43 protein-coding genes and 2 pseudogenes (1 of these 45 only partly in view) are annotated in these 57,671 nt (G+C 42.5%); 43 read left to right on the top strand and 2 right to left on the bottom strand.

Annotated elements, in window-relative coordinates:
• The 25 genes and pseudogenes from ACESLK_RS01795 to ACESLK_RS01675 all read left to right on the top strand — a co-directional run.
• A protein-coding gene (locus tag ACESLK_RS01795; protein WP_372661282.1) for a class I SAM-dependent DNA methyltransferase crosses the window boundary here: on the top strand, positions 1 to 764 show its 3' portion. The gene continues 736 nt to the left of window position 1, outside the view; the window shows 764 of its 1,500 coding nt (coding positions 737-1,500); its start codon lies beyond the left edge, outside the window; its stop codon occupies positions 762 to 764.
• Complete coding sequence (locus ACESLK_RS01790) at positions 761 to 2,251, top strand: restriction endonuclease subunit S (protein WP_372661279.1); 1,491 nt, start codon at positions 761 to 763, stop codon at positions 2,249 to 2,251. The genes ACESLK_RS01795 and ACESLK_RS01790 overlap by 4 nt, the downstream gene beginning before the upstream one ends.
• Positions 2,252 to 2,423: 172 nt before the next feature.
• Positions 2,424 to 3,620 carry an exonuclease SbcCD subunit D gene (locus tag ACESLK_RS01785; protein ID WP_372661397.1) on the top strand — a complete coding sequence of 399 codons (1,197 nt, stop codon included), beginning with the start codon at positions 2,424 to 2,426 and terminating at the stop codon, positions 3,618 to 3,620.
• A complete protein-coding gene (locus ACESLK_RS01780; protein ID WP_372661276.1) occupies positions 3,577 to 6,669 on the top strand; it encodes an AAA family ATPase in 3,093 nt (1,030 codons plus the stop codon). Before ACESLK_RS01785 ends, ACESLK_RS01780 begins: the two co-directional genes overlap by 44 nt.
• Before the next feature lie 67 nt (positions 6,670 to 6,736).
• Positions 6,737 to 7,084: a hypothetical protein gene (locus ACESLK_RS01775; protein WP_372661273.1), complete on the top strand. Its 348-nt coding sequence runs from the start codon at positions 6,737 to 6,739 to the stop codon at positions 7,082 to 7,084.
• A 300-nt stretch (positions 7,085 to 7,384) separates the two neighbouring features.
• On the top strand, positions 7,385 to 8,443 hold the full coding sequence (locus ACESLK_RS01770; RefSeq protein WP_372661270.1) for a Wadjet anti-phage system protein JetD domain-containing protein: 1,059 nt from the start codon (positions 7,385 to 7,387) through the stop codon (positions 8,441 to 8,443).
• 1 nt (position 8,444) lies between these two features.
• A complete protein-coding gene (locus tag ACESLK_RS01765) occupies positions 8,445 to 10,013 on the top strand; it encodes a hypothetical protein (protein ID WP_372661267.1) in 1,569 nt (522 codons plus the stop codon).
• A gap of 8 nt (positions 10,014 to 10,021) precedes the next feature.
• Positions 10,022 to 10,711, top strand: a complete 690-nt coding sequence (locus ACESLK_RS01760; RefSeq protein WP_372661264.1) for a DUF6063 family protein — start codon at positions 10,022 to 10,024, stop codon at positions 10,709 to 10,711.
• 1 nt (position 10,712) lies between these two features.
• On the top strand, positions 10,713 to 15,092 hold the full coding sequence (locus tag ACESLK_RS01755) for a hypothetical protein (protein ID WP_372661260.1): 4,380 nt from the start codon (positions 10,713 to 10,715) through the stop codon (positions 15,090 to 15,092).
• Between the two features lie 372 nt (positions 15,093 to 15,464).
• Entirely contained in the window at positions 15,465 to 19,550 is a 4,086-nt protein-coding gene (locus ACESLK_RS01750) for a hypothetical protein (protein ID WP_372661257.1), read from the top strand.
• Between the two features lie 378 nt (positions 19,551 to 19,928).
• The gene (locus ACESLK_RS01745) at positions 19,929 to 20,021 is read left to right on the top strand and encodes a PCRF domain-containing protein (protein ID WP_372661255.1); all 93 of its coding nucleotides are present in this window, start codon (positions 19,929 to 19,931) and stop codon (positions 20,019 to 20,021) included.
• 499 nt (positions 20,022 to 20,520) lie between these two features.
• Entirely contained in the window at positions 20,521 to 22,170 is a 1,650-nt protein-coding gene (locus tag ACESLK_RS01740; protein ID WP_372661252.1) for a hypothetical protein, read from the top strand.
• A gap of 2 nt (positions 22,171 to 22,172) precedes the next feature.
• Positions 22,173 to 23,234: a hypothetical protein gene (locus ACESLK_RS01735; RefSeq protein WP_372661249.1), complete on the top strand. Its 1,062-nt coding sequence runs from the start codon at positions 22,173 to 22,175 to the stop codon at positions 23,232 to 23,234.
• A gap of 351 nt (positions 23,235 to 23,585) precedes the next feature.
• Positions 23,586 to 24,110, top strand: a complete 525-nt coding sequence (locus ACESLK_RS01730) for an exodeoxyribonuclease X C-terminal domain-containing protein (RefSeq protein WP_372661246.1) — start codon at positions 23,586 to 23,588, stop codon at positions 24,108 to 24,110.
• A 106-nt stretch (positions 24,111 to 24,216) separates the two neighbouring features.
• Complete coding sequence (locus ACESLK_RS01725; protein WP_372661243.1) at positions 24,217 to 26,202, top strand: ATP-dependent nuclease; 1,986 nt, start codon at positions 24,217 to 24,219, stop codon at positions 26,200 to 26,202.
• Positions 26,195 to 28,024, top strand: coding sequence for an ATP-dependent helicase (locus ACESLK_RS01720; protein WP_372661240.1), 1,830 nt, complete (start codon positions 26,195 to 26,197; stop codon positions 28,022 to 28,024). Before ACESLK_RS01725 ends, ACESLK_RS01720 begins: the two co-directional genes overlap by 8 nt.
• A gap of 331 nt (positions 28,025 to 28,355) precedes the next feature.
• Positions 28,356 to 28,709 (top strand): helix-turn-helix domain-containing protein, encoded by a 354-nt coding sequence (locus tag ACESLK_RS01715; RefSeq protein WP_372661395.1) that lies wholly within the window; start codon positions 28,356 to 28,358, stop codon positions 28,707 to 28,709.
• Between the two features lie 124 nt (positions 28,710 to 28,833).
• On the top strand, positions 28,834 to 29,568 hold the full coding sequence (locus ACESLK_RS01710; RefSeq protein ID WP_372661237.1) for a serine hydrolase domain-containing protein: 735 nt from the start codon (positions 28,834 to 28,836) through the stop codon (positions 29,566 to 29,568).
• Between the two features lie 32 nt (positions 29,569 to 29,600).
• On the top strand, positions 29,601 to 29,831 hold the full coding sequence (locus ACESLK_RS01705; RefSeq protein WP_372661234.1) for a hypothetical protein: 231 nt from the start codon (positions 29,601 to 29,603) through the stop codon (positions 29,829 to 29,831).
• Between the two features lie 202 nt (positions 29,832 to 30,033).
• Positions 30,034 to 30,780 (top strand): DNA alkylation repair protein, encoded by a 747-nt coding sequence (locus ACESLK_RS01700; protein ID WP_372661231.1) that lies wholly within the window; start codon positions 30,034 to 30,036, stop codon positions 30,778 to 30,780.
• A 504-nt stretch (positions 30,781 to 31,284) separates the two neighbouring features.
• Complete coding sequence (locus ACESLK_RS01695; protein ID WP_372661227.1) at positions 31,285 to 31,860, top strand: dihydrofolate reductase family protein; 576 nt, start codon at positions 31,285 to 31,287, stop codon at positions 31,858 to 31,860.
• A 201-nt stretch (positions 31,861 to 32,061) separates the two neighbouring features.
• Positions 32,062 to 32,367, top strand: a complete 306-nt coding sequence (locus ACESLK_RS01690; RefSeq protein ID WP_372661224.1) for a DUF1835 domain-containing protein — start codon at positions 32,062 to 32,064, stop codon at positions 32,365 to 32,367.
• On the top strand, positions 32,309 to 32,689 hold the full coding sequence (locus ACESLK_RS01685; protein ID WP_372661221.1) for a DUF3658 domain-containing protein: 381 nt from the start codon (positions 32,309 to 32,311) through the stop codon (positions 32,687 to 32,689). The genes ACESLK_RS01690 and ACESLK_RS01685 overlap by 59 nt, the downstream gene beginning before the upstream one ends.
• Before the next feature lie 160 nt (positions 32,690 to 32,849).
• A pseudogene (locus tag ACESLK_RS01680) lies at positions 32,850 to 33,561 on the top strand (ABC-2 transporter permease); the annotation flags it as partial.
• A gap of 159 nt (positions 33,562 to 33,720) precedes the next feature.
• Positions 33,721 to 34,122, top strand: a complete 402-nt coding sequence (locus tag ACESLK_RS01675) for a helix-turn-helix domain-containing protein (protein WP_372661218.1) — start codon at positions 33,721 to 33,723, stop codon at positions 34,120 to 34,122.
• A 31-nt stretch (positions 34,123 to 34,153) separates the two neighbouring features.
• On the opposite strand, the gene ACESLK_RS01670 is transcribed toward ACESLK_RS01675, so the two are convergent.
• Positions 34,154 to 35,146: a LacI family DNA-binding transcriptional regulator gene (locus tag ACESLK_RS01670; RefSeq protein ID WP_372661215.1), complete on the bottom strand. Its 993-nt coding sequence runs from the start codon at positions 35,144 to 35,146 to the stop codon at positions 34,154 to 34,156.
• A gap of 503 nt (positions 35,147 to 35,649) precedes the next feature.
• Here ACESLK_RS01670 and ACESLK_RS01665 point away from each other — a divergent pair.
• The 4 genes from ACESLK_RS01665 to ACESLK_RS01650 all read left to right on the top strand — a co-directional run bounded on the left by ACESLK_RS01665 (position 35,650) and on the right by ACESLK_RS01650 (position 43,835).
• Complete coding sequence (locus ACESLK_RS01665; RefSeq protein ID WP_372661212.1) at positions 35,650 to 36,984, top strand: ABC transporter substrate-binding protein; 1,335 nt, start codon at positions 35,650 to 35,652, stop codon at positions 36,982 to 36,984.
• A gap of 78 nt (positions 36,985 to 37,062) precedes the next feature.
• Entirely contained in the window at positions 37,063 to 37,944 is an 882-nt protein-coding gene (locus tag ACESLK_RS01660) for a carbohydrate ABC transporter permease (RefSeq protein ID WP_372661209.1), read from the top strand.
• 2 nt (positions 37,945 to 37,946) lie between these two features.
• Positions 37,947 to 38,792: a carbohydrate ABC transporter permease gene (locus tag ACESLK_RS01655; protein WP_372661206.1), complete on the top strand. Its 846-nt coding sequence runs from the start codon at positions 37,947 to 37,949 to the stop codon at positions 38,790 to 38,792.
• A 438-nt stretch (positions 38,793 to 39,230) separates the two neighbouring features.
• A complete protein-coding gene (locus ACESLK_RS01650) occupies positions 39,231 to 43,835 on the top strand; it encodes a LamG-like jellyroll fold domain-containing protein (RefSeq protein ID WP_372661203.1) in 4,605 nt (1,534 codons plus the stop codon).
• Between the two features lie 561 nt (positions 43,836 to 44,396).
• Here the strand turns inward: ACESLK_RS01650 and ACESLK_RS01645 are convergent.
• Entirely contained in the window at positions 44,397 to 45,314 is a 918-nt protein-coding gene (locus ACESLK_RS01645) for an SDR family oxidoreductase (protein ID WP_372661200.1), read from the bottom strand.
• 136 nt (positions 45,315 to 45,450) lie between these two features.
• Between ACESLK_RS01645 and ACESLK_RS01640 the strand changes: the two genes are divergently transcribed.
• The 14 genes and pseudogenes from ACESLK_RS01640 to ACESLK_RS01575 all read left to right on the top strand — a co-directional run bounded on the left by ACESLK_RS01640 (position 45,451) and on the right by ACESLK_RS01575 (position 57,466).
• Positions 45,451 to 45,786 (top strand): winged helix-turn-helix transcriptional regulator, encoded by a 336-nt coding sequence (locus ACESLK_RS01640; protein WP_372661197.1) that lies wholly within the window; start codon positions 45,451 to 45,453, stop codon positions 45,784 to 45,786.
• Between the two features lie 261 nt (positions 45,787 to 46,047).
• Positions 46,048 to 46,461, top strand: coding sequence for an Lrp/AsnC family transcriptional regulator (locus tag ACESLK_RS01635; RefSeq protein ID WP_372661194.1), 414 nt, complete (start codon positions 46,048 to 46,050; stop codon positions 46,459 to 46,461).
• A gap of 76 nt (positions 46,462 to 46,537) precedes the next feature.
• The gene (locus ACESLK_RS01630; RefSeq protein WP_372661191.1) at positions 46,538 to 47,113 is read left to right on the top strand and encodes a CGNR zinc finger domain-containing protein; all 576 of its coding nucleotides are present in this window, start codon (positions 46,538 to 46,540) and stop codon (positions 47,111 to 47,113) included.
• Positions 47,114 to 47,402: 289 nt separating this feature from the next.
• Complete coding sequence (locus ACESLK_RS01625) at positions 47,403 to 48,491, top strand: acyl-CoA dehydrogenase family protein (protein ID WP_372661188.1); 1,089 nt, start codon at positions 47,403 to 47,405, stop codon at positions 48,489 to 48,491.
• A gap of 95 nt (positions 48,492 to 48,586) precedes the next feature.
• Entirely contained in the window at positions 48,587 to 49,930 is a 1,344-nt protein-coding gene (locus ACESLK_RS01620) for an ABC transporter substrate-binding protein (RefSeq protein ID WP_372661185.1), read from the top strand.
• Between the two features lie 18 nt (positions 49,931 to 49,948).
• Positions 49,949 to 50,800, top strand: a complete 852-nt coding sequence (gene ntrB, locus ACESLK_RS01615) for a nitrate ABC transporter permease (RefSeq protein WP_372661182.1) — start codon at positions 49,949 to 49,951, stop codon at positions 50,798 to 50,800.
• Positions 50,790 to 51,575, top strand: a complete 786-nt coding sequence (locus ACESLK_RS01610) for an ABC transporter ATP-binding protein (RefSeq protein ID WP_372661179.1) — start codon at positions 50,790 to 50,792, stop codon at positions 51,573 to 51,575. The genes ntrB and ACESLK_RS01610 overlap by 11 nt, the downstream gene beginning before the upstream one ends.
• Before the next feature lie 41 nt (positions 51,576 to 51,616).
• The gene (locus ACESLK_RS01605; protein ID WP_372661176.1) at positions 51,617 to 51,979 is read left to right on the top strand and encodes a cupin domain-containing protein; all 363 of its coding nucleotides are present in this window, start codon (positions 51,617 to 51,619) and stop codon (positions 51,977 to 51,979) included.
• Between the two features lie 222 nt (positions 51,980 to 52,201).
• Positions 52,202 to 52,627 (top strand): DUF302 domain-containing protein, encoded by a 426-nt coding sequence (locus ACESLK_RS01600; protein WP_372661174.1) that lies wholly within the window; start codon positions 52,202 to 52,204, stop codon positions 52,625 to 52,627.
• On the top strand, positions 52,624 to 53,067 hold the full coding sequence (cynS, locus tag ACESLK_RS01595; protein WP_372661171.1) for a cyanase: 444 nt from the start codon (positions 52,624 to 52,626) through the stop codon (positions 53,065 to 53,067). The genes ACESLK_RS01600 and cynS overlap by 4 nt, the downstream gene beginning before the upstream one ends.
• 57 nt (positions 53,068 to 53,124) lie before the next feature.
• Complete coding sequence (locus ACESLK_RS01590) at positions 53,125 to 54,258, top strand: MBL fold metallo-hydrolase (protein WP_372661168.1); 1,134 nt, start codon at positions 53,125 to 53,127, stop codon at positions 54,256 to 54,258.
• A 94-nt stretch (positions 54,259 to 54,352) separates the two neighbouring features.
• The gene (locus ACESLK_RS01585) at positions 54,353 to 54,889 is read left to right on the top strand and encodes an OsmC family protein (RefSeq protein ID WP_372661165.1); all 537 of its coding nucleotides are present in this window, start codon (positions 54,353 to 54,355) and stop codon (positions 54,887 to 54,889) included.
• A gap of 112 nt (positions 54,890 to 55,001) precedes the next feature.
• Positions 55,002 to 55,764: pseudogene (locus tag ACESLK_RS01580) on the top strand (sulfite exporter TauE/SafE family protein).
• A gap of 214 nt (positions 55,765 to 55,978) precedes the next feature.
• Positions 55,979 to 57,466, top strand: coding sequence for an alpha-L-arabinofuranosidase C-terminal domain-containing protein (locus ACESLK_RS01575; protein ID WP_372661162.1), 1,488 nt, complete (start codon positions 55,979 to 55,981; stop codon positions 57,464 to 57,466).
• Positions 57,467 to 57,671: the final 205 nt, after the last annotated feature.

Here is a 57,671-nt window from a genome sequence, read left to right as displayed (position 1 = left end):
AAAATTACGATGTTATTCTGACGAATCCGCCTTTTGGTACGAAGAAAGGTGGAGAACGTGTTACGCGAACCGACTTTACGTTTTCGACGTCTAATAAACAGTTGAACTTCCTTCAGCACATCTATCGTGCATTGAAGAGTAACAATAAAGCCCGCGCCGCAGTCGTGCTACCGGATAATGTTCTATTCGAAGGCGGTGTAGGTACGCAAATTCGTCGCGATTTAATGGATAAATGTAATCTACACACTATATTGCGTTTGCCTACGGGTATTTTTTACGCTCAGGGTGTCAAAACAAATGTCATGTTCTTTACGCGCGGAAAGAGCGATGCTGGTAATACAAAGGAAGTTTGGGTCTACGATATGCGTACAAACATGCCTTCTCTTGGAAAACGTACACCATTGACTGAAGCCCATTTTGACGATTTTGTTTCCGCTTATACGGCAGATGATCGTAATACGATAAAAGATGAGCGTTGGAACGCTTTTACCCGTGAAGATATTGCTAAGAGGGATGATAGTCTTGACATTGGACTGATTGCGGATGAGTCATTGTCCATTTATGATAATCTTCCTGATCCGATTGAGTCTGCCGAGGAAGCGATGGGGAAGTTGGAACAGGCAATTTCGTTGTTAAATGAAGTTATTGCTGAACTGAAGGCAGCTAAACTGCCAGTTCTTACAGAACAAGAGAAAGTATATACGTTGAAAAACATGCAACAACTGCAGAAAGTGGCTGAGGCACAAGAGGTGTACAAGGGATGAGCAACCCGAAAGAGAAAAGTATAGATGAATTGTTGCAAAATGCTCTGATCCCAAAAGAAGAACAGCCTTATAAAGTGCCTGAAAATTGGGTTTGGGTTAAATTGGGTTTTGTCAATAATAACATTGCTAGATCAATTGAACCGTCAAAATTTGTGGATGAAATATTTGAGCTGTACAGTGTCCCAAATTATGTTCTAAATGAACCCGAATATTTGTCAGGGAAAGAAATTGGTTCAAACAAACAATTAGTTTTACCTAATGAAGTGCTTTTGTGTAAAATTAATCCTCGTATAAATAGAGTATGGGTTGTCACAGCTAATAATTTTAAGTATAGACAAATTGCTTCAACTGAATGGATCGTTTTTTCTGAGAATATAGGAGTATACCCAATATATCTGATGTATTATTTAAGAACCTCGTATTTTAGGCAATTGTTAGCATCCAATGTCTCTGGAGTAGGTGGTTCTCTAACTCGAGCAAGGCCAAAGGATGTTGAGAGCTATCCTCTAGCAATGCCACCTTTTCAAGAACAAATAAGAATCGTGAATAGAATTAGTTCACTTTTTTTGAAAACTGACGAAGCTAGCCGTTTTATCGAGGAAGCAAAGGAAACATTTGAACTTCGACGTGCTGCTATTTTAGATAAGGCTTTTCATGGAGAGTTAACGAGGGCGTGGCGAGAAAATCAAAAATCATACTATACAGTAGAAGAGTTTCTAGAGAAAATCAATAAATTTTCTACAAAGAACGAAAAACGAAACAAAAAATTTATCGATCAATTAGATTCTTCGTACAAAAGTAAGTTGTATAAGATACCAGATAATTGGAAATGGGTTAAATTAGACGATCTTATTGAATCTTCAGTATATGGAACGTCCCAAAAAGCAAATGATGATATAACGGGAATTCCTGTCCTTAGAATGGGGAATATAACATCTGATGGAGGTATTGTTTTAGAAAGCCTTAAATATATTTCAAATGAATGTGCGGAGATTGATAAGCTCGATCTGCAGACTAATGATATTTTATTTAATAGAACAAACAGTTACGAACTTGTTGGTAAATCTGCTTTAATTACTGAAGATATAGCGGGTAAAGCAATTTTTGCATCCTATCTGATAAGAATTCGACTGCATGAAAAAAATAAATTAGCTACCTATGTCTGTGCCTTTATAAATAGCTATTTCGGAAGGCAGATGCTGTTGTCGATGGCAACACAACAAGTTGGACAAGCAAATATAAACTCGCAAAAATTGGCATCTATTTTTATTCCTTTGCCTTCAGAAAAAGAACTTTCTATAATAACTAATTATCTTAAGAGCTTTAAAGAAAGGAACGATTATATAGATAGCTCAGTTACTGTTGAAAACAACGTAAACGAATTGAAAGAGGCCATTCTCCAAAAAGCATTCAGGGGCGAACTCGGAACAAACAATCCAACGGAGGAAAGTGCCGTAGAATTATTAAAAGCAACGATTCAATCTTAAAGATATAAGCTCCCCTATTGTAACCTGAAGTTGAAATTCATTATACGAACAAAAGTTCTCTGACAACAAGTTGTCAGAGAACTTTTGTTATAATAGAGTTACATTATAACAAGCGACACCTATGGCAGGGTGAGATACGGTGATAAATTATAAGGAAGGACGGACTGGTAAAATGAAAATATTCCACACGGCAGACTGGCATTTAGGAAAATTGGTACAGGGCGTTTATATGACGGAGGATCAGCAATATGTCCTTGAACAATTTATTAAGGATATAGATGCTGAAAGGCCAGATGTCATTGTTATTGCAGGCGATTTATATGATCGTGCAGTTCCGCCAACTGAAGCAGTGCAATTACTTGATAGTGCATTAGAAACGATTATTCTTCAATTGAAAATCCCCGTATTAGCAGTCGCGGGCAATCACGATAGCCCAAGCCGTCTTGATTTTGGCAGTAGCATAATGAAAGCTTCAGGTTTACATATCGCAGGTGAACTTACATATCCATTTGAACCTGTAGTGCTGCGTGACGAGGAGGGAGAAGTTCATTTTCATCTTATTCCGTATGCCGAGCCTGGTAAAGTTCGCTATTTACTAGGCGATGATAATATCAAAACGCATGATGATGCCATGAGCAAGATCGCCCAAACCATCAAAGCAACCATGGATCCGAGCGCCCGTCATGTGTTCGTCGGACATGCATTTGTTACACCTGGTGGTGAAGCTCAGAATAATACAAGTGATTCAGAACGACCACTATCCATAGGTGGGGCTGAGCACGTAAGCGCCAAACATTTTGCTGGCTTCAACTATATAGCACTAGGCCACCTGCATCAGGCACATCATGTTGGCAACGAAATGGTTCGATATGCCGGATCGCCTCTGAAGTATTCCATTTCAGAAGAACACCACAACAAGGGTTATCTCGTTGTCGAACTGGATCAACATGGAAACGCAACAATTGAGAAAAGATATCTTGCTCCACGACATGACATGCGAACTGTAGAAGGCCTTATTACAGATATCGAGCGGCATCCGACTAGTGAAGATTATGTATTTGTTCGCTTACTTGACGATGCACTAGTGTTGTCGCCTATGGAACGGGTTCGTTCCGTTTATCCAAATGCTATGCATGTAGAACGGAAGTTGGCCATCGCCGAGCTTAATGGGGAATCTTTAGCGGTTGATGGACGAGCTAAGATGGACGATCTTTCGCTGTTTAAAGCATTTTATAAAGAAGTACGAGGAACGGAACTTTCGCCGGAAACAGAGAGACTGTTTATCGAAACACTGCAGGAGATTCACATGAAAGAGGGTGAGCGTTATGAGACCGTTGAAGCTTACGATGACGGCGTTCGGGCCATATAAGGATCAAGAGGTTATTGATTTCTCAGAGCTTAAGGAACATCGGTTGTTTGTCGTATCGGGAAATACGGGCGCTGGGAAAACATCCATTTTTGATGCAATCTGTTTTGCTTTATATGGAGATGCGAGCGGGGAGGATAGGAGCGACAGTAAAATGCTTCGCAGTCATTTTGCTGATGACCAAATGTATACTTCCGTTAATTTCATATTTGAGCTTAAAGGTAGGACATTTCGTATTTTTAGGCAGTTGGCTCATGTGAAAACAGGTAATAAAGGCGCGACGGGAGATAGATATGAGCTGTATGGAGTCGTTCTTGGAGAAGAAGTTCCGCTTACGGACCGCTTTATCGTGTCACAGGTGGATGAGAAGATTCGCGAAATCATTGGACTCACGAAGGAACAGTTCAGCCAAATCGTCATGCTACCGCAAGGCGAATTCCGCAAGCTGTTGACATCAGAGACTGAAAACAAAGAAGAGATCTTGCGTCGTATCTTTAAGACCGGGTTATACAAATATGTCGCAGATATTCTAAATGAGAAGCGAAAGCAAATGCAGCAGATTTGCACGGAGCTGGCAAATATTCGGGAGTATCATATTAGCAATGTGAAGGGCTCTCTGTCCGGACGTGAAGGCTCAGATCTAAATAACGTATTTCAACAGCAACACTTCAATACGTATCAGGTACTTGAAGCAATAGATATGGAGATAGAGTTTTATGCTGAAGAAATGAAGGAAAGGAAGCAGTTACTGATATCTGAAACTACCAAATATCAAGAAAATACGACGGTATATCATCAAGCCCAAAATATGAACGAGCAATTTGGTCTCTTGGATCAGAAGGTGGCGGCAAGACAACAACTGGTAGAACGAGAGAACGATATTCAGCAAAAAACGGTACAGCTTACACTTGCTGAGCAGGCCGTTCACCTCCATGTCTATGAGCGGCATAACGCGGAGATGACGGATGAACTGACACGCAAAAGTAAGCTCCTCGAAGATGCTCAGTCTGAATGCGTACAAGCAGAGGCAACACTCCAAATGGCTGCTGTGCATCATAAGCAGGAAGAGGACAAAGAAGAGCTAAGAGTACAAGCCTTGCGCGATCTGGATCGACTCAGGGGATATCTGCCAACAGTAAAAGAAATAGATCAGAAACAACAACTGGTAGGACAGCTTGCATCAGAATCTGAAACGTTGTCAAAACAATACAAGAATGCGCTGGAAGAAGTTGAAACCAAACAAACCGAACGATTGATGAAAGCAACTCAAGTAAAGGAATTGGAAGAAAAAGTAGTTCATTTGCCGGTAAAGACAGAGAAGCTTACCATTCTAAGGCAGCAAGCTTCAATCATACAGGAGTACCTTAACCTAGTACAAAAGTCTACTAAAGAACAAATAGAGGAAAGAGAGCATAGGGAAGCATATATACAAGCAGAACGGGCTTATTCTGTTGTAGAGAACCGCTTCATTGAAGGTCAAGCAGCATTACTTGCAAGTCATCTTCATGACGGTGATCTTTGCCCGGTTTGCGGAAGCGTCGACCATCCAAGGAAAGCTACTTCAATGGGGGATATCCCTACAAAAGAAGAGCTTGAGCGGCTGCGTAAGGAGAAATCCATTGTAGAGAAGAAACATCTTGAAGCGAGAGCAACACTCGCAGCTACCGGGCAGCAGTGCAAGGAGAAGCAGCAGCAAGTGCTTGAGCAGGGTTTTAGATTGGATGGAATTGAGGGTGTTTTCACTTCGTTGGTGAAAGAAGGAAAATCGCTAGCTGAAGAAGAGAGGCAGTTAAAGGAAGATAACGCCATGCTTGCTCCGCTTAAGCAAGTGCTGGATACGCTGGATAATAAGTTAGATGAGATGCATAAGTATAAGGAAGATGTACTGAATTTGTTCAATGACAAGAAGACAGCGCATGCCATGGAGAAGGCACTTTACGATCAATCGTTAGGTACCGTCTCTGAAGATGTGCGAAGTCTTGAGAAGCTTGAACATAGGATCCGGGCGGCAGAAGACACTAAGAAGCAGTTGGAGGTTGAATGGAAGAAAGCTCAACTGCAATACCAAGAGGCGAATGAGCGGAACATTAGGGCAGTTGCAAGTCACAACAATGCAGAGAGTTTGAAGAACGAGGCGACTACCAACAAGGAAAAAGCTCGCCTGAGCTACATAGAGGCGTTAGAGCTAGCCGGATTTGAGACGGAAGTAGCCTATAAAGCGGCGAAAATGAGCGATACAGCCCGAGCGGAGCTGAAGCAACAGATTGAAGTGTATAAGACAGCAGTGGCATCGGTCACTAAGCAAATCGAGGAATTATCCGCGGCGCTTGCTGGCAAAGAGCGCCAAGATCTTGCCGCGCTATATCAGCGCTTGCAGGAGCTGGAACAATATATTGATACCGTTCGCAGTGTATTTATGCAAGCAGAGAACAACTATGATAAGGGAAGAGAATTTAGGGCAAATATCCATGTCGCAGAGAGCAATTGGCAGAATGCCGAACAAGAGTATCAACTCGTAAAAGATTTGTTTGATGTTGTTCGAGGTGAAAACGGTAAAAAAATCTCATTTGAACGCTATCTGCAAATCGAGTTTCTGGAAAAGATTATTTTTAACGCAAACCATCGATTACAAAGGATGTCAGGAGGACAATTCTACCTGGTTCGTAGCGAACGTATGGAGAAAGGTAAAAAGCAAAGTGGTCTTGGATTAGATGTGTACGACAATTATACGGGGCAGCTCAGGGACGTGAAGACATTATCCGGTGGAGAAAAATTCAATGCCTCACTTTGTTTGGCGCTTGGAATGGCGGATGTCATTCAATCCTATGAAGGTGGCATATCGCTGGAGACCATGTTTATCGATGAAGGTTTCGGCTCCCTTGACGAAGAGTCGTTGAACAAGGCGATTGATACCCTGATCGATTTACAACAATCCGGACGTATGATCGGCGTTATCTCACATGTACAGGAACTGAAACAAGCCATACCAGCCATCCTTGAAGTGAAGAAAACAAGAGAGGGTTATAGTTACACCAACTTTTACGTTAGTTAGTTCTTGCTATCTTGTCCTAAATTCACTACCTCAGCATAAATATGTTGTATAGAGGAGCGTGAATAATGTGGACAAGAAAGTGAAGCGATACTATCAACTGAAGCAAAAACAGAAAGAGATAGATCAGGAATTGTCGGAACTGCGCAGCGAGATTATGAACCATTGTGCAGAGCAGGGCGCTTCCGATCTAGTGGTTGGAAGTTATAAGGTGAAGATTGTACTCCAAGAGCGGAAGGAATACGACGATAACAAGCTTTACGAAGCACTGCCTGACCCCGGAGTATGGCGCATGCTCTCAAAGTCGGATTCCTCCAAGATTACAAGTCTTATCAAACTGAACGTCATTACGGAAGAAAAGATTAAAGATACTTTCTCGGTTAAGAACATAACACTGCTTCAAGTGGATAAAAAGTAAATGAATGTTGCTCTTACCTCGCCTTTACGGTGGGGTTTTTTTTCTGTTTTAAATAAGCTGTCACTCCATCGGAAGCAAGGACTTGTAGTATGATTTGTCGAAATATTACAGGAAATGTATTATGGGAACAAATGTTCAGTGACAGAGTATTGACGTGTAGGTGTGGTTTAATTAAGCATAAAGCAAATTATAGGTCTTATGAAGCGATCCACTTGTTATCGAGCGGATAAACTCTTCGTTGACTTTCCGTTTGATCATTAAGCTCTTAAACACAAATGCAACTAAAAAGGGTGATGGTTTTTGAAAGACTTGATAGCATCATTTATTAAAAAGCATAAAACTAAAACTATCCGGACAGATGATCTTGAAGTCTTTCTGGTACGTCATCATAAATTACGTTATGAAAGAGAAGGCGGATTTCCGGCTTTTGTTAAAACGATTGAAGGTATCTGTAGTGACGGAGTAATATCCCCTGTTATCTCTAGAGGAAAGACAGGCACGAAACTATATAATGTTTACCGAAAAATTGAACAAGCAACTGAGCCATTGGAAGAAGCATATGTTCGAATGCTGCTCAATGAATATCATCCTAAGATGGCGTTATCGTCCTACGCAAAAGATTATGAATTCTTCATCATAGATAAACCGTATCTGGATGAAATTAGTAAGTTCCTAAGGACTGGGGATACGGAAGTTATTTCAATTAACGAACGATCTTTCGAACTCTTTTACGATGAAAAGTGGATAGACCAAAACAGGGGAATCCTCCAACGAATCAGCATAACTTTAGATGATTTATGCTGTTACCCTACTTATGAGCCTTTTTTTGAATACCGTCGTACCTGTCATAGTAAATCATCGTACCACATTCTGATTGTAGAAAATAAAGATACATATTACACACTCAAACGTCTCTTTATCGAAGGGATCTACACATTTGGAGAGATTCCCATCTCTATGCTGATTTATGGGGAGGGGGATAAGATCCTAAGGAGCTTCTCTTATATTAACGAGATCGAAGAGCTGAGAGATGTTAATTATCAGGTTCACTACTTCGGGGATATTGACCCTAAGGGGATGAGTATTTTTTCTTCTCTACAGAGAACCGTAGACGTTCAACCTTTTTTCTTATTCTATTTTGCATTGTTAAGCAAATATGAGCATAGGGTGCCACCTCGACGTAAAAAGGAACAGGCAAAAACTAAACCAATATCCTATGCGACCTTCCTTGAATGTTTCAGCGAATCCATAAGGAAAAGTCTTATCTCGATTGTGGAACAATGCAATGGATATCTTCCTCAAGAAGGATTGAATCGTAAAGATTTTATAAAGCTAAGCCACCCCGAAGGAGGCTTTTAGAATGGATAGTTACGACAATATTTTCGTTGGTTTCCGGGAACGTATGAAGAACTTAGGGGTGTTTTCGCCAATTCTTTATATGAAAGATAAGATTCGTTTTCGTGAACTGCCTCTTGTATCGCTGGCGATTGCTGTCATGCTCTACACTTTGGAAAATATGCTGATGAACCGGCCTACCACTACTGATGGTATTCACAGATTCCTTAAAACTACTTTATGGGAACGGTGTGACATTCAATTGAATAACGAGGAAATCGATGAGTTACGGGAAGTCCTTGTCGATGATTTCCTCCGAAACTTTGGTCGCAATCATGAATTTGAGTATTTCGATTTGGAACAGAAGAGTAAGGAAATAATATCATTCCGATTGTTTGAGTACGATGAGGACATGAACCTAGACATGCTTAAAGAGCGGAAAATCAGTCTCCGTTTATCAACCGAGGGTATTGAAATGCTATTTAAAACGAAAGAAATGTATGGTGAGCTCCAAATCTCTATTGCTCAATTATATTTCAAACAGCAAATGCAAAAGGGACTTTTTCATGAAGCCCTAAATGCAATTAACGATATTACAATAGCAATTAAGAAAGAGCGCTTTGCTCTTCGTGACTTACAGGGTGAAATTGTTAAAGATGCCATTTCGGTTTCAAAAAAAGAATTACTAAAAAAACAACTTGAGAGTGTTCACGATAAATTAACTAGAGAACGAGAAGTTTTCAATAGTTTAAAAAATTTAGTGGATGAAAAAATTCATAGTTACCATATGGGTGAACTTACGGCGAAGGAAATTAAGGGTATTGAGCTTGTAATGCAAATTCAGCGAAAACTGGCGAGTGTAATCGCAGTGCATGAATCATTGTTTACTGATAAACAAAAGCTGCAGATGGTCATGACCCACTCCATGGAATCGCTAATTCTCAATGCCTTTTCTGTAAAATTAAATTTCGAGCGCGAAATATTGGGTGAAATCTCCACAAGGCCCATAGATCTAGAAACATTAAAAACCATTTTAAATCCCTTATTACCTTTCCGGAGAAAGCCTATTTTCAATCCCCTTGAAGTATTTCAACCGCAGCGGCGCATTACTCGCAAGCAAGAGCAAGATGTAGAAGTGCATGAAGTCAGTGAAGAGGAAATGTTAATTATTGAAAAAGCTGAAGAAATGCAACGAGTACAAAAGGAAGTCAAAGTGGTAGAATACCTTCGTATTTTAGGTGAGCCGATACTTACCAACACTAGTGTTACAATTTCCGATATCCTTTCAAATATAAAAAATGAGAATTTAGGCTTGTACCAGGAACTCACAAACACAATGAATTTTTATTCCTTCCTTGTTGATCTGCATCAAAGCGACTATACGTCATTCCAACGGATAGAACATGAGGTTATTCCTCATTTACCAGTGATTCCTAGATGCTTAGCCCGTGCTGTAGAGGCATATCCGGAGCTTGAAGCCATAGGATACTTTTCTTTCGAGCCAAATGGGAGTGTCATTACTCTTCCGAACGGCTTTGTTCTTTCAGATTTTGCAATACGAAAGGGGAATTTATATGGGAACACTCAAGGATGAATTTGGGGATGCATTCTCCGTCTTTATTGCACTGCAAAAAGAAGGGTGTATTACTAAAGATAATGAGGAGATATACGGTACTTTTAAGCGCTGTTATTGAACCGAATGCACAAGTAAAAATATTTGAGTATGAAGACAGCGGTATTATATATATGGTTCCTACTTTGGAAAACCGAGTGCTTTCTTACACGAACGAAGAGCTTCGTAAGGAAATGGGACTGAAGAATAATGAGCATCTCTATTTGGCGTATTTCTGTATGCTGGTTTTGTTGTCAAAATTCTTTAATAGTATGGACCAGACAGTATCTACACGACAATACGTGCGAATTGAGGAAATACTAGAGACAGTGGGCAAGAGTATGGATTATTTTAAGTCACTGGATGAAGATGACTTAATCTCCATTGCAGAGGATCTTGAACTAGACCTAAAAGGAATTATCAATTCATGGAATTCTGTGCCTGAGTTTAATGAAACGGTAAAAAATCTAAAAAAATCAAAGTATGATAAGCACCATTTTGGATTTTTAAATAAAGTCCTGGTGTTTTTAGAAAAGGAAGAACTTGCAGTTATCATGGAAGGTAAAGAGGTAAGAATTACAGAAAAACTGAATCATATTGTTATCAAATATTATTTTAATACAGGACGAAAAGAACGAATTATGCGCTTTATTACAAATGCTCAAAAGGGGAGAGGTTAAAATGCCTGTCATAACTCGAATCCGTACGGTCGGCCTGAAGTTTGATGAAGGTAAGAAGATTATTCCAGATAATATTTGGGAGCCGCAAGGTAAGAATACAATTTTTTTGCTTGAGAATGGTGGGGGTAAGACAAGCATTATCCAGACCTTAATGCAAACAGTGTTACCCAATTCGAGTCTCGCTGGGCGAAATATTAAGGATACCTATGCCAAAAAGTCATATGGTCATATTGCGGTAGAATGGTTACTAGACGGGGAGAATGAAAAGTATTTATTGACTGGTTTTTGTTTTAAGAATGCAGAGACGGATAAAGATAAGCTGGATTATTTTAATTATCTTTTTACTTATGAAAAAGACTCTGAAGTAAATATTGCTACATTGCCATTTACTACGGATAAGATGGTGACAAGATATACTGAGTTCAGAAAATACTTACACAGCTTAGAGTATCCCTATGTAGAAATTCCAGATTCAAACAAAAAGTATAAGGAAAACTTAATGTTATACGGTATACTCCCGGAAGAATGGGAAAGCATTCGAAAGATTAACGGTGATGAGGGTGGGGTAGAAGGCTTTTTCCAAAAAGCGAAGACGACGGAAACGTTGATCACGAAGTTGCTGGTACCTACCATGGAAAATACTATCTTTCAAACTGAGGAGGATAAAAAGGAAATAATTGAGGCTTTCAAGGGATATAAAGAGAACCTTCTAATCATTCCAGAATATCAAAAAGATATTGAAGACTTTAAAATGATCAAATCTTTGGCTGAAATGGTCGTCTCAAGCGTTCAGGAACTAGAGAATAAGAGAAATATACATAATTCAGAGCTGGTGAAAATTGAGCGTCTTCGCTCTACATTACAGATGCATCAGGTACAATCTTTAGAAACTTTGCATGGACTGGGAGATGAGAGAGAGAGACTTTATCAAGAGCTTCAGGACTGGAACTGGAAAAAAGATAGTATTAACATTCAAGCAATGCGACGTCAGATACAGCAGCTTCAGCAAGATGCAGAACGGTATGATGATGAAATTAAATTCCACCGTCAACAGTTGATTTTTCTTGAGCAAAAAGAAAAAGAACTTCAATCGTTTATTCATTATGCATTGTATGACAAGGAGAACCAAGCTGTCATCTCCTACACTCAAGAGCTTGAAATGATGAAAAAAACTCAGCCAGAGTTAGAGGAGACCGTTCGAAATAAGACTGAAGAACTGCAGGACGCCTGGTCAGCACTCCTTCATCTGAAGACAAAGGCTAGAGATGAAGTCTCTGAAAAAATTGGAGATATTAAAATTAAAAATAATAAGACAATTGCTGAGCTTAATAGATGTCAGGATGACAAGGGTAAGCTTCAAAATGAAATAGGTTCTCTCAATGAGTACGTGCGAAACTATGAGAGTGAGCTGGAACGGACGAAAAATATTTGCGATTCGAGCGCTCTTGATAGCCCTCCAATTTTGTTAGAAAACTTTGTTCAGAGATTAAGGGAAATCCAGGCTCAAATTAAAGAATGTTCAGATCATCTTCAAACATATGAGGAAAAACTCTCCATGTGTCATTCTAAGGAAAAGGAACTTAGCATAGAGGAGTCAATAATTCACACTGAGCGCAATGATAACCAAACTGCAACACAGGAATATGAGACCAAGCATGCCATACTTACAGATACCCTAACCAAGCAGGGGAAAATAGTTTTTGATTTGTTTGCCGAAAAAGATGAAAATCTTGCTTGGCTCGATAAAGAGATTAGTACAAGGGGTTACCAACGGGATGAGCTTAAAGTTGGGATAGAGGAGCTTCGTAGAAAGATTAGACATCTCACTGAGAATGAATATTTTGTTCCTCATCATACTCTTCTTGAGATTAAGAACCGACTATATCGAGGAGGTACTCTTGTTACACTCGGAAGCGAGTGGTTAGCTGACCAAAATGTTGATGAGGAAACTAAGGAACTATATTTGCAAAATCATCCGCTGCTCCCTTATTCATTTTTAATTGAGGAGGCTCAGACAGCAACGATTGTTCGTGAAATGCAAAGAATTAAGAACAACCGCGAAATGTTTGAAATTCCAGTAATATTTCAACTTAAAAATAAACTGTCTGTGAATACATCTGATGAAGATGTTATCCTAGCATCTTTCCAAGACGGCCTTATGGCCTTTCAGGCATTGGATGGAAAGCTGTTTACTTCCCGAGAGAAAATCGAATCTATGATTAAGGAGTTAAAACAGGAGCTTAACCGTAAAGAAGAAAGACTTAAACAAGATCAACACGAATTATATTTCTTTGAGGATACGTTTCGAACTGCAAAAGATTTTCATGAAACCTATGACGCTTATTCTGCAATGAGGTTTGCTCAACGTGAATCTGAGCTAACAGACAGACTGGGTTCCATCGCTAACGAGCTTTCAGTTAATACAGAGAGTATAACTTCTCTACGGAAAGCACAGACTTCTGCACAAAATAAAAGAGAAGATTACAGGCAAGAACAACAAAAAGTACATTTTAAAACAGAACACCTAAAAAATTTCATTGATAAATACCCAGAACCGGATGTTAACTTTAAAATATCGACTCTTAAGGTAACGAAGGTTGCGCTTGAAGCCATCACTACAAAAATAAATGAAATTGAAGATGAGTTAGATGGACATCGTGAGGATAGAGAGAAACAATTGGTTTTATTGTTAGAGAAGGAACGAGCACTTGATGAGCATCTTAAAAACGGGAAGGAATACCAACTAGACAAAGATGGTGGTTTCGAGAGCGAATATTCAGAAGAAGAATTCCTGGAAATTCGAATCACATTAGATAAAGCACGAAAAGAACTGAACGAAAAGAATGCGGGGTATGAGACTAAGCAAGAGCTTCTATTGAAGTGTATTGAAAACAGGGATCAGGCCAAAAGTTCAATAGAAGATACAGGTCTTGAGTTTAATTGGGTACAATTAAATTACCGTGCAGTTTATCAGAGTGAAAGGGTAGAGCTCAAAAAGAAAACAGATGATAAAAGAGATGTCGTTAGCGCTCTTGAAAAATCTTTTAATGATAAAAAGATAGAGGTTGCTAAAGCAGAAGGAACCGTTAACAACATGATTTCCACACTCGGTAACGATTTTGGTAAGGCACCTTATGGTGATGGAGGAGGGGAATTTCCCTTGACTATCCATGAAATCCAAGAAGCAATAAAGAAAAACCGAGAAAAAAATAATTCGAACGAAGAATGCTTAGAAGCTGAAAACAATGTTATGAAGGATATTCATTCTGCACTTGAGCGCTACCAAGCACAACGAGAACTGCCAACGGGTAGTATTTCACGACCAATATTTAACGAACAAGAATGGAAGACATTTGGAGATACTCGTGTTGAGGCTATAACTGTTGTCTCTAGCGCATATTTGAATTCCAAGAATAGCTTGGGTTCACAGCGATACGCTGTAACAAAGTCGTGTGAATCCTACGTGAAAACACTACATGAGACTAATAACTCCAAAGTAAGCCGGTTTGCGACCGAGTTTAATTCTGTTGTCATATTGCAAGAGAAGTTATTTGATTATCACTACATTATCGAAGCATTTGTGAAAGTGTTTGATGCACTAGACGCGATGGAAAATGACTTACAGAGTAAGCTAACTGAGTTGAGAAAAGATAAAGATAATCTTGTGGATATTGCGCACCGTCGTGCCGTTATTATTCACGAAAATATATGTGAAGTTTCAAAGCACTCGAAAGTCGAACTATTCGGGAATACGATACAGATGGTGAAAATCAAGTGGGATCCGAATCCAAGGGAAGTATCTCTACATAATACTAATTTGTTTGTTGAGAAGATTATTTATGAACTAAAAAGACTGAAAGGAGAGGGGAAAACCGATGATGAAGTAAATTTATACCTTGAACAGCAAATGAATAGCATGAATCTTCTCAAAAACGTATCACCTTTGGAGAATTGTTACATTGAAATTTTCAAACCGAGAAAGAAAACACTTCTTGAATTAGGAGTTGAATATTTCTCGTGGGACGAAGCCGCCTCTTGGTCAGGCGGGGAACGATACACCTCCTACATGATCATGTTTATGATAATTGTGACTCACATACGTAAGAAACTACATGGCAAAGAAAGTGTCTGGAAAACAATTGTTGCTGACAATCCATTCGGAGCCGCATCATCCGAACACGTAGTCCGACCGATCATTGAGCTTGCACTGAAAAACAAGATTCAGTTATTCTGCCTTACTGCAATTCGTGAAGAAGAAATACGAAGTCACTTTGAGGCTGTTATTAGCAATCGGTATTATAACCGCGGAGGAGTAGAGATCTTGAAATCTGAATCGGAGTACATGGAGCTCAATAACATTTATGCACTTATGAGAAGTTGACCTAGTTAGTTTCTTTTATGGACCGTGGAGCGCGAGGGGTTGACATAAGCAATTTGCAATTTGAAAAAAGATTATTAGGTTGAAATATTGGATCCCGAACTGGTAATGAACACTCAATGGAATTGACTGAAAAGGAATTATTTTAATGACTCTAAGCAAACGTAAAAGAGGACTGGTTATACCTGCTCTCCTTTAGAGGATTAGACCGAAGTAAAGTTAATACTATACTATAAGTTGGGTAGCTTTCTTATGATTTTTGGTTCTCAGAAAAGAAAATTGTAGGAAATTGGAAGTCAATGTCGAAATAAGTATGATATATCTAACGACATAGAAAATCAGTTTACTATATATGTCCGGGGAGGGAAGATGGGAATGAAGTATAGCGAGCATCATTATATGGATAGCTTGAGGATCGTCAACGAGTATAATCTCAGCGTGACGGAGTACCAAGATTATTCCAAGCGAGTGGAAATCGACGATGGTGAGTCGGTAAAATCTATAATTAATAACGCAGGGACAAGATTGTACCGTGCGTATGAATGGTCATTAAAATACCACTTACATAAGATGTTCAAAAGCGAGCATAACAACGGCAGGTTGTCATGGAGAGACTTTACCGAAATGAAGAAATTTCTTAGCAGTCCGGGTACGAATGTCAAATTATTGGTAGATCAGATGCACACATGGGCCAGCCCAGCAATGGCGGTTACGAAAATCGATTTCGACATTATAAGAACTAATGTTTACAACGTGAACAACAGCTTTAAGCACAACGGTAAGGACGTCAGTGCTGGGAAGTTCGAGGAATCGCTTAGAGAAATCAGAAAAGTAATATTGACATATGTCGACGCACAAGCAAGTCTACAAGCTGTGAACAACAACGATTATGCTGCTTCGGGAAGTTTTTACGAGTTATTCAACAAATGTCGAGATTTTACCAGCGAGCGGTTCGGGTACGTCTTGTTAGTGGATCGATTACAAGGTCTCTCATACGAGCAGACGAAGGCTTTGCTATTCATAAATTGGTCCCTTGTAATCGATTTCGACGAATATTCGGACGGCGAAGGGTTATGTGCTTGCTATTCCGAGGAAAATTATATTCAACCTGAACGGTTCAATCTATCAAATCCGGAAAAAACGAAGATGGTTCCAACGATTCAAACCCCGTATTGGTTTTTCGCGAATGGTGTAGCAGACCGCCAGGAAACGATAGCAGATACCGAAAGAAAATGGCAACAAAAATACGCCTCGAAATTATTTGGAACATTGAAGAGCTATCATTCAACATTTACAAAGCCTATCAAGGTCATCGTTATCAGCGAACAAGTCGACAGAGTATTAGATATTCGAAAAAGCTTGGACGCTGTCTATGAAGACAAGATACAATGCTATATTTTATCGAAAAACGCCGCATACGAAGAATTCAAGGATTACGGAGACCTTACATTTTCGTTAACGTACGAAAGCTTCGCGAACGGCCTGCTCGGGTATTCGTCCCACTTCAATAAGAAAATTGCTGGAATGGATTATCAGATACCGGCCAGCGACGGGGGTTATATTCCCGTTAGACTAGGTGACTATTCTCATTTGGAGCTACTTTACAGAGGAATAGCGGAGAAGGAAAAAGAAAACGAGGAAAAGACGAATCCGGAGCTCTACTATCAAGGTCGAGTTCCTTTAAGCTGGTATGGCGCGCAGCATGGCTTTGCGGTCAGCAGAAAACTGTACGCCTCCATTAAGAAGGATTTGTCCAAGGAGTTGGAGTCCAAGGCAAAGGTGAAGATACAGCTGATTCACGAACCGGGAATCGGGGGCACGTCTTTCGCCAGGGAACTTGCTTATAACGTGAGCAAGGAGTATCCGACCGTCGTCGTGAAAGCCTTCAAAGAAGAAGAGACGGCATTGCAAATCAACAATTTATTCAATGTTTGCAAGATGCCAATCCTCATACTGATTGAAAGCAGAGTAATGTCGAACGATCAAGTCAACCTGCTTATCGACGATCTCAAGTCGCAAACGTTTAACTTTGTCATTCTGTACGTAAAAAGAAAGCCGGTTCATAAGAACGGGGATTCCGCGAACGGCAAATTAACGTATCCTCTCGAGACGTTGGACGACGATGCGTGTATCGACATGCATAATAAATTAACGGCGTATATTAACAGCGATGTAACCCATCAGATCTTGTCGGAAATATGCAATGGCTCCCTGCGCAAGGATCAGAAGACGCCCTTTTATATGTCGTTGCACACATTCGAGGAGAAGTTTGAAGGAGTTAAGCCTTATATTACCGGCTTCATCAACGGATTAACAGAGGAACAGAAAAACATTTTGGTTTATATCGCGATTGCCGATTATTATGCTGAGAGACCGCTGGACACGACGTATTTCACGACATCGCTAATCGTTGATGAAGATACGGACGGCAGCGAACCGTTCGACCGAGAGGGCGCGTTCGAAAATCTAGTGGTCGTGTTATCGGACCAATCCGCAAATTACTATAAAATTAGGCATCCGTTGTTCGCGAAGGAATTGATCGGTCAAATCGTCGGCCGCGAAGAAGACGGGTCGGAAACGTTTGTCACCAATCTGATAAAATACTTGGTCATGTTTATTCGATCCTCCAGGAGCAGCGGTGTGGTGGAATACGAAAGCTCGATTAACGTATTGAAGAATCTGTTCATACTGAAAAATTCGAACGAAATCGAAAAGGAGCGGTTCGCGCCGCTTATTACCAAAATTAAGGGGATGTTGCCGAAGGAAGACAACGGAAACGGCATCGGGCTGATCTTTAAGACTTTAGCGGAAGTTTATCCTGAAGAACCGCACTTCATTGCGCATCTGGCCCGGTTCTACTCTCACGTCGAGGGGAACTATAATAAAGGAATCGAATTAGCACAAGAAGCGATCGAGCTGAGCGAGGAAGCTCCTGACGCGATTCTATTCCACATTTGCGGAATTTGTTTGAGGAAAAAAATCAGGAGCCACTACAGAGGGAAGATGTACGAAGCGTACGAAACCGGCGATGCCGCCATTGTAGACCAGTTGGTTGAGGAAACGAAGAAGGTTGCGGTTCGCGCGTCGACGATGTTCGAGGCTTCCCGAACAATCAATAACAAGATAGCCGGGTATATATCGGATATCGAAATGTGTATCGACTTGGTGGATATAGGGAGAAAACTGTCCGGGCTCCACTCAATGGAGGAATTTATAAGGTTGTCTAACGATTCTTGGTACATGACCTATATCGATCGGGCTCTATCACTTATGCAAATTGCGAAGAATCTCGATGACGACGACTTCGAAACCAACAAGATTCAAGCGAAAGTAAACGGGATGGAGGACGCGACGTTAAAGACGATCGACATGTGGGAAGGGTACTTGGAGGACGCTGCAAAACACCAGAAACCTCAAATTCGCAGGTTTATCGCCAGAGCGAAGGAAAGCGAGCTTTACCGTAACGGGATCGAGAAGAACCTTCATCTAATAGATGAGATTATTCTTTTGATGGAGGAGAATATCCGAGAAGAGCCGAAAAACCCGGCGAATATCCGGATGTGGTTCAATACAATACGGCATTGCAAAACAAAGTCTCCTGAAATCTTGTTGGACGAAGCGATTCAGAATTTGGCTTTGTGGAAGATTAGTAACAGTAGTATTGAAGCTTACTATTATTATTTCATTTTGGTGTCGATCAAAGCAATCGAAGGCAGCTCCAAGGCTGAGGCGGAGCTTCAGAGCTTGCAGTTCGAGCTCAAACAGATGAGCGGGAAATTGCGAAATAATACGGTGATCTACGAATGGCTAGGAGAAGGGAAAGGGATCGAGCGATTGTTTAGCTCCATCTATTACGAGGATGGCAAACGCAAGAAGCGGGATGTCGAAACGATGACGCTGGCAAAGGTACTCGGGCGGATTAATTACAAAAACAACTTTCATGCGTATCTCCATTCGAATCAGCTTGATATTTTCTTCAACCCTTCCGTGCCAGTAACGAAAATCTTGGAAGGCGATGACGGGAAGATGGCCGAAATTTCCTTCGGATTTAGCTACGACGGTCCCAGAGCTTATAACCGAAGTGCGAAGGTCGTAGATAGAATCGAAACGCCGGAAAGAAAGGAAACAGTCTCGAAACAAAATATGGCTGGAAAGCTGGTAAAATGTCGAGTATTGCGGAACGCACAGTATTATACGAAGGTTCGGCTCGTTGATTACATGGGGCAATATGGAAGCATCCGCCACGATCTATTATCAGATGATTACGGCAAAGATAAGCTGCCAATACGGGACTCTTACTTGTTTGCAAGTATCCTATATCTAGGCACGGATTCATTCACCGGTAAAGAAATCTGGCAATTAACGATGAAGAGAGAGAACGACGGAATCATTGAAACAAAGTCGAAATGGCAGAAGGACCTGGAGACATTAAAGAACCGATTTGAAGATGGCATCAGTTAGGTGTAATTGGATTGCTGCTATCGGCGGTAGTTTTTTATTTCCGGGATTACATCGAGCAGTCCGGACACATTCTGAAGCCCATATTTGAAATCGCCAAAAAGAGCTCAAATTAATCTGTTTTACCACTCACAAAACAGACGAGATTCTGAGGAGTTTTCCAACCGGCTACAGCTTAAAGGGAATTAACGTATACGGGAAGATGTCATTTCCTCGAGGCGCTGCTCCAAGTGAAAGCCGGATGTGTAAAAAGTAAAACACACCAAGAAAAACCTAACGAAGGGGCGGTCTCAGAAGCCATGAAAAGGGCTCAGGGACACCCTTTTTTATTATTTAAACAAAGAGAACCGTTTATTGGTAAAATAGAGACAGGACGCGCGAGTGTTTTACGAGAGCGGTGTCCACCGCGTTCAACGCGTACCGGAGACTGAATCGGGAAAGTTTCGGTATACTAGTTCCATAGTTTTTTACTGATTCCACTCACATTACGATGTGATGGCTTCGGCTTTCTTCTGATCTTGCATCTGTTCTACACTTAGCTTGAATAGACATCGAGACCGCAGGACCCAGGTAGACAAGTCTTGCCACCCAAGTCTGGGGCATCCCCGACGTACTCTCTGATTCGTTAATAGTAGACCGAAGGAACGGAAGGTTTCTTCACAGGATCCTGATGAAAGCGAATGACAAGCAAGCGCTGTTCTCCGCCCTCGATTGTTAAAAGCAAACGTCTCCGACTAACAATGACTTTAAGCTCTTTTTCTCAGGCCCATTACATGGGCGGAATCCATTTCCTTTTCTGAAATATGATCATTATGTAAGAGGTTTTTATTTCAGAGAAGACAAATGAAAACGAAGCTGACATGTAGATCATGCGCCGCAGCAATAATAAGACAATTCTTTTGAGATGAATCCTTGGATTCAGGAGTTTTTTTGTATAAGGAATATCAAACTCAATTGAAAGTGAGGGAGCTATATGCTTACGGTTGAGCAATACATAACAAATATGAAGAAAAAAGATAAGCTGGATGAGTTCGATTTTAAAAATCATGCCGAAAATATGTCCACTGTCCTAAAGTATGTAATGAATTATTTTAGTGATTACCTTAATCCGGAAGAATATGATTATGAGAATATCAAAACGGAACAATCCGCATTAAGAGTTGCTCAAGAGGTGGAAGTTGCCTTCCCGAAAAGCAAGGACTTTATTATTGAATATTATAAAAGAACAAAGAGCCGTATAGATCGGATATTGAAATCCTGGATGTATGAGCGTAAATACGTGCATCTTTTATATAGTGCCGAGGATTATGAGGAAGAAATAAACAAATTCTGCAACAGTGCGAAGATGAAAGGAACAGGGATAGAGCAATTTCGGGATCAACTGATGATTCTAGCAGAAGAGGTAAAAGCAAAAGAAACGGAGAGGCCGTCCATTTCCGGATTTAAATATTTGGATAATACCCTTATCGGCTGGGTAAAAGAGACTTACCGTAGTTATGGAGTAAATTTATTTGAGTTTGCTCAAAACTATACGGCTGCTTTTTTTGAGGAGTACATTGAGCGAATTTATAACAGGCAGTCAGAGCATTTCTATTACATTAATCGCTATAACCATAGGTATAACGATAACCCGTTTAATATGGAAGTGCTGTATAAAGAAAACGAACATCGTCCGTTCATTACTGGGCGTAAAGGCGAACTGGAAATGCTGATTATGTACATATGGGTGTTTGAAGATGCAAATGATGAGGTTTACTGGCCTGAATATGTAAACCTCTGCATCTCTACTGGAAGAGTGAGTTTGGTTAAACGAATAAACGTGTTGGTGCCGGTAAAAACGAAAAGCATATTGTACCCTGTAGATGTTAAGAGCAACAGAATTTTTCTTGAAACAACAACGGGAGTTTTAAAGGATGCTCCAAGTGAAGAGTATGTTTTGCGTCTTGGCTATGAAAAGGACAACGACTTATTGTGGAAGAACTCTGAACGACTTAATTTAATCATAAAAAATCTAACTGATACGCTTTCAAGATATGGCGTGCCTGACACCTTGGAGTTGTTGTCCCCATTGCGATCCCAAACTTACGGTGAAGAGGAGTTCTTCGAGAAGTACTCGATTCTCGAAAAAAGTCTGAAAAAATATAAAGCAATGAAAATTGTTTTGATTAATGGCCCGCAGAAGCAAAATGGAAAGTCAAAGTATCTTATGCAAACTGCTGAGGATGTTGTGAACATCAACAATGTGGTCAAAGAAATGAAGTATAAATTAAAGTTCGCTATTGATATCTCAAGGCTGATTAAACGGAAGAATTTTACCAGCGATTTTGAGGAAGATTTCAATAGGCTTAGCGAGATGAGAGCAGCGATTGTCGGTATCCATCTATCCAAGATTCCCAGCAGAACAGGGTTTTCCCATAAACATTATAAAGACGGCAATACCTATCTATATAAATATGATTTTCCCCAAAACTCGGATTTCTTAGGCTCTCTTTCGGCCTTGCTAAATGACAACTTGCGTCGGTATTTTGTGCCTGAAGGAATAGCTACAAATGTAGAGCTTGAGGAATTAGTTGATGATCTGCTAAGAGGTGGTTTTTCTTTTTCTGGTCAGGAGGGAGAATAACATTGGGGGGATATAGTTTTATTGAAGTTAAGGATATGAGAAATTATTCTATCGATCAGTTAAAAGAGATTGATGGAATTGGATTACTGACGCCCCAATCAAAGGTGAAATTTCAGAAATGGTGCAGAGATCTACAAATTGTAAAGCAAAATAAGTATCTACATCCGCTTATCATAGAATATCAGAATGAGGTTGCTTACAGAAAAACTCGTGATGAAGAACATAAATTTCGAGATGCGCTCGAACCATATATGCTAAGAAACTCAAAGGTTGAGAACCGTAGGAATAAAGCTATACTGTCAATGTACATATCTGAGAAGCAAGCCAATCGGTCGTATCGAATAATAAACTGCCTGATTAATGCTGTGGGTGAGTTAGGTGGGACGATATATGTGAGTTCAGGAGAACAAGATAATACCCGCATGCGATTTCTAGATCATGAATTCTCAATTTCATTGACTGAAATCATGGTAAAGTTGCGTTCCTTATTATCAAATCAACAATCCGACAACATGAATATTAGCATAAGGCCCATGTATGAAAAAGTCCCCAGTGGATTACTGACAATTGAGTTTAAGGAAATTCTCGGCTATGCAGATAGAAATAAATCAGCCAAGTCACTATGCTTTGTAGAAACTCTTGATCGGCCGCTTGAAAAACAAATGGGTGAGATCATCAATGACCTTTTGAAAATAGCACTTGATATAGATGTAGCAAGTCATATCGCCGACCGTGAGTATGAAATTAAGCAAAAAGAACAGGAGCGTCTTTATGAAATTGAGGAAGCAAAGAAGCAAGCGATTAAGAAGCTCGAAGAGTACAATATTCGCAAACAGCATCTAACACAAAATATTGAGAATCAAATGGAAAACTGGTTTAAGGCACAAAAGCTTCGTGATTACGCTGAGGAGTTGGAGAGTTTCGTATCAACTGCCAGTGATGAAACGACAAAGAAGCTTCTAAATACCTATATCAATTTTGTGCGACAAAAAGCTAATAAGTGTGATCCTGTCAAAAATATACTAAATGACGTCAAGGATTTAGAAAGTGAATTTTCGGGGTAAAGTTCAATTTTTGGTGATGTACGTCTAAGGAAGTTCTTTTCATGCAAGCAAATCAGACAGGAATCCCCTTTTTGCATTCGATGGTTGATGTCCTTCTATTTAGTGTTTATATTCGGAATCCCGAAAATAAATATGCAGCCTCTTGAAATAAATTATGAGTACCAAACAACAATAAATTAAGTTATTTAATTGTAGTTCCATAGCTAAAAATGGGTATTTTGGCAGGAGGATCTGTTTTAACGTCGAATATGTCGAATATACTGATAGCGAAATCCCAATTGAGATGGTTGCTGGGTAATTGAACAATTGATTCTCCATAGCAAAAAAGCTTGGAAGTGTGAGGGTCTACTAATGGAAATGATAATGACATTTGGTAAATACAAAGGTGAGACGATTGAAGAAGTGTACCTAACTAACCCAAGTTATTTTTCTTGGATGAGAGAAAATGGAATGACGAATAAGCCTGAGTATCAGGAGTTTATAGAAATGATTCCCAATCAATATCCGGAGTGTTTTGAATGGGAGGTCGATATCCGTAGTGGGTATCAGTGCTGGAAATGTAAGAAAAGCATGCCAATTTTCTTGATGTTTAATCCAGAAGTCGAGAATGAGTTGAGAGATGGATACCCAATTATTAGCGATCTCGCTTACAGTAAACCAAGTTCATTAATCCCTTTTGCAAAAGAATATGGAGTTCTACTAGAAGAACGTTCCAGCAAGGTGACCGAGTCAAAATATGTCATGCATATTTGCCCCCATTGTAAAATGCATCAGGGGGATAATTATGTAGTTGAAGATAATGAGCAGGAAACTGTGCTTATAAAAAAGATTAAGATTGTTTGTTATCATGATATTTGGAAAGAAAAACATCAGTAGAACTTCTTTTCGAATTATTCCATTATCCATTAATTATTTTCGATATATCTTCATTAAATACTTATAAGAATAGGATTAAAAATCAGATCATGATAGGGAGAGAACTATGCAGACACCTTATATTTCTAAAGTTAAAATCAAAAACTTTCGAAACTTTCAAGAAATTGATGTTGAATTAGGTGAGAAGCAAGTTATTATAGGGGAAAACAATGTCGGCAAGAGTAATTTTCTTAGAGCTATACAATTGATCCTAGACCCTCAATTAAATGAAGAGGATAGGTATTTAGAAGAAACTGATTTTTTCAGTGGCTTAGAGGCTCCTATGGAAAGAGGAGAAATTATTGAAATTGTGTTAGAAATAAAACAGTTTAAACATAACAAAAACTTATTATGCCAATTCAATGGGGCAACTATACAAACTGATCCGGATACAATGAGATTAACGTATCGCTATTTTCCTATCCCAAAAGAAGAAGGAGGATTTCGATATGATTACATTATTTTTAAAGGAGATAATGAAGAAAATGAATTCCGTCATAGTGATCGGAAATACTTAAATATAAAGGTAATAAAGCCGATTAGAGATGTGGAAAGTGAAATCAAAAATTCTAAGAAATCCCCTCTAACTGCCTTATTAAAAGACTATAATATCGAGTTAAGTGATCTGGAATCAATCGCCGAAAAGATTAAAGAACAGAACGATGAAGTTCTCTCGTTAGGGGAACTGAAAAATCTTGAAAAGAGAATAAATAATAGATTTTCTAAGTTTGTTGAGATTCAACCCGATTCGAATGTTGAAATGAGTACTAATGAGTATAAAGCTAGTCGGATACTGCAAAGTTTAAAATTAATTTTAGGAAAGAGAAGTGTAACAGATACAAGCTTAGGTCTTACAAATATCTTGTACATGACATTAATTTTGTTAGCAGTTGAAGATAAAACAATAACATCTTTTTTTAAGAATGATAAATTTCTGGAACTTCAATCATTTGATTCGACAGGCATTTTAATAAACTGTTATGAACAAAATGCATCGGGATATTGGGAACTAAAAAATGATTTGGAACAATCAATGCTTATTTCACTATATGAATTTCTGGATACTAATCACCCAAGGGATCAAGGAATAACGCTGTTGGCTATAGAAGAACCTGAGGCACATTTACATCCTTCTATACAGAGAATTATCTACAAGGACCTATTTCACCGTAAAGATGCATCTGTTTTAATGACAACTCATTCAACACATATTACATCAGTTGCTCCGATTGAATCGATTGTTCATTTATTTCGAACTAAAGTGGAAGGAACAAAGGTAAACTCTTCAGCTAAATTAATTTTAGAGCCAGTAGAAATTGAAGACTTGTCTAGGTATATTGATGCGAAAAGAGGAGAAATTTATTTTGGGAAAGGGGTTATCTTGGTTGAAGGTATTGCAGAAGAATATTTAGTGCCCCAATTCGCTGAACTATTGGAACAGCCTTTGGATTACAAAGGAATCATTGTATGTAATATAAATTCAACTAATTTTGAACCATACATAAAGTTTTTAATGTCGCTTGGTATTCCTTATGTAGTAATTACAGATGGCGATTATTATTTAATTGAAGATGGTGAAAAAAAGTACCATCAAATATGGAATGATGAAGCAGAATCATACGGCTATTTAGGTCAGGAAATAATTAAAAAAATATTCGAAAACTTAAACTTTGTTGATCCTGTTGATTTGGATTCATTACCTACGGACTTTAATGAACTTGATGTGATTTTTACCAGTTATGGATTTTTTGATGGTGCATACACGTTAGAAATAGATATAATGGCTAAAGCTGCAGGTGATAAAATTGCTAAGAATATTTTGTGCAATGTATTTAACAATCTTACTTCTGGTGGGGAACGACAAAAACAAAATTTCAAAAGTTCGCTTGAGTCAGGTGATTATTGGGATTGTTTACGTAAAATTGAGGCTTCAGGAAATAATATTGGAAAAGGACGCTATGCACAGAGATTAGCAACCGAATGTACAATAAATCATATCCCAGATTATATTACTAGTGCGATTAATTACATCTATCAGAAAGTAGATGAATAAATTGATGTCTAAGTATGAAGCAAGGCTTCTTAGAATCAGAAAGGATCGAGAACAGTACGCTGCACTATTAAGCAAAGATAGCACTACAGTTCTTGCTGGTCCCGGTAGTGGTAAAACAACTGTATTAACAATGAAAATTGTAAAGTTATTGAATGAAAACATTTCGGTTCCTCGAGGGTTAGCTTGTGTAACTTTTAGTAATGAAGCTGCGAAAGAATTTCGTTATAGATTAAAGGAACTTGGTTTGAAACAAAGGGACAATGTATTCTTAGGTACAGTACATTCTTTTTGTATTAGCGAAGTTATTGTACCATTTGCTCATCTCTATGTTAAATATAAAATACCATTGCCGTTAAAGATTATTTCAAATAACGATAAAAATACACTTTTTAAAAATGTTTTGTATGATTTGGAGATTAATCAAGAAAATGTAAGTGTATTAGAAATGAACAAGGAACGATATCAGAGTTTAAATGGTAAAACATCAGTAAACATACCTAGCTACGATCTTGCGCTTAAAGTGGCAACTGAGTATGAAAAAAGATTGGTTGAACAGGGTTTTGTGGATTTTGAAAGTATCATCAAATATGCAACGCTATTAATACAAGAAGAGAATTTCGTCAGAAAGTGTTTGGAAGCAAAATTCCCTTGGATCTTAATTGACGAGTACCAGGATTTGGGGAGACCACTCCATGAAATGATTCTTTCATTATTGGAAAGTACTGAGATAAAAATTTTTGCTGTTGGTGATCCAGATCAATCAATTTATAGCTTTAGTGGAGGTATTCCTGATTATCTGTTTGAACTCTACAGGATGCCCAATATGCATCAAATACGACTAAAGACAAATTATCGAAGTAATCAAGATATCGTTGATGCTTCTGAGCTTGCTTTGAATAGTGCAGAGAAAAGGAATTACGTTGCTGGTACACGTTTTGGGGAAAAAGCGGAATTTTCATTTATCACCTGTGAAAATGGCATGGAGGATCAATTTAAGTATGTAGTTGAAGTATTGATTCCAGATTGTATCAATAAAAATGTTCCTTTAGAAGAAATTGCAGTTATTATCGCTTCAAACAAAGATGCTAGCGAACTAAGTAAACTTTGCAATGAAGTTAATGTTCCCAATTACATTTCAAAACATGATTTTGATAGATCAGAATTTGTTGTTTGGTTAGAAAACTGTGCCTTATGGTTACATGACCAAACTGCTTTTTCATTTGATGACATTTTCAGTTTTTGGAAAAAAGTTCAGAATGGTCATGGTCTAAAGATTACGAAGATAATGGAAATGAATAAAAAAAGAGCTTTGTATGATATTTTGATGGAAAGTAAGAACTATAAAGATAGTCTTGGATTATGGACAAAATACATATTCGATAAGTTGTCTTTACTAGACTTATTAAAAGATTCGAACATTTACCCAGAAGAAATTAGTAATTTGAAACAATTACTTAAACTTTCGCAAACAGGAAAATTCGAGCATTATAACATTAGTATGTTTAGTAAACTAGGGAAACCACAGAATCAAATTACAATTACTACAAGACATTCTTCAAAAGGTCTCGAATTTGAAGTAGTTGTATTATTAGGTATGGATGAAAAAGTATTTCCAAGTTTTAGAAGCCTAACGGATGAGCGGAAGCTGGCAGAGGAGCATCGTATTTTTTTTGTTTGTGTGAGCCGTGCTAAAAGTAAATGTATTTTACTTCGCTCTGAAAGATACGATGTATATAGTAAAAAGCATAGGAGATATTACACTATCCCTCACACTGAATCTAGATTTTGGGTAACATTGAATGAATGGTACAAAACTCATTAGGGAACGCTGTGAATATGATGGGGGATTCCTTTTATATCTTCATTGTAATTTAGAGGTACAAACTTTAATGTAAACGTGTGGTTAGCGAGTTTTTCTCAGGCACCAACTATAATGCAACTTATAAAATAGGCATAAAACTCGAAATCGCTTGATATTACTGGGTTTTTCAGTTACCAACTATAATGTCACTGAACAAGCTGATTCAGTGACAAAAAAGTCGTGAACCAGCAAAAAAAGTCATGAACCAGTAAAAAATGTCGTGAACTAGTAAAAGTAGTCGTGAACCTACTAAGTCAGTCCCGGTGAAGCAAGTGCTCATCGGGACTGTTTTATTTTAAGGGAGGTAATTCAAATCGAAACTTTAGGCGGACGTATTAAGAGGATTAGGAAGCTTAATGAACTGAATCAGATTGACTTCTCAAATCGAGTGGGCATTTCGCAAGCTGCACTGAGTGAATTGGAACAAGATAAGTATAAGCCCTCGGTTGAGATTATAACTTCAATTGTCTCTGAATTCCATACCGATGTAACGTGGCTTCCACTTGGTACTGTAAATGCTGATGATAAGGTTATTCGTGATACCAATGAAAAAGAAGCAAACCTTTTGCTAGTTTTTGAAAAATTAACAAGTATCGATCAAGATGAAATCATTGATTTCATGAAGACGAAGTTAGGACGAGATTAGCCTGTTGTTCAAAATCTCACGAGACTTCATTAAGCTAACTGGCAGATTAATCGAACAACAAATAGGAACAATTGTTCCTAAATATGATATAATACTTCTTATAAATCATAATGGAGGTGTTCAAATGGACGAAGTCCGAAATGAAATTGAATCCATTGTAGACAATTACAATCGAGAAAACTATTTGAGCGGTACTATACTTATTTCAAAAGATAATAATGTACTATTTGAAAAAGCGTATGGTAAAGCAAATATGCAGCTAGATGTTGGAAACACTCTGGAGACAAAGTATTTTATAGCTTCGGTAACAAAAATGTTTATTGCAGCAGCAGCTGTTAAATTACATGAAGATGGCATAATTAATCTTCATGAACGTCCAGGTACGTATATAGAGAATCTTCGACAACTACATCCTAATATCACTCTACACCATCTAATAACTCATACCTCTGGGTTGCACGATATTTATGCTGTACCAAACATTAGATACGAAATGAACAAATTAAACAACGAGAATGGTGATTTTCTTAGCTACTTGAGTAATCAAGAACAGCTATTTATTCCCGGTGAACAATGGAGATATAGCAGCACTGGCTTTATTTTAATGGGCTACATACTAGAAAAAGTGACAGGAAAATCATTTCAAAATTTACTGGATGAATTGTTTTTCCAACCACTAAAAATGACAGATACCGGTCTTAATAATCCTCGAAAAATAATTTTTAATCGTGCTTATGGGCATACAATTGAAAATGAGGAGTACAGGAATGCGGACAATGATAAATTGGCTGATATTGATGCTCCAGGTGAGCTATATTCAACTGTAAAGGATCTAAATATATGGTGCAGAGCGATATAAACAGTTCAATAATATCTAAAGAGGCAGGGCAAATGATATTTAAAGCCTATGCACCTGTCGATTTTGATCCTAATTTGAAGTATGGTTACGGTTGGTTTTTGGGTAATAATTTTAGATGGATCCCAGGAGGATCTCCGGGATTTAAAGCAGATATATGGCAATTTCCCAATCAAAAAATAAGCGTTATAATGTTGTGGAACTTTGAGAAAGTAGATTCATATAAATTATTCGATAAAATTAAGAATGCATTGGATATAAATTAACAGCCACCAAAGGTTGTTTGATATCCGGAAAACTTCGGGAACAGTATCATAGTTGATTAAACTCCCTCGGGAAACGATAGTTGTACAAACAAGGAGCAGTTTGCTACGGCGGCTGCTTCCATTCTTTATTAAGCTAACTGTCAGATTAGCGCAATCTGCATTTGGTATAATGTTGGCACAAATGCTTAAGGAGTTGTTTGTTATGATGATGGAACCTGACGCATATGTTGCTGGGCTGACCGTATGGTTCCGCTCCCATGACCGCCCAGAAAAGGCGATTGCGATGTCCGCCTATATGAAGAATCGGTACACATTCATGGGAATTCAGACTCCGGAGCGGAATGCGCTCTTGAAGGCGTTCCTTCAAGCGCATGGAAGACCAGAAAGCGAACAGTCGCTGGAGCAGGTCGTGAAGCTGCTTTGGGCACAGCCGGAACGCGAATTTCAAAATGTGGCCATGTCGTTTCTTGATGCTCGCGGCAAGCGAACGGTGGAGTCTCGCATCATGCTGCTGGAGTCGTTGATCATGGAAAAATCCTGGTGGGATACGGTAGACTTTCTTGCCGGGAACGCAGTCGGAAGTTACTTGACCCACTACCCCGAGCAGATCGCAACTTACCCGGATCGTTGGATTCAATCGAATAACCTATGGCTTCGCCGCTCGGCGCTTCTCTTCCAGCTTGGGTACAAGCAACGGACCAACGAGGAACTGCTATTTCGGTACATCCGCGCATGTGCACACGAGAAGGAATTTTTTATCGCCAAAGCGATTGGATGGGCACTTCGTCAATACGCGAGGATAAATCCCGATGCAGTTCTTGCATTTGTAGCGAACGAATCGCTTCAACCGCTTAGCAAGCGGGAAGCTTTGAAGCGGCTGGCGGCTCACGACGGGCAGTTTAACGCAACAAAGGACGAAGGAAGGGAGGGTAGTTCGTCGAATATCTAATTATAGGAGTATAAAAGAACGAGTCGAGTCTTGTAGATAAGAAGAAGGGTTGTCACGCTTAATGAAAATCAAACGCTTCTTAGGACTAAAAATTGAAATGAGATGTGATAGATGTCACGATAATATAGACTCTCCCTCAAATATCTATACACTTTGCAAAGATTGCTTTTCCATTGATCCCAAAAGGGTTAGGGAACATGAAACATAACTAGATTCTCAGAGCATGGTCGCAGGGCAAACGTGTGTCTTGTGTAAAAAGAGCACAGCAAGTATCCCAATTAACCATACCTGTTATAAATGTGTTTCACAGCACTACGATAGAACTCACCACGGTTGGTATATTAATAGCGACTATGACGAAGGCACCAAACTATATCGTAGTTGTATTTGTGGGGACGTTCTGGTTGTTACTGTCGGGAGACCACATCCATAAGAAACAACCCATGCTGAAATGTCCTAAAATGGATATTGTAAATATCCCTCATGAACAAAGGAGAACTGAAAATGAGAAAACTCGTTCTATTTTTGCACGCATCGCTTGACGGTTTTGTAGAAGGGCCAAACGGTGAAATGGACATTGGCTGGGTTTCCTACGATGCTGATTTGGAGAAACACGCGAAAGAAATTCTGAGTACGGCCGACACCGTCATTTGGGGACGGGGGACTTATCAAATGATGTATGGGTATTGGCCATCTGTGCTTTCAAACCCATCAGCTACGCAGCATGGACGGAATCATGCCGAGTGGATCGAAAAGACAACCAAAATCGTTTTTTCCACGACGCTGGAGAAAGTCGAATGGAACAATTCCAGACTGGTGAAAGAAGATGTCGAGGAAGAGATCAAGAACCTCAAACAACAGCCGGGCAAGGATATGGTCATCCTCGGCAGTCCTAGGTTCGCACACCACCTTATGCAGCTTGATTTAATCGATGAGTATAAAATTACGGTTTCTCCCGTCCTGATCGGCAGTGGGTTGCCGTTATTCCAAGGTCTCAAGGAGAAAATCAATCTTAAACTTATCGAAAACAAGACCTTTGATTCTGGAGCTATTGGTCTCGTTTACCGGACGGTTAGATAACCTTGTCTCCTAAAGTAGATAACGCTAACGGATACTATAGATTAAAAATGAAGAGTAGTTTGCCTTAGCAGCTGCTCTTTTCGTTTATTAAGCTCCCATGCAGTTTAGCTTAATGAGTAGAGGGAAATATTGAGATATCAACAATGTTGATGAAGAACTTGAACTCAGTATCAACGGTGATTAACATCCATTGAAAGGATAATGGAAATGATACATATTTTGTTTAGCATATCATCAGTGTATTTTTTAAAGGCGGCCCTAGAGGATTTGGGTACAAACAAAATAGAAAACGATAGCTTCTTTTCTTTTTGGGACATGTTTTCGGTTGGGCCCATATGGAGGTTGCATGAGGAGATTGGAAAAGAAAGCAGATTTAACTGGTTAAAACATATGATGAATGACCAGTACGAAGATCTCCATGAGTATAAGATCAGATTTCAACAAACTAATGATCAGATTTACTCGCGAACTAGGAAAGAAAAAATATACCACTTTCGTTACAAGTGAAGTGATGCCCAAACAATTTCAAGCAATATATAAACAAATACATAAGTCCCCGCTGACACAGCATGAACGCGAGGATCTTGAAAGAGAATGGTTAGCTCTTTCAGAAAGTCGGGAGCCCTTAAGAATATGGAGAAATGGAAGGATACAGAGCGTTTCTGAGATCTATTATGACGATTTTATTGTGAACAGAGCAAAAAAGCTACATGGTAAAACAAAAACTAAGGATTTTATTCAAGCAACAAGACTTATCGGTGAAACGATTGAACGCCTTGATCAACAAGTTGGCGATGAGTTCGTGGAATACCGTCTTAAAAAATTATAACTGGGCCCATACCCAGTCAGGATTCCGTCCATCTTTTCGCCAAATGTTATCGATTACATAAAATATCTTTTATTTTAATCGAAAAATTTAAGTTAAATAGCCATTTTAAAGGGTATGAGTAAATTAAATATTGTAATCGATATCATTGCGTGTTAATATCTCCCAATTGCTTGAAGTCTTTAAGACGCAGGGAGTGATGCTGACCGTAGAGCAAGCTGCGGGTTTAGCCTCGCCGATTGTAAAAAAAAGTGACAAATGTAAATGAAACGGGCGCGAAAAGCGCGAATGGCAATGCCCCTATTTCCTTATTTCAGCCCTTATGGATGGCATGTATCGCCAGCTCGGCAATCCTTTTTATAACCGTCAGTAAATTATCGGTTAAGACCCAAAGAGAGAGCCTGGTCTCGAAGCTGATGCATATCCTGATGGGTGCGATCGCTTCTCTTGCGGTTGGATTCGGGCTAACCTGGCTTGCGGATGGTATGCTGGATCTTGATATTCCTAAATTTGCGGATACCGCGCTGTTCTTATCAGTTACGTTCTTCAGTTTTTTCCTTATGATAACTGCTGTAATGTCGGTGTTGGGTATCAGAGGTATTGCTATATTCGCCTTATTGCTCTTCTTCGGGGCGCCTTTGCTGGCTTTGCCGCCTGAAATGATGTCCTCTTTCTACCGGGAGTGGATACATCCATGGCTCCCAATGCGCTTTATGGTCGATGGTCTGCGGGAATTGTTCTTCTTTGGCAAAGGATTTGGCTGGAATGCTCCCGTAGCCGCTCTTACATGGATCGCATTGGTAAGCGGCATAGTAATTCTGGGCTCTGCATTAAAGGTTTCAGAAAAATCGAAGAACAGCCAAAGCTTGCAGGCAATCATAGCCAGTAAATCGTATCGAATCCCAACTTCCCTCGAAGATAACAAATCAAAATTTTAATGTGAAAAAACCGTCGGATTCGGAATGCCGTCAATCGTCTCGTCTATGTTGCCCGCGATAAAACATTTCCCCTTCCCCCGTATCGATAGTAAGCGAATGTCCGTCTGGTACCGCTTGATCCAAGAACTCCACGAAGCGGCGGAAGTGGAGTGGAGCGAGGGCTTGGATGAAGGACTGGCTGCGGCGCTTCGCCGGTTCAAGGAGAATCTGGACCGGGGATTCGCCACGGAGTTGCGCATTGCCGAATTGATGGAGCAATCCGGGTTTTCCTCTGCATACATGCGCAGAACCTTCGTAGCCCGGTACGGGTGCAGTCCCAAGGAGTACCTGGACCGGCTGCGTAACGAGCATGCGGTTCGCCGACTTCTGTATACGGGGGATTCCGTCACGGACATCGCGCGAGCCTGCGGTTATCCGGACGTCTATCAGTTCAGTAAGGCGTTCAAAAATCGCAACGGCTTGGCGCCGACCGAATATCGGAGGGAGCGGGGGGGTTGATGATTTTTGGCGGTTTCAGTAAAAGTTTGTGTTACAAAGATTCACCTATAACGATTTGATGCTGCAAAAGCAGCACATTCAAATGCTTGTTATGTTTTTCATCGATTTCTTCAAGCAAGCGACTCACGGCCGTTATTCCTATTTCGCTTACAGGGTATCGTACGGAGCATAATCTTGGAGAAATATATTTCAACGTGTCGATATCATCGAAGCCCATAAGACCGACCTGTTCAGGAACTCTGATTTTGTTTTTCTTAAAATGATTAAGCACTTCTAGTGCATAGATATCCGCAGGGCAGACAATTGCTTTTTTGGGCTGGGATTCCAGATCTGTTTCGTTAATGGCCTTGATGTAATCCGAATCCATGATGACAAGCGGTTGCTTTTTTCCCATCTCCGATAAACCTTCGCAGCATCCGGCCAATCTTTCTTCCATTGTGTAAAGATTGACCTCGCCTCTGCGGGCCAATGGAGGACAAATATAGATTATTTCTTCGTAACCTTGGCTTACGACATGTTTCACAGCGTCTTTCATCGACTCACGCTCGTTAATGCCTACATAGGTCCACCTGCCGGAAATACGATTTCCGATTGTAACGATGGGAATCTTTAAATCGAGTAATTCTTTTTCAAATTCTTGTCCGGACTGTACACTGAACATGATAATTCCGTCTACTTGCCGGGTTTTGAAATGCTCGAGTGCTTTCCGCTCATTTTGAGGATCGTGATGCGTAAAAATAGGGAAAACGACATACCCTAGTTCCCTGGCCTTGACTTCAATGGCGTTCATTAACTGCGCAAAATATGGATTGCGGACATCAAATAATATGACACCGAGCGTCATGGATCGGCCTCTGGCAAGACCCTGGGCCAGATGATTGGGGGTATAGTTTAATTCCTTCGCTACTTTGAGGATGTATTCTTTCGTCTTCTTGCTAATGCCTGGCCTTGCATTTAACGCACGGTCGACGGTCCCTTCGGAAACCTTGCAGATCCGGGCGATATCTTTAATGGTAACTGACATATCGGGCTCCTTTTATAATAATGTGCGTGTACGCACACGAGTTATCTGTTGTTTATTCTATTATACGACACTAGTTAAATCAAGGATTTAAAAGTATTTCATTTTTCTCTGTTGACAAAATAAGGTAACCGATATATATTTGTTACTAGATTATTTCGTGTGCGCACACGAAAATATGATTTTGATTCTAGGAGTGCGGATCGATGCCTAAACTGGATATTAATCCAAGAAGGAAACTCGGCAAAAAGAGACAAGAAAATTTACGGTCATTTTCTGGAGCATTTTCATCGTCAAATCTATGGCGGAATCTTCGATTCGACGTCAACATTTTTCGACAGCAGCAGATTTCGTCAAAACGTTTTGGAAGCGCTTCAACGAATTGAGGTTCCCATTATACGCTGGCCAGGCGGAGCGAACTGCTGGCTGCGAGCATTTCGGATTTGGATTGGAATCTGGAGTATCAAACAATTTAGGTATCACTATAAACGATTGGGGGAAGCAAAATGCGCAAGTCGTTCGTCTTTTTGTTAAGTTTGGCTTTGCTTTTCACTATGGTATTAACCGCTTGCTCCGGCTCTAAGAATGATTCGGCTGCATCATCGTCGTCGGAAAGTTCAAAGGCGCCTGACACAAGCAAGTCGACGGTAGAACCCGTTAAGCTCACATTTTGGACGTTCCAAGAACTGCATCAGCGTTTCTATGAAAATATGGCTATTAAATGGAATGAGCAACACCCCGATAAGCCGATCAAGATCGAAGGCACGGCACTCCCGTACGACGATATGCATATCAAGCTGCTCGTTGCGCTTCAAACGAACACGGGCGCTCCGGACATCGCCGACATTGAAATCAGCAAATTCGCAAACTATTTGAAAGGCACGCCGCAGCTTGTTCCCTTGAACGACATTGTTGAACCGGAATTGAACAACATGGTCAAATCCCGATTCGATATCTACGCCAAAGACGGACAATATTACGGAATCGATTACCATGTCGGCGCCGCAGTCATTTATTACAATAAAGAAATTTTGGATAAAGCAGGCGTTAACCCGGATGAGATCAAGACTTGGGATCAGTACAAGGCAGCAGGCAAACAAGTCGTCGAAAAAACCGGCGTACCGATGACCACCATCGAAACGACCGAGCATTGGTCTCTATGGCCGCTGATCGCCCAGCAAGACAGCGATTTCCTTGGAAAAGACGGAAGCGTTACGCTGGATAATGAAACGAATATCAAAACCGTGCAGTTCTTGCAGGATCTCGTGAAGGAAAAAATCGCGATCGGCGCGCCCGGCGGATTCCATCACTCTGAAGAGTATTGGGCTTTCATGAATAAAGGCGGCGCCGCTTCGATCTGGATGCCAATGTGGTATATGGGCCGTTTTATGGAGCAAATGCCCGATCTCAAAGGCAAAATCGTGATCAAGCCGGCACCGGCCTGGACGGAAGGCGGCGCCCGTTCTTCCGGTATGGGCGGTACTGGAACCGTCATTACGCAGCAATCCAAAAACCAGGAGATCGCCAAGCAATTCCTTGCTTTCGCCAAGCTCTCCAAAGATGGAAACATTGAGATCTGGAAGCAGCTCGGCTTCGATCCGATTCGCTTCGAGGTATGGGAAACACCGGAGATGAACGAGCCTAACAAATTTACCGAGTATTTCGGCGAAGGCATCTTTACGATGCTTTCCGGAATCAAGAGCGAAATCAAACCGGTCAACATCGGGGAGAAAATTCCGGCCATCATTGACGCAGTGAAGCGTACGGCCATGTTCAAAACGATCAACGATTTGGAAGATCCTGCGAAAGTTCTCAAAGAAGTAGCGGACGAAGTGCGCTGAACTTGAAGAAGCAAGGCGGATCGCTAGCCCCGGCTTACAGCTGGGCTAGCCATCTACCCTAGAAAGGAGAACAACTCGGTGAAGTTCCTGTTCAATACCCGAACGGCTCCTTACGTATTCGTGCTGCCTTTCCTCATCACGTTTGCGATTTTCTTCGCATACCCGGTTTTTTCGACGGTACAAATGAGTTTCCAGGAAGTGCTGCCAGGAGCTACCCGGTATATCGGGTTTGAGAATTATGAGAAACTGCTGAATTCGCATTATTACCGCGCGATATACAACAGCTTGCTTTATACTTTGCTGACTTTGATCGTTCTCATTCCGCTGCCGCTTGTTTTAGCCGTGTTGCTGAATTCGAAGGTCATGTGGTTCAGGAATTTTTTTCGTTCGGTATTTTTTGTACCCGCATTGGTTTCCGTCGTGGTGGCCGGGACGATTTTCCGGCTAATGCTGGCCCGCTCCGACGAGGCGATTATGAACCGAGTTATCGGTTGGTTCGGAATGGAACCGCAGACTTGGCTGGCCGATGCCAAGCTTGGCATGCTCGCTCTGGTAATATTGGCCACTTGGCGCTGGCTTGGGGTGAATATGATTTATTTCCTTTCTGCCCTGCAGAGTATTCCGAATGAACTCTATGAATCCGCGGACATCGATGGAGCGAATGCTTGGCAGAAATTCACGAAGATAACGGTTCCATTAGTCAAGCCGGTGACGATCTACGTGCTAACCATTAGCGTTTTTGGCGGACTGTCCATGTTCACTGAAAGCTACATGCTGTGGAGCGGCAACCGTTCTCCGAAGGATATGGGGCTCACGATGATCGGATACATCTACCAGCAGGGACTCGAACAAAACAATATGGGATTGGGCGCCGCAATCGGGCTTTCCCTGCTCGGATTCACCTTGGTTCTCAATCTTGTCCAACTGAAGATTTTTGGACTTTTCAGAAAGGAGGAATAAGGATGCCTCACCCCAAGCGCCTGACACCCGCTTCGATCTTGTTGCTGCTTTTTTTCCTCTGGATCGCTTTTCTTATTCTTACGCCGTTATATGCCGCCTTGGCCGCATCCTTCAAGCCGGCCAAGCAGGTCATCAGTACCGGCCTGAGCTTTCAGATCGATTGGAGTATCCTCACTCTTGACAGCTACAAGGTGCTCTTCTTGGAATCGGCGGACAGGTATTTTACATGGTTCAAAAACAGCGTGATCATTACCGTTTTGGCCACTGCGGTCTCGCTGTTTTTTTCTTCCATGGTAGGGTATGGTTTGGCGATGTATAATTTCAGATTTAAAAATCTGATTTTTACATTGATTCTACTGGTGATGATGGTTCCAACCGAAATCATCATGCTTCCTCTGTATAAATTGATGATCTTCTTCAAAATGATCAATACGTTGTGGGGCGTCATCCTGCCGTTTGCGGTTGCTCCTTTGCCCACGTTCTTCTTCCGTCAGTATGCGAACGGACTTCCCAAAGATTTCATGGATGCAGGCCGAATCGACGGTTGCACCGAATACGGGATTTTTTTCCGCATTTTCGTGCCGCTCATGCTTCCGGCATTTGGCGCGATGATTATTCTGATCGCGCTAGGCAACTGGAACAATTTTTTATGGCCGCTTCTGGTGCTTCGAACGGAAGACAAACTCACCATTCCGATTGGACTCAGTTCGCTGATCTCTCCCTACGGCAATAACTATGAAATCCTGCTGGCCGGTTCAGTGCTGGCCATCCTGCCGATATTGATCCTGTTTGTTTTCTTTCAACGGTTTTTTATAACCGGTCTTACCGTCGGCGGCATAAAAGGCTGATATCATCCGCTTATGCGAATGAAAAGGACATCATCAGCGGTGTAACGGCAGGTGCCGTCAAAGGTTAATCAAGTGCTGTAGCCCTGAACAACAACACAGGCTAAATACGGCCCGGGACATACTCACTATGATGTCGGCAGACAGTACCTACAATGTGCTAGTCTGCCATTCGCATATTTATAAGGCAATTGTCGAAGCTTCGAGAAAGGGGGTGACCTGAATTTCTTGAGTCCGAATGGGGGTGGGAGGTAGAAGTGCCGAGAAAGCGATACAGATGAAAGCGCTTTATGGATCCTGATGAACCTTCGGGAGAAGGTGTCGGACAGCCTGACGCAAGTGAAAGTTATAGATAGATGAGTCATCGGTTGAAAAGTGACCGATGCCGGGCATGAACCAAATGTCGATACCACTTGCGAATGATGAGAAGGAGTTGAAAACATGTTTCTAATCAGAGGTAAAAAAAGGTCAAAAGTTTTATCTATTTTAATCGTGTTCTCGATCTTGGTATCTTTCCTTCCTGTGACGGTAAGCTTTCCGACAAATGTTCAAGCAGCTACGACTTTAAAAGTATATCCCGCCCCCTCAACAGGCGTCCCGATGAACACCACCTATACGGTGCAAGTACAGGTGCCGGGCGGACCGTGGCAGAGTTTGGACGTGTATCAAACGACGATCAACGGGTACAACTCCAATAAGGCTTCCTTTGCCTATTTCGATACGGATGGCCCGGTGAATATTTCTGTAACCTATAATAGCGGAACTATTTCATCGGCTGTCATCCGGCCCGCTGCCCAGAGCATTACTCCCGCCATCAACGGCAATACGATGACGTTCAGCATACCCGGTCCCATGAATATCTCGGTGGAAGTGAATGGGGATCATAACAATACGCTGGACCTATTTGCCAATCCGGTCGACCCCAATCCTCCGAGCCCTACGGACCCGAATGTCATCTACGTTGGTCCTGGTTTTTATCAACAGGATTTCACCGTGCCGAGCGGCAAGACGCTTTACATCGCCGGCGGCGCGGTCATTCAAGGCGGCATCACTGTGAATAATGCCACGAATGCCAAAGTCCTGGGGAGGGGAGTCGTTCAGTTCGCTCCGTATAGAGCGATTGAGGTCGACCATTCCAACCAGATCACGATCGACGGGATCATCGTGAACGACTACGGCCATGGCAATAACGGCGGCTATGCGATTAATATCGGAAATTCCACCAATGTTTCGGTCAATAACTTTAAAGCCTACAGCTTTAAGCGATGGACCGATGGCATCGACGTCTTTGCCTCTTCGTATGTTACGATCAATGAATACTTTGCGCGCACAGGTGATGATGCGATTGCCATATACGGAGCGCGCAATTTCGGCGGCAACCATTATTCGGGCAATACAGCCCATATCAGTGTCACGAACTCTTTTCTCCAGCCCGATATCGCTCATCCGATCAATATCGGCACTCACGGCGATCCAACGAAACCTGGCGGCGGCGAAACGATTGAAGATCTCAATTTCTCGAATATTACCATCTGGCAAAAAAATGCGAGTAAGTATACCTCTGTAACTGCCAGCGATGGCCTTTTGGTCAAAAAAGTGAGATTCACTGATATCACAATAGAAGATGAGAATCAGGGAAGATTCATTGAAGTCCTTACGTTTAAGAATAACGGCTTTGGCCTTGCGTATGGGCGTGGAGTTAACGACGTCTACGTGAAGAATATGAGCTATACCGGAAGCCATTCCAATACAAACAATATCTACGGCAAATATGTAAACCAGTTGACTCAAAACGTGACGTTTGAGAATTTGAAAGTGAACGGGAATGTCGTTTTGGATGCCAGCGCAGGTAATTTTGCGATCGGCAGCTATACAAAGAACATTAACTTCATAGCGTCCGGAGGGACTGTACCTGCGCCGACCGCCATTCCCTACACGACGCCTGTTGACATCGCACGAGGCAAGACCGCAACTGCGGATAGCTCTCAGTCAGGGCGGCCGGCATCCAGCGGGAACGATGGCAACACGACGACTCGTTGGTGTGCGAATGATGGTAATACCGGCCATTGGTGGACGGTAGACCTCGGCTCACCGATGAATATCACCGGCGGCACCCAGGTGATGTGGGAAATGAGCGGCGTAGCCTATCAGTATAAGATTGAAACATCCTATGATCATGTCAACTGGACATTAAAGGTGGACAAGACCGGCAATACCGATACGAATCAGGTACAAAACGATGTCTTCCAGGGTACCGCCCGGTACGTCCGAATTACCGTTACGGGACTGCCAAGCGGCGCCTGGGCCAGCTTCTACGATTTCAAGGTATTTGGAGATCCGACCAATCTGGCGATCGGTCAGCCTGTCACTGCGGACAGCTCGCAGTCGGGAAATCCGGCTTTCAATGGAACCGATGGCAACGCTGCGACCCTTTGGAGTGCTAACGACGGGAATCCGGGCCATTGGGTGACGGTGGACCTTGGCTATGTCAAGAAAATCACCAACGGTACCCAGGTGGCGTGGGCACAGAGCGGCGCAGCCTATCAGTACAAGATTGAAACATCCATTGATAATACCAACTGGACCTTGCAAGTGGACAAGACCGGCAATACCGATACTTCACAGGTTCAGAACGATTACTTTACCGGTTTCGCCCGGTATGTCAGGATTACCGTTACCGGATTGCCAAGCGGCGCCTGGGCCAGCTTCTACGACTTCAAGGTGTATGGAGACCCAACGAATCTGGCGCTCGGGAAAACCGCAACTGCGGATAGCACGCAGTCAGGAAATCCGGCCTCCAATGGCAACGACGGCGACACGTCGACCGTCTGGACTGCCGCCGATCCGAATGGCGGCCATTGGTGGGTGGTGGATCTTGGCTCCATCGTGAAAATCACCGGCGGTACCCAGGTGAAGTGGCCCAATGGCGGCGTACCATATCGATATACGATTTCAACATCACTGGATAATACCAACTGGACCGTGCGTCTTTGGAAGGACAATAGTAACAACACTTCTCAGGTTCAAAACGATTACTTTATCGGCACCACCCGGTATGTCAAGATTACCGTTACCGGAGTGCCAAGCGGTTATTCGGCCGGCATCGCCGATTTCAAGGTGTTCGGCACCACGGGCGATAACCAGACAATGGCGCAGCTTCCGTTTAACCAGACCAGCGGAACGATGGCATACGACGCGACCGGCAACGGCTGGAACGGCACTTTGATGAACGGCGCCGGTTGGGCGGCCGGCAGGAACGGCAGCAACGCAGTGAGTCTGAATGGAACGAATCAGTATGTCGCCCTTCCATCCGGCGTCGTTTACGGCGATAACGCCATCACCTTAACGGCCTGGGTGAATTTGAATTCCGTGAGCAACTGGGCGCGGATCTTCGATTTCGGTTCCGGAACATCCAGCTACATGTACCTGACGCCGCAAAACGCGGCCAACGGCAAGATCCGCTTTGCGATCACAACCGGCGGCAATACCAACGAGCAATTTATCGATGGGACGGCGCGGCTGACAACGGGCGTATGGCATCATGTGGCGGTTACCCTGAACGGTTCGACAGGAACGCTCTACGTCAATGGCCAGCAGGTAGGCAGTAATACCGGAATGACCATTAATCCATCCGACCTCGGCGTCACCGCACAGAATTGGATCGGCCGCTCCCAGTTCTCCACCGATCCCTATCTTAACGGACGAGTGGGAGACTTCCGCATCTATAATCGTGCTTTAACCGCTTCGGAAGTAACGCAAGCAATGAATGATCCATACGGGTTTCCGATTGTGAAGCTTCCGTTTGACGAAACCAGCGGAACGACGGCAAACGATGCGACCGGCAACGGCTGGAACGGCACGTTGGTGAACGGCGCGAGCCCAGCGGCCGGCAGGAACGGCAGCAACGCAGTGAGTCTGGATGGTACGGATCAATATGTCGCCCTTCCGTCCGGCGTCGTTGCCAACAATAGCGACATGACCATAACAGCCTGGGTGAATTTGAATTCCGTGAGCAACTGGGCGCGGATCTTCGATTTAGGTTCCGGAACATCCAGCTACATGTACCTGACGCCGCAAAACGCGGCCAACGGCAAGATCCGCTTTGCGATTACAACCGGCGGCAATACCAACGAGCAATTTATCGATGGGACGGCGCCGCTGACAACGGGCGTATGGCATCATGTGGCGGTTACCCTGAACGGTTCGACGGGAACGCTCTACGTCAATGGCCAGCAGGTAGGCAGCAATTCCGGAATGACCATTAAACCATCCGATCTCGGCGTCACCGCACAGAATTGGATCGGCCGCTCCCAGTTCTCCACCGATCCCTATCTTAACGGATTGGTGGAAGAATTCAGCATCTATAATCGCGCTTTAACCGCTTCGGATATTACGCAGGTAATGAATGGGGATACTGTGCTTCTGGGTGCGCATCTTCCGTTTGACCAGAGCAGCGGAACGACGGCAAACGATGCGACCGGTAACGGCTGGGACGGTACATTGGCGAACGGCGCCAGTTGGACAGCCGGCAGGAACGGCGGCAACGCAGTGAGTCTGAATGGAACGAATCAATATGTCGCGCTTCCGTCCGGCGTCGTTGCCAACAATAGCGACATGACCATAACAGCCTGGGTGAATTTGAATTCCGTAAGCAACTGGATGCGGATCTTCGATTTCGGTTCCGGAACGAACACGTATATGTTCCTGACGCCGCAAAACGCAGACAACGGCAACATCCGCTTCTTAATGAAAGTGAACGGTTTTGAGCGAATCATCGACGGCACGGCGCCGCTGCCAACGGGCGGATGGCATCATGTGGCGGTTACCCTGAACGGTTTAACGGGAACGCTTTATGTCGATGGCCAGCAGGTTGGCAGCAATCCCACAATGTTCAGACCATCGGATCTCGGCGTCACCACACAGAATTGGATCGGCCGCTCCCAATTCTCCGCCGACCCTTATCTCAACGGATTGGTGGAAGACTTCCGCATCTATAACGGTGCTTTAACCGCTTCGGAAGTAAACGAAGTAATGTTAAGTAATTGATCAAGCCGTAATACGCCATAATGCCACTAGTTAATCGCGATTGCATTGGCAGTGAATGAAACCGTTCAGTCCGGGAAATGAATGCCATGTCCCGGACTGTGTGTTATGGCCAGTTTACCCAGCAAATTCTGTAGAAGCGCTTAGACGAATTGAGGTTCCCACTATCCGTTGGCTGGGCGGAAGCTTTCTGCCATTCGCATATTTATATGGTAATTGGAAAATGGGGGCCGAGGATGTTAGGGAATGGGGCGCTAAACAAAACAGACATGTAAATTAATTTGCAGACAGGCTCCTTGCGAGGCTTCCGCGTGGCGGAGAGAAAAAGATCGAACCCTGCCAAGGTTAGCTGGGTTCGATCTTTTGCATGAGCATCGTATGCAACCATCCTATACCTGGCCCTCATTTTAGAAACAAAACTACACCGAAGAACAGTATAAATCGATGGTGAACAACTTGAAACGGAGGAGACCGGGATGCTCATGCATCCTTTATTCCCAAGTGCCTTTAAAACAAAAACCTTCTCCGCGATCATGGCGGGTGAAGGTTCAGTTATTTCCTAGATTAGCTATTTCTGTTTAATTCAGAGCCGGGTGCGAAAAATCCATCCTGCATAGCTTTTTTCACCCACTCTATGAGAGGAGTGCCGGGAACGGAAGTACGCATTTTATCAATGACTTGTTCTGGCTGGGGCAGTAATTTAGTATTTAATCCAACCCATCTATACGAGTCGGCCAGACCTGCTGCTGTATCCTTGCCCAATAATGGAGCTAACGCTCCTTCGAACGCTTCCACTGGGAGAGAGTAAAACTGTATCTCTTGATCCAATACAGCACTGAATTGCTCAGCCAGTTGATTTCCGGTCAGCGCCTCAGGTCCTACGATAGGCAATGTCTGCCCTGCCAGCTCTGGATGGTTAAGCGCATATACGCCGTAAGCAGCCGCATCTTCCATGCTGATCCAGGCGATTGCCCGATCGGCTGGTACAGGATAAGCCAGGGTTTGGTTGTCAACAACGCCGGGGATAAGGAAGTTTTCCATATAAAATATAGGTTGAAGGATGATCGACGGAATTCCGCTTTGCTTCACATAAGCAACCAATTCTCTCTTAATATCAAAGGCAGTGACACCTGTATCATCATCCAGAACAGAACCGCTGGTATTAAAAACGAGAAGCTTAACATTTGCATGTTTGGCGGCATCGACGGTATTGCGGATGAATTGGCGATTACGCTCCAGGTCATAGTCCACCGGCAACAGCAGGAACACTTTGCTGACTCCGCCATGAGCTGAAGTGAGACTGTCCGCATCTGACAGATCGCCGACAAAGGCTGTAATGCCTTGCTCTTGAAGCTGGGCGGCCTTATCCGAACTTCTTACGACCGTATGAACGGTGTATCCTTCTTCCAGAAGCTTGCGGGCGACTGCACCTCCTTGCACACCGCCAGCTCCATATACCAATATTTTTTCCTTCGTTTCCATTGTTCATCTTCCTTTCGTTTACTAAAAGTAAATTAGTGTTTATAGTTAAATAATATAAATTTACATTCAAATATATAAGTACGCACATTCAGGATATATAGTATCCTTTAGGATACCTAAAAAGGAGGGAAACAAAGTGGATAAACAACACTCGCAATGCTCGCAATGTCCGGTTGAATTTACGGTCAATATGGTTGGAGGCAAGTATAAGCTGCTCATTTTGCACCAGCTTTCGATTCATAAGGTTATGCGGTTCAATGAATTAAGAAGACAATTTCCCGATATTACGCAGCGAACACTCACTCGCCAGCTACGTGAGCTCGAAAGCGATGGGCTGATTAACAGGCAAGTGTATTCTGAGATCCCGCCCAAGGTAGAGTATTCGCTGTCAGAGACTGGGGAGAGTCTCTATCCTATACTTCTCCAAATAGAAAATTGGGGCTTGAACTATATCGCAAACAACCCTAAATAAGGATAGTGAGTAACAAATACGTGCCAATTCGTGGAGGACAAGAACATATATGGATTAGAAGCTGCGCGGTTGCGGCTTTTTTTCCTTTTATTGGGGTGGTGGAGTACAGGCGCGATACGGTGTTCACTCAAAATAACTCGTGCGATCAAGTCTTTTTTATCGTTTGACTTGAATTATGAAAGAAGTCTTATTTAAAATAGGTAACTGATGATTAATCGGGTTCAAACCATCTCCCAATTAGACATAGAAGGATGTGTTTTAATGTTGGATGATACAGACATGCGAATATTAGAGGAGTTAACTAAAAATAGTCGCATTACGATGAAAGAATTAGGAGAGAAAGTCCACTTGACAGGACAAGCAGCAGCATCAAGAGTCGCTAAATTGGAAGAGAACGGAATGATCGAGGGTTATACGATTAAAATCAGTCAAGTTAAATTAGGCTACTACATACATGCTTTTATTAATATCTTTATCGTAAATAGTACGCGTCATCAACATTATCTCTCATTTATAAAGACACAAGAGAAATATGTAATCAATAACTATAAAATAAGCGGGGATGGCTGTTATATTCTTGAGTGTAAATTTCCATCGAATGAATTATTGGATCAATTCTTGGTGAATCTAAACGAGCATGCAAACTATAAACTATCGATTGTTATTAACAAATAGTCAAGCTATTGGATTTTCTTCAGTCATGATCTATAATGTTAAAAGGCATTTTGAAGGTTAGAAGGGGGGCATCTTAATGAGCAACCATATGAACTTTGTTTTTATTGGCGGAGCATTGTCGGTAGATTTCTCAAATACCATAAAAATCATCGAAGGATCGAAAACGGATCTGCTTATTTCTCCAAGTTCCTTGTATCGGTGGACACAACAAACTAATATGGCTATTCCTTCTGAACAATTAGAAAAATCTTTTGAAGAGTTCAGAACTTTGCGGAATCTGATTCACAATTGTTTTCAGGATTTCGCTTACAAAAGAATCATTCATTTGGAAAACCTCCAGAAATTTAATGAATTTATTGAAGCATTCAAAATTCACCCGCAAGTTAAACAAGGAAAACCAACCTTCCCTGGATTAGCGTTTGAATCGGAACAAATATCTTCACCATTACTTCATCATATCATTCAGTCATTTTTGAATATTGTTACAGATGAATCAACTCTGGATCGATTGAAACCTTGCGAGAATGATGAATGTGTATTGCTCTTTGTTGATCAATCCAAAAACAAAACCCGCAGATGGTGCAATATGGCAACGTGTGGCAACAAAATCAAAGCATCCCGGTTTTATTATCGTAAATTGGAAAAAAGCTGATATCATTTCGACGACATCACACCTTAAAATACCAATGAGTAGTTTGAGTCAGTCCTTTACTCATTCACAAAAAAACAAGCAAAGAAGCCCTTGGACTTCTTTGCTTGTTTTTTTTCTCCACCTTTACACAAACTGTCTTGATAATGAAAGATAAAGTAACATTAAAAATTATAAATATAACCATCTATTTACACAATGGTGGTTTTGTGATATAAATAACACATAAATGAATCAAGATGTGTGATATAAATTAACATTATATGTTCGGTATTGAAGGGGGAAGAGTTCTATGAGCACTTTTTCAGTAGAATCCGAGGAAATGACTTTATTTGAGAAGTTGTTGGAAAAGGAGTTGATTCCTGTAGCTTGCAAGGTAGATGAGGAGGGTTATTATCCTGAAACGGTCTTAAGATCATTGGGTGAAATGGGAGCCTTCCGAGTCTCGGGATTGAGTCCTCACGTGGCTTTATCAAAAAGAATGAAATTGATTGAGTTATCGTCAAGATATTGTGTCTCCACTTCATTTCTGATTTGGTGCCATACCACGGCTATCTCTTTTATACATAATTCAAATGCGGAATATTTAAAGACGTCCCTGCTTCCTTTATTGGAAACCGGTCAAGTTCTAGCTGGAACCGGACTATCTAATCCTATGAAATATTACGCAGGAATGGAGCCGCTGCGTATGAAAGCAACAATGAATTCTGATGGTTTTATCATCAATGGAATAACGCCATTTGTTTCCAATGTAGGTCCAGGACACTGGTTTGGAATTATAGCTCAAATAAACGAAGACCAGAGAATTATGGCAATGGTTGATTGCAATATAAAGGGTCTAAGAATGACTGATCATAAGGACTTTTCCGGATTAAATGGAACCAGGTCGTATACCTGTCGCTTTGATGAGGTATTCATTCCAAATGAGCTGGTCATATCCGTAAGAGCTGATGAGTTTATTCCGATGATTCGATCAGAATTTGTTTTATCACAGTCCGGCATGGGGTTAGGTTTGGTGCAAACCTCGGTGGACAGCATGTCTAAGGCGATGAATAAGCAAAATGAAACCAATAAATATATTGGCATTTCCCCTGATGAATTAGCGAAGGAACTAAACGAACTTCGGCAGCAAGCCGTCTTGTTATGCGAGAAGGGGGCATCGGGAGAAGAAGCTTTTATTCCTGCGGTACAATTGCGTTTACGGTCAGCAGAGCTTGCGTTGCGAGCCACGCAAACAGCATTTTTATATCATGGTGCTGCGGGTTATTACCGTAAATCAGACTGTATGAGGAGGTTGAGAGAAGCGCTGTTTGTTGCGGTAGTAACGCCGGCGGTAAAACACTTGAAAAGGATCTTGCGAGAAAGCACTCCTCGGGCTTGAAAGGAAACAGCCTCGTTTTTTTAATCCTGCGATGCATGTCGTTACCATGATAGGCAAGTTTCTGAAATAAAATGGATAGATTCGGAGGGAAGGGTATGAGCAAAGAGAACAATCACATTTGCGGTCCGGATTGCACGCATGACAGTCATCGTTACTTGGATACTCCGATGGGTGGTGCGAGTGATGTGGCGAAGTACGAGAAACAGATGAAAGAGCTAGGACTTTCCATGACGAGAAGAGATTTTGTGAAGTATTCGGCTGCACTTGGTGCGACGGTATTGGCCAGCGGCGGCCTGCTGTCCTTCTTGGCCGGCTGCTCTCGTCCAGCGCCGCAATCGGGTGCGGGCAGCAAGCCGCTGGTGAAGGCCACTATGGAGAAGGCGGACCTTACGATCGGGTTTCTCCCGATCACCTGTGCTACTCCGATCATTATGGCGGAACCGATAGGCTTTTACAAAAAACACGGTCTTAATGTGACGGTGAAGAAATACGGTGGATGGGCCGATATTCGCGACGCCTTCATTGCGGGCGAGATCGATGCCGCACATCTGCTGGCGCCTATGACGCTTGCGCTCAGCCTCGGAGTAGGCTCTGCTGAGGTTCCAACCCGGCTGGCGGCGATCGAAAACATTAACGGTCAGGCCATCACATTGGCAAATAAGCATAAGGGCAAAGTGAAAACTGCGGCTGATTTGAAAGGGATGGTGCTCGGCGTACCGTTCGACTTCTCGATGCACAACCTTCTGCTTCGCTATTATATAGCCGATGCCGGACTGGATCCCGATATGGATGTGCAGCTCCGGGTCGTTCGCCCGCCGGATATGGTTGCCCAGCTCATTACCGGGAATATCGACGGTTACCTGACGGCCGAACCGTTCAACCAGCGCGCCGTTCACGAGAAGTCCGGTTTTATCTTTAAGCTGACCAAGGATATGTGGCCGAACCATCCCTGCTGCGCATTCGGTGTCAAGCAGGAGTTTATCGATAAGTACCCGCAGACTTATGAGGTGCTGTTGAAATCGATAATAGATGCCACTAACTACAGTAGCGACGTCAAAAATCGTGAAGAAATCGCCAAGGCGATCTCGGCGAAGGAATATTTGAACCAACCTGAGGAAGTGGTTAAGAGCGTGCTGACGGGCAAGTTCGACAACGGCCTGGGGGAGACCCTAAACATCCCAGACCGCATTAATTTCGACCCGTTCCCGTGGAAGAGCTTCGCAGTATGGATGTTGATCGAGATGCAGCGATGGGGTTATCTGAAGAACCGGACCGATCTCGACTTCCCGAAGATCGCCGACGAGGTGTTTCGCACGCAGGACGTCCGCAAGGCCCAGCAGGAACTTGGCTTTGGCGCACCGGCTGACGATTACAAGATCGAGAAGATTCTTGGCAAGGATTTCGACGCGACGAAAGTTACCAAGCTGTTAGTAAATTAAAAAGAAGGTGATGGCTAAATGAGTACTTCAAAAACGATCATCGGTTCGGTCAGTGCGCCCGCCGAGCAAGAGGTGAACCGGACGTCCCGAGTCATGACGGCCAACATGAAGGCGTTCCTCATCTTTCTTGGCATTTTACTCGGGGTAGGGTTGGCCTGGGAGCTGGCTGTGAAGGTGAAGATGATGTCTCCTCTCATCCCGGCTCCAAGCCTCATACTAGCCAACGGCTTCGAACTGATCCGGAATCCTTTCTATATTAAAGGTATGAATGACGTCGGTATCGGCATGCATTTGCTGTCTAGCATAGGCCGAGTGATGATCGGTTTCCTTATGGCGGCGGTGGTTGCGGTTCCTCTGGGCTTTCTCATCGGGATGTCCGAGGTGCTGTCGAAGGCGATCGATCCTTTCATCCAGGTGCTGCGCCCCGTCTCGCCACTTGCTTGGCTGCCTATCGGCCTTGCGCTCTTCCAAGACGCGGAAAATACAGCCGTATTCGTCATCTTCATCTCTAGTGTATGGCCGATTCTGCTTAATGCGATATTCGGAGTGAGGAATATCCCCATGACGTATCTGAACGTGGCACGTACGCTGGAAGCAAGCCGGTGGATGATCGTGAGCAAGGTGTATTTGCCCGCTACGTTTCCGCAGATCGTCACTGGGTTGCGAATCAGCCTAGGGGTTGCCTGGGTCGTTATCATCGCTGCCGAAATGCTGGTCGGGGGACGGGGAATCGGCTATTTCGTCTGGAACGAATGGAACAATCTAAATATAGCCAACATTATCGTTTGTATCGTACTCATCGGTCTTGTCGGCATCGTGCTTGATCGTCTGTTATCACTAGTGGAGAAGAGGGTTAAATATGAGAGCTGATCCATTTCTGGGGATTCATCGTGTCATGAAATCGTACAATACACGAGGCGTAATATTCGAAGCACTTGACGAAATATCGCTGGATATCCGGGAAGGCGAGTTCATCTCCTTGATTGGCCCGAGCGGCTGCGGCAAAAGCACGCTTCTCAACATAATCGCCGGTCTCGAGAGCTGCAACACTGGTCATATCCGTCTGGAGGGCCGCAGGATCGACGGTCCGGGTATTGACAGGGGGATGGTTTTCCAGAGCCATGCGCTGTATCCGTGGCTCTCCGTGTTCGAAAACATCATGTTCGCCTTGGATTGCGTGATGAAGGACGCATCCAAGGAGGAGAAGACGACGATCGCCAACAAATATTTGGAGGTCGTTAAGCTGACGGCTGCCAAGGACAAGAAGCCGGGAGAAATATCGGGCGGCATGAAGCAACGGGTCGGAATTGCCCGGGCATTCGCCATCAATCCGAAGGTGCTGCTGCTCGACGAGCCGTTCGGCGCTCTCGATGCTTTGACGCGCGGGGAGCTGCAGGATGAGCTCGAACGAATCTGGGAGAAAGACAGGCGGACTGTCATCATGGTCACACATGACGTGGAGGAGGCTATCCTGCTTTCGGACCGGATTGTGGTCATGAGTCACGGCCCTAAAGCGAAGGTGCTGGACTGCATCGAGGTCGATATACCTAGGCCGAGGCAGAAGGCGGAACTTCTGGACGATCCGAAATTCGCTGTCTTGCGCAAGAAGTTGGTCAACATGCTGTCGGCCGAACATACAGCATAATCGGTACGATGGTTCAATACGGAAGGAGGTGATATAAACCTATGGCAAAGGCAACCATGCAGAAGAAGAATCTAAACACACCCGATAGGGTGGATGTCTATGGTTTGATCAAGAAGGAAAATGTGTTTCTTGAGGGTGTCGAGATTCACCGTGTCACCTTCGAGAAGGGTGCGAAATGGTCCAACGATCTGAAGCCGTATGCCGGGACGGAAAGTTGCATTCTCCCTCACGTTGCCTACGTGCAGTCGGGTCGTCTAAAGGTCGTCATGGACGACGGCTCTGAGGAGGAGTTCGGCCGAGGCGACATCATGATGTTACCGCCTGGTCACGATGCCTGGACGGTCGGCGACGAGGCTTGCGTCTTCATCGAGTTCTCAGCTGGCACGAACTACTACACACAATAACCACCATGACTCGACACACAGAATACTCTACCTCTACTTCGACACGGAGAAGCCGATGTCTTTATCTACGACGGCTTCCCCGGCGGTGTGGGGATCACCGAAAAGAGGCTACCAGACCACCACGATCAATATTAAGAGTGAAAGTTACCGAATCAAGGAAAAGAAAAAAGAGCTGATAATGAGGAAAATTCAATTGCTGTTCGGAAGGTGAACAAGTCAGCCATGTTTAAATCGTTGATTGTCAAAGAAAGCGGGTTTGAGATAAGACAAATTGTCCAACGTATTCTTGATGAGCTTAAAGCTCGCTGCATCAAAGTATATGCCGTAGTTGACCACCAAGCCGATATGGATGCACTTCAAATCTATTCTTATCCCGCCTTTACTATAGTTTTCGGCAACCCTGCCGTAGGCTCGACTCTGCTTAAACGGCAGCCTTGCATTGCCATTGATATCCCGTTGAGAATAGCCGTTATCCAATCCGAAACCGGCCAAGGAAGCCGAATTATTTATCGCGATATGGAGAAGCTTTTTGAAGATTACTGTGATAAAGTTCCGGAGCTGCGGGATAGCGGTCGGGATCTTAATCGCTTCCTCCATGATCTTATAGAACAATCCGTTTCGAAAAGAAGAGAGGAGATTCCCCAATGAACAAGATTCTTACAAAGGAAGCTATCTTGAAAGCCAAGGAAGAAAAAGATTTAGCTTTTGCAGAAATTGCTGAAGCTATTGGGCGGTCAGAGGTATGGACAACCGCAGCCTTGTTCCGGGAACAAACCATGAATGCCGAAGAGGCGGAAAATGTGATTCAACTTCTCGGTCTACCAGAAGAAATCGGTAAGGAGTTGCAAAAGATTCCTTATCGGGGGACAGCATTTTCTATGCCGCCAACAGATGCAACAATTTACCGTTTTTATGAACTGATCCTCAATTATGGTGAAACGATGAAAGCCTTAATTCACGAAAAATTTGGCGACGGAATTATGAGTGCCATTGACTTCAATATGGATATTTCAAGAAAAGCCGATCCGTTAGGAGATCGGGTAGTGATAACGCTCGAAGGTAAGTTTCTATCTTACAAAAAATTCTAAAAGGCAAAAGAAGGATCAGTATCATGATGTGCGGGGTAAGAGGAGTGAGAATGGAATATGATCAAAAAGATATCCGCTGAACAGTTGTACAAGCGGATGAATGACGAACAAGGAATTCTGATCCTGGATGTAAGATCCTCATTAGCATTCGAGAAATGGCGTGTAGAAGGAAAGCATGTCAGTGCAATCAATTTACAGCTTTTCAAAATGAAAGAACTCGGGAAAGAAGTAACCCAAGTGATTCCGTATGACAAACCTGTCGTCGCGGTTTGCGAGAAAGGAGTCGTCGCGAAACAAACGGCATCTATCTTGGAAGGTCTCGGGTATGATGTCGGCTATTTGTCAGGCGGTATGCTTGCTTGGTCCGAATTTTATGAAACAGTACCCGTTTATCTGAAGGATTCTTTACAGCTTTATCAAATCATTCGACCGGCTAAAGGCTGTATCTCCTATTTGATCGCATCCGGCAATGAAGCATTGGTAGTCGATCCCGGACGACACATTGCCATTTATGAAGAATTAGCCCGGAAATTAGGAGTCACGATTCGTCATGTAGTAGATACTCATCTCCATGCGGATCATATTTCCGGGGGGCATGCGTTAGCTGATGTCTCAGTCGCCAAATTTTGGGTTCCTGAAGAAGAAATGAAAGATGCAACCAGAAAGTATGAACCGCTGTTTGATCAACAAAAATTACGTTTAGGTAATGAAAATCTTAAGATTATATGTCTAAAGACGCCCGGTCATACGATCTCCGGCATGTGTATTCTCGTAGAAGGCAAATACTTATTAAGCGGCGATACTCTGTTTGTTAATGGAATCGGACGTCCGGATTTAAAGGGAGCCGCTCTCGAAATGGGCTCACTGCTATTTGAAACAATGACTGAGATAATAAGCCGTTTGGGAGATGGAATGATGATTCTACCGGGTCACTATTCCCATTTTTCTGAGTTCAATGAACACGGCTTTATCGGTGAAATGTTGTTTCATATCAAACAGCGAAGTGCTTTGTTAAATCTCTGTGATAAAGAGGAGTTTATCGCGATTCTACTAAACCTGCTCGGAGATCCGCCGCCAAATTACGAGGTAATTACAAAGATTAACCAAGGTAAATACGAAGTGTCATTTAACGAGCAAACCGAGTTGGAATTAGGGCCCAACCACTGTGCTGTCACATCCGTGCAACAATAAAAAAGGTAATAAAAAGAAAAATCATTGTCTAAATCAATTATGATGGTTATAATTTAATTGGGAATAAAAAACAACTTATTAGGAGGAAACAAAAATGGCACAAGTAAAAGTAATAGAGCAAATCGATGCGGTGGGATTGAAGGAACTTGCGCAAAAGGCCGAAAAGCAGCCGGAGAACTATAAATTGGTGTCCAAAGCAACCACGGTTTGCAAAGGCGGGTTTTTAAATTACACGTACGTCCGCGATCTGAATCCCGTCGTCATTGACGAGCCTTGTCACCTGTTCGGATCAAATTCAACGCCGAACCCGTCCGAGCACGTATTGGCTTCTCTCGGTGCCTGCCTAGCGGTTGGTTATATGGCTAATGCAACATCGATGGGCATTCCTTTGGAAGAACTTCGTTTGGAACTAGAAGGTGATATCGATATTTCACCGGTATGGGGTGTAGCGGAAACACCTGACGATCGAGTGGCAGGTTTTACAGAGATTCGTGTAAAAGCATTTGTTGAAGGGAACTTCACTCACGAACAGAAAAAGGTAATGCAGGAAAATGTTATTAAATGGTCGCCGGTGGCTAATACGATCCGCAACAATGTAAATCTAATTGCAACATTGAACTCAGAAAAGTAATTGAAATGAAGTTCTCGGTTTATAACAATAAGAAGTCCGCCACGGCGGACTTCTTATTGTTATAAACAAATTCTGAGAGTAAGAGTTTTAACTAATGAGAGGTAGGTGCCTTATGGAATTAGCGGCATGGATTCTCATCATCTTCGTCATCGGTTTTCTGGGCTCGTTCATTTCCGGAGTTATTGGAATCGGTGGTTCCATCATAAACTATCCGATGTTGCTGTTTATTCCGGCAGCGTTGGGGTTTACTGCCTTTACAGCGCAGGAGGTTTCGGCAATCAATGCTGTACAAGTGTTTTTTGCCAGTTTGACGGGGATGCTAGTGTTCCGTAAAAGTGGATTTCTTAATAAGTCTATAGTCCTTTACATGGGGAGCTCCATTATCATCGGCCGTCTTGGCGTTGATTGCAGCTTTGATGATGTTTCTTCCGAAAAGAGGAGATGATGTCCAAGATTTAAACCGGTTAACGCTTAATAAACCATTGGCCACGCTCTTTGCATTGGTTATCGGCATAGTGTCCGGAATCGTAGGAGCTGCGGGTGCCTTTATAACAGTTCCTGTCATGATAACGGTTCTGAAGATTCCTACGAGGGTGGCCATTGCATCGTCCTTGGCGATTACTTTTATCTCTTCGATCGGTACGACAATAGGAAAGCTTAATGGTGGACATATGCTGTTAGTTCCTTCTGTTGTACTGGTTTTTGCTAGTACGCTCGCCTCCCCACTAGGTGCTAAAATCAGTAAGAGTATAAATATTAAATTGCTGCAATTGATCATGGCTTCTTTGATTACAGTGGCAGTTATTAAGATCTGGCTGACAATTTTTTGGGGTAACTATTCAGGTTGGACCACTGTTAATGGATTGGACACATAGAATCGAGCTGTTATATTCGGCTACTATTTTTCAACTTTATCGTGTTCGCACACGAAAAATTACAAATTTTTTTATTATATAACCTTAGGTATAGCAAGGATCTAACAGTATTTCATTATTCTTAATTGACAAAACAAGATATTCGAGTTATATTTCACCTATATCAATTATCGTGTGCGCGCACGAAAATAATAGGTAATAGGAGTGTACATCGATGTCTAAATTAGAGATTAACCCAAGAAGAGAACTAGGCAAAAGAGATAAGAAAATTTTCGGTCACTTTCTGGAGCATTTTCATCGTCAAATCTATGGCGGAGTTTTTGATCCAGAGTCTGCTCTTTCCGACAGCAGAGGATATCGTCAAGACGTTATGGAAGCACTTCAACGAATTGAGGTTCCGATTGTACGCTGGCCAGGTGGCTGCTTTGTTTCTGCCTACCACTGGAAAGATGCAATAGGAAAGCAGCGCACTCCTTACTTTGATAAGGCATGGCGGGTAGAGGAATCGAATATATTCGGCACGGACGAATTTATTGAATATTGCCGTTTGATTGGCGCAGAGCCTTATATTTGCACGAATGCCGGAACGGGGTCCCCGGAAGAAATGAGCGATTGGGTGGAATACTGCAACCTCCCTTCCGAAGGGAAATGGGCGAAGCTCCGTATTGAAAACGGCCATCCCGAGCCCTACAAAGTGAAATATTGGAGCATCGGCAATGAAAACTACGGCGATTGGGAAATGGGGGCCAAGAATCTTAGGGAATGGGGTCGTTTCGTAAAGGAATCGGCCAAAATGATGAAGCGGGTTGACCCGAACATCGAGCTACTGGCAGCGAGCATTTCGGATTTGGATTGGAATCTGAATTTGCTTCGGGAAGCAGGGAATAATCTGGATTGGATTTCGATTCACGACTATTGGGATCATCTAGGTCAGGACAACGATATATCGGATTACGAAGCTTGTATGGCGTATTCTATGGAGATTGAGAAGCCAATTCTCAAGACGAAAAATATTCTCGGCTCGCTTGGCTATTTAGGCAGAATTCGCATCGCTTATGACGAGTGGAATCTTCGCGGCTGGCATCATCCGGATATTAACTCCGGAACCAAGGACTATATAACCCCGAGGGATAAGAACGACATCAATTCCAGCTACACCATGGCGGATGCCGTGTTTACAGCCTGTTTCTTAAATCAGTGTCACAAGCATTGCGATGTCGTCGGAATGGCGAATTTCGCCCCAACAGTCAATACAAGAGGAGCCGTCTTTACGCATCAAGACGGGATCGTCTTGAGATCCAGTTACTTTGTGTTTGAGCTCTATACTCGTCACCTGGGAGATATCGTCGTTGACTCTTGGTTGTCGGAGAATCCGGCTTTCGATGTGGAGAGGGCAGGTAAGACAACAAGCGTCCCGTATGTAGATGCAATCGCTACCAAGCGGACGGGAAGCGCAGATTTGAGAATTGCTTTGGTAAATCGCCATCCGGAACGAGCGGAATCCGTTTCCCTGAATCTTGGAAGTGTAATCCAATATTCGAATGCGGTGCTTCATAGTGTGATCGGCGATTCGAAAGACGCGTACAACGATATCGGAAGAGAGCAAGTTCGTGTGGTGGAACAGCCTTTAAATTGGAATATGAAATCTGATCTTACAGTCGAACTTCAGCCCCATTCCGTGAACGTTTTGGTCATCAAGTAACGTTATCGACGTTCACGCCCGATCGTACTTGTATTGCCCGCTATACAGAGTTCCAGAAAAAGCGATACAAACATGTCCCATATTATTGACTTATGGGACATGGGTAGCCCGTTAGAGTTTTCGAATGTTTAGCACAAAGTGATCCGAGCTACGAATTCTATACCGCGAATATGAGTGCTTACCAGTGGCTTTAATGGTGACTGTC

Source organism: Cohnella sp. (assembly GCF_041640265.1).
GTDB lineage: Bacteria > Bacillota > Bacilli > Paenibacillales > Paenibacillaceae > Cohnella.
The sequence above is the reverse complement of the archived record's forward strand: the minus strand, read 5'-3'. Positions and strand labels throughout refer to the sequence as shown.

What these genes read in the sequence shown, in the direction of transcription:
- ACESLK_RS01635 (WP_372661194.1), top strand. Translation starts at nt 46,048, where the DNA reads ATGTTGGATGATACAGACATGCGAATATTAGAGGAGTTAACTAAAAAT.
- ACESLK_RS01755 (WP_372661260.1), top strand. Translation starts at nt 10,713, where the DNA reads ATGCCTGTCATAACTCGAATCCGTACGGTCGGCCTGAAGTTTGATGAA.
- ACESLK_RS01645 (WP_372661200.1), bottom strand. Translation starts at nt 45,314, where the DNA reads ATGGAAACGAAGGAAAAAATATTGGTATATGGAGCTGGCGGTGTGCAA.
- ACESLK_RS01780 (WP_372661276.1), top strand. Translation starts at nt 3,577, where the DNA reads ATGAGACCGTTGAAGCTTACGATGACGGCGTTCGGGCCATATAAGGAT.
- ACESLK_RS01590 (WP_372661168.1), top strand. Translation starts at nt 53,125, where the DNA reads ATGATCAAAAAGATATCCGCTGAACAGTTGTACAAGCGGATGAATGAC.
- ACESLK_RS01650 (WP_372661203.1), top strand. Translation starts at nt 39,231, where the DNA reads ATGTTTCTAATCAGAGGTAAAAAAAGGTCAAAAGTTTTATCTATTTTA.
- ACESLK_RS01690 (WP_372661224.1), top strand. Translation starts at nt 32,062, where the DNA reads ATGGAAATGATACATATTTTGTTTAGCATATCATCAGTGTATTTTTTA.
- ACESLK_RS01710 (WP_372661237.1), top strand. Translation starts at nt 28,834, where the DNA reads ATGGACGAAGTCCGAAATGAAATTGAATCCATTGTAGACAATTACAAT.
- ACESLK_RS01620 (WP_372661185.1), top strand. Translation starts at nt 48,587, where the DNA reads ATGAGCAAAGAGAACAATCACATTTGCGGTCCGGATTGCACGCATGAC.
- ACESLK_RS01675 (WP_372661218.1), top strand. Translation starts at nt 33,721, where the DNA reads ATGTCCGTCTGGTACCGCTTGATCCAAGAACTCCACGAAGCGGCGGAA.
- cynS (WP_372661171.1), top strand. Translation starts at nt 52,624, where the DNA reads ATGAACAAGATTCTTACAAAGGAAGCTATCTTGAAAGCCAAGGAAGAA.
- ACESLK_RS01740 (WP_372661252.1), top strand. Translation starts at nt 20,521, where the DNA reads ATGCTTACGGTTGAGCAATACATAACAAATATGAAGAAAAAAGATAAG.
- ACESLK_RS01750 (WP_372661257.1), top strand. Translation starts at nt 15,465, where the DNA reads ATGAAGTATAGCGAGCATCATTATATGGATAGCTTGAGGATCGTCAAC.
- ACESLK_RS01785 (WP_372661397.1), top strand. Translation starts at nt 2,424, where the DNA reads ATGAAAATATTCCACACGGCAGACTGGCATTTAGGAAAATTGGTACAG.
- ACESLK_RS01720 (WP_372661240.1), top strand. Translation starts at nt 26,195, where the DNA reads ATGAATAAATTGATGTCTAAGTATGAAGCAAGGCTTCTTAGAATCAGA.
- ACESLK_RS01790 (WP_372661279.1), top strand. Translation starts at nt 761, where the DNA reads ATGAGCAACCCGAAAGAGAAAAGTATAGATGAATTGTTGCAAAATGCT.
- ACESLK_RS01725 (WP_372661243.1), top strand. Translation starts at nt 24,217, where the DNA reads ATGCAGACACCTTATATTTCTAAAGTTAAAATCAAAAACTTTCGAAAC.
- ACESLK_RS01610 (WP_372661179.1), top strand. Translation starts at nt 50,790, where the DNA reads ATGAGAGCTGATCCATTTCTGGGGATTCATCGTGTCATGAAATCGTAC.
- ACESLK_RS01665 (WP_372661212.1), top strand. Translation starts at nt 35,650, where the DNA reads ATGCGCAAGTCGTTCGTCTTTTTGTTAAGTTTGGCTTTGCTTTTCACT.
- ACESLK_RS01575 (WP_372661162.1), top strand. Translation starts at nt 55,979, where the DNA reads ATGTCTAAATTAGAGATTAACCCAAGAAGAGAACTAGGCAAAAGAGAT.
- ACESLK_RS01700 (WP_372661231.1), top strand. Translation starts at nt 30,034, where the DNA reads ATGATGATGGAACCTGACGCATATGTTGCTGGGCTGACCGTATGGTTC.
- ACESLK_RS01685 (WP_372661221.1), top strand. Translation starts at nt 32,309, where the DNA reads ATGATCAGATTTACTCGCGAACTAGGAAAGAAAAAATATACCACTTTC.
- ntrB (WP_372661182.1), top strand. Translation starts at nt 49,949, where the DNA reads ATGAGTACTTCAAAAACGATCATCGGTTCGGTCAGTGCGCCCGCCGAG.
- ACESLK_RS01605 (WP_372661176.1), top strand. Translation starts at nt 51,617, where the DNA reads ATGGCAAAGGCAACCATGCAGAAGAAGAATCTAAACACACCCGATAGG.
- ACESLK_RS01585 (WP_372661165.1), top strand. Translation starts at nt 54,353, where the DNA reads ATGGCACAAGTAAAAGTAATAGAGCAAATCGATGCGGTGGGATTGAAG.
- ACESLK_RS01695 (WP_372661227.1), top strand. Translation starts at nt 31,285, where the DNA reads ATGAGAAAACTCGTTCTATTTTTGCACGCATCGCTTGACGGTTTTGTA.
- ACESLK_RS01655 (WP_372661206.1), top strand. Translation starts at nt 37,947, where the DNA reads ATGCCTCACCCCAAGCGCCTGACACCCGCTTCGATCTTGTTGCTGCTT.
- ACESLK_RS01765 (WP_372661267.1), top strand. Translation starts at nt 8,445, where the DNA reads ATGGATAGTTACGACAATATTTTCGTTGGTTTCCGGGAACGTATGAAG.
- ACESLK_RS01730 (WP_372661246.1), top strand. Translation starts at nt 23,586, where the DNA reads ATGGAAATGATAATGACATTTGGTAAATACAAAGGTGAGACGATTGAA.
- ACESLK_RS01760 (WP_372661264.1), top strand. Translation starts at nt 10,022, where the DNA reads ATGCATTCTCCGTCTTTATTGCACTGCAAAAAGAAGGGTGTATTACTA.
- ACESLK_RS01670 (WP_372661215.1), bottom strand. Translation starts at nt 35,146, where the DNA reads ATGTCAGTTACCATTAAAGATATCGCCCGGATCTGCAAGGTTTCCGAA.
- ACESLK_RS01630 (WP_372661191.1), top strand. Translation starts at nt 46,538, where the DNA reads ATGAGCAACCATATGAACTTTGTTTTTATTGGCGGAGCATTGTCGGTA.
- ACESLK_RS01600 (WP_372661174.1), top strand. Translation starts at nt 52,202, where the DNA reads ATGTTTAAATCGTTGATTGTCAAAGAAAGCGGGTTTGAGATAAGACAA.
- ACESLK_RS01625 (WP_372661188.1), top strand. Translation starts at nt 47,403, where the DNA reads ATGAGCACTTTTTCAGTAGAATCCGAGGAAATGACTTTATTTGAGAAG.
- ACESLK_RS01705 (WP_372661234.1), top strand. Translation starts at nt 29,601, where the DNA reads ATGATATTTAAAGCCTATGCACCTGTCGATTTTGATCCTAATTTGAAG.